The organism is Aeromonas sp. R4-3 (assembly GCF_040908275.1).
Lineage (GTDB): Bacteria > Pseudomonadota > Gammaproteobacteria > Enterobacterales > Aeromonadaceae > Aeromonas > Aeromonas rivipollensis.
In genome coordinates this window covers 1-42,324 of the sequence record NZ_JBFODK010000024.1, presented here as the reverse complement: position 1 = coordinate 42,324, position 42,324 = coordinate 1, and the positions used below count along the sequence as shown (strand labels likewise).

The 42,324-nt window shown below is 61.1% G+C and carries 29 protein-coding genes; 19 read left to right on the top strand and 10 right to left on the bottom strand.

The features are described from left to right. Positions 1–172 precede the first annotated feature (172 nt). Positions 173–1,240, bottom strand: coding sequence for a 3-deoxy-7-phosphoheptulonate synthase (locus AB5Y91_RS07420; protein WP_368169437.1), 1,068 nt, complete (start codon positions 1,238–1,240; stop codon positions 173–175). 141 nt (positions 1,241–1,381) lie between these two features. Here AB5Y91_RS07420 and AB5Y91_RS07415 point away from each other — a divergent pair, with 141 nt between their 5' ends. Further along, positions 1,382–1,762, top strand: coding sequence for a diacylglycerol kinase (locus AB5Y91_RS07415; RefSeq protein ID WP_368169436.1), 381 nt, complete (start codon positions 1,382–1,384; stop codon positions 1,760–1,762). An 84-nt stretch (positions 1,763–1,846) separates the two neighbouring features. Here AB5Y91_RS07415 and serA read toward each other — a convergent pair whose 3' ends face one another. The 4 genes from serA to AB5Y91_RS07395 form a co-directional block, all read right to left on the bottom strand. Then, entirely contained in the window at positions 1,847–3,079 is a 1,233-nt protein-coding gene (serA, locus tag AB5Y91_RS07410) for a phosphoglycerate dehydrogenase (RefSeq protein WP_025327397.1), read from the bottom strand. A gap of 208 nt (positions 3,080–3,287) precedes the next feature. Then, the gene (rpiA, locus tag AB5Y91_RS07405; protein WP_025327396.1) at positions 3,288–3,941 is read right to left on the bottom strand and encodes a ribose-5-phosphate isomerase RpiA; all 654 of its coding nucleotides are present in this window, start codon (positions 3,939–3,941) and stop codon (positions 3,288–3,290) included. Positions 3,942–4,112: 171 nt separating this feature from the next. Then, entirely contained in the window at positions 4,113–4,709 is a 597-nt protein-coding gene (locus AB5Y91_RS07400; RefSeq protein ID WP_303809038.1) for a 5-formyltetrahydrofolate cyclo-ligase, read from the bottom strand. A gap of 222 nt (positions 4,710–4,931) precedes the next feature. Beyond that, on the bottom strand, positions 4,932–6,278 hold the full coding sequence (locus AB5Y91_RS07395; RefSeq protein WP_368169435.1) for a Na+/H+ antiporter NhaC family protein: 1,347 nt from the start codon (positions 6,276–6,278) through the stop codon (positions 4,932–4,934). 321 nt (positions 6,279–6,599) lie between these two features. On the opposite strand from AB5Y91_RS07395, the gene dapB reads away from it, so the two are divergent. From dapB to AB5Y91_RS07365, 6 genes are all read left to right on the top strand, one after another. Continuing rightward, positions 6,600–7,412 carry a 4-hydroxy-tetrahydrodipicolinate reductase gene (dapB, locus tag AB5Y91_RS07390; RefSeq protein WP_163137947.1) on the top strand — a complete coding sequence of 271 codons (813 nt, stop codon included), beginning with the start codon at positions 6,600–6,602 and terminating at the stop codon, positions 7,410–7,412. 668 nt (positions 7,413–8,080) lie between these two features. Beyond that, positions 8,081–9,217 (top strand): glutamine-hydrolyzing carbamoyl-phosphate synthase small subunit, encoded by a 1,137-nt coding sequence (carA, locus tag AB5Y91_RS07385; protein WP_139751454.1) that lies wholly within the window; start codon positions 8,081–8,083, stop codon positions 9,215–9,217. Between the two features lie 16 nt (positions 9,218–9,233). Next, positions 9,234–12,458 carry a carbamoyl-phosphate synthase large subunit gene (gene carB, locus AB5Y91_RS07380; RefSeq protein WP_368169434.1) on the top strand — a complete coding sequence of 1,075 codons (3,225 nt, stop codon included), beginning with the start codon at positions 9,234–9,236 and terminating at the stop codon, positions 12,456–12,458. 526 nt (positions 12,459–12,984) lie between these two features. Further along, positions 12,985–14,643 (top strand): 2-isopropylmalate synthase, encoded by a 1,659-nt coding sequence (gene leuA, locus AB5Y91_RS07375; protein ID WP_368169433.1) that lies wholly within the window; start codon positions 12,985–12,987, stop codon positions 14,641–14,643. 270 nt (positions 14,644–14,913) lie between these two features. Beyond that, entirely contained in the window at positions 14,914–15,819 is a 906-nt protein-coding gene (locus AB5Y91_RS07370; RefSeq protein WP_106886454.1) for a GGDEF domain-containing protein, read from the top strand. Positions 15,820–15,961: 142 nt separating this feature from the next. After that, positions 15,962–17,131 carry a DUF1615 domain-containing protein gene (locus AB5Y91_RS07365; protein WP_368169432.1) on the top strand — a complete coding sequence of 390 codons (1,170 nt, stop codon included), beginning with the start codon at positions 15,962–15,964 and terminating at the stop codon, positions 17,129–17,131. Positions 17,132–17,171: 40 nt separating this feature from the next. Here the strand turns inward: AB5Y91_RS07365 and AB5Y91_RS07360 are convergent, their stop codons facing one another. After that, on the bottom strand, positions 17,172–18,170 hold the full coding sequence (locus AB5Y91_RS07360; protein WP_368169431.1) for a DUF1176 domain-containing protein: 999 nt from the start codon (positions 18,168–18,170) through the stop codon (positions 17,172–17,174). 111 nt (positions 18,171–18,281) lie between these two features. Continuing rightward, the gene (locus tag AB5Y91_RS07355; RefSeq protein ID WP_234569368.1) at positions 18,282–19,211 is read right to left on the bottom strand and encodes an autotransporter domain-containing protein; all 930 of its coding nucleotides are present in this window, start codon (positions 19,209–19,211) and stop codon (positions 18,282–18,284) included. A 387-nt stretch (positions 19,212–19,598) separates the two neighbouring features. Between AB5Y91_RS07355 and AB5Y91_RS07350 the strand changes: the two genes are divergently transcribed. The 3 genes from AB5Y91_RS07350 to AB5Y91_RS07340 all read left to right on the top strand — a co-directional run bounded on the left by AB5Y91_RS07350 (position 19,599) and on the right by AB5Y91_RS07340 (position 22,565). After that, complete coding sequence (locus AB5Y91_RS07350) at positions 19,599–20,249, top strand: DedA family protein (RefSeq protein WP_106886458.1); 651 nt, start codon at positions 19,599–19,601, stop codon at positions 20,247–20,249. 275 nt (positions 20,250–20,524) lie between these two features. Then, positions 20,525–21,820, top strand: coding sequence for a DEAD/DEAH box helicase (locus AB5Y91_RS07345; RefSeq protein WP_162520135.1), 1,296 nt, complete (start codon positions 20,525–20,527; stop codon positions 21,818–21,820). A 91-nt stretch (positions 21,821–21,911) separates the two neighbouring features. Continuing rightward, complete coding sequence (locus tag AB5Y91_RS07340; protein ID WP_368169430.1) at positions 21,912–22,565, top strand: DUF2913 family protein; 654 nt, start codon at positions 21,912–21,914, stop codon at positions 22,563–22,565. 139 nt (positions 22,566–22,704) lie between these two features. On the opposite strand, the gene AB5Y91_RS07335 is transcribed toward AB5Y91_RS07340, so the two are convergent. Beyond that, a complete protein-coding gene (locus AB5Y91_RS07335) occupies positions 22,705–23,691 on the bottom strand; it encodes a questin oxidase family protein (protein ID WP_368169429.1) in 987 nt (328 codons plus the stop codon). A gap of 72 nt (positions 23,692–23,763) precedes the next feature. On the opposite strand from AB5Y91_RS07335, the gene soxR reads away from it, so the two are divergent. Both soxR and AB5Y91_RS07325 read left to right on the top strand, forming a co-directional pair. Then, entirely contained in the window at positions 23,764–24,222 is a 459-nt protein-coding gene (gene soxR, locus AB5Y91_RS07330) for a redox-sensitive transcriptional activator SoxR (RefSeq protein ID WP_368169438.1), read from the top strand. 56 nt (positions 24,223–24,278) lie between these two features. Further along, entirely contained in the window at positions 24,279–24,857 is a 579-nt protein-coding gene (locus tag AB5Y91_RS07325) for an O-methyltransferase (RefSeq protein WP_171273632.1), read from the top strand. A gap of 80 nt (positions 24,858–24,937) precedes the next feature. Here the strand turns inward: AB5Y91_RS07325 and AB5Y91_RS07320 are convergent, their stop codons facing one another. Both AB5Y91_RS07320 and gltB read right to left on the bottom strand, forming a co-directional pair. After that, complete coding sequence (locus AB5Y91_RS07320; protein WP_368169428.1) at positions 24,938–26,353, bottom strand: FAD-dependent oxidoreductase; 1,416 nt, start codon at positions 26,351–26,353, stop codon at positions 24,938–24,940. A gap of 12 nt (positions 26,354–26,365) precedes the next feature. Beyond that, complete coding sequence (gene gltB / locus AB5Y91_RS07315; protein WP_139745158.1) at positions 26,366–30,823, bottom strand: glutamate synthase large subunit; 4,458 nt, start codon at positions 30,821–30,823, stop codon at positions 26,366–26,368. Positions 30,824–31,435: 612 nt separating this feature from the next. On the opposite strand from gltB, the gene AB5Y91_RS07310 reads away from it, so the two are divergent. The 7 genes from AB5Y91_RS07310 to AB5Y91_RS07280 all read left to right on the top strand — a co-directional run. Then, positions 31,436–32,380, top strand: a complete 945-nt coding sequence (locus AB5Y91_RS07310) for a TIGR01212 family radical SAM protein (protein WP_368169427.1) — start codon at positions 31,436–31,438, stop codon at positions 32,378–32,380. 362 nt (positions 32,381–32,742) lie between these two features. Next, on the top strand, positions 32,743–34,887 hold the full coding sequence (locus AB5Y91_RS07305; RefSeq protein WP_106886467.1) for a type I secretion system permease/ATPase: 2,145 nt from the start codon (positions 32,743–32,745) through the stop codon (positions 34,885–34,887). After that, positions 34,880–36,295: an HlyD family type I secretion periplasmic adaptor subunit gene (locus AB5Y91_RS07300; RefSeq protein WP_368169426.1), complete on the top strand. Its 1,416-nt coding sequence runs from the start codon at positions 34,880–34,882 to the stop codon at positions 36,293–36,295. The genes AB5Y91_RS07305 and AB5Y91_RS07300 overlap by 8 nt, the downstream gene beginning before the upstream one ends. A gap of 35 nt (positions 36,296–36,330) precedes the next feature. After that, positions 36,331–37,662 carry a TolC family outer membrane protein gene (locus tag AB5Y91_RS07295; protein WP_106886469.1) on the top strand — a complete coding sequence of 444 codons (1,332 nt, stop codon included), beginning with the start codon at positions 36,331–36,333 and terminating at the stop codon, positions 37,660–37,662. 201 nt (positions 37,663–37,863) lie between these two features. After that, positions 37,864–38,532 carry a transglutaminase-like cysteine peptidase gene (locus tag AB5Y91_RS07290; protein ID WP_171277254.1) on the top strand — a complete coding sequence of 223 codons (669 nt, stop codon included), beginning with the start codon at positions 37,864–37,866 and terminating at the stop codon, positions 38,530–38,532. Positions 38,533–38,535: 3 nt separating this feature from the next. After that, positions 38,536–40,461, top strand: coding sequence for an EAL domain-containing protein (locus AB5Y91_RS07285; RefSeq protein ID WP_106886470.1), 1,926 nt, complete (start codon positions 38,536–38,538; stop codon positions 40,459–40,461). A gap of 269 nt (positions 40,462–40,730) precedes the next feature. Next, positions 40,731–42,324 (top strand): retention module-containing protein (locus AB5Y91_RS07280; RefSeq protein WP_368169425.1); only part of this gene is annotated, 1,594 nt, incomplete at its 3' end.

Here is a 42,324-nt window from a genome sequence, read left to right as displayed (position 1 = left end):
CAGGCATCTATGATGCCTGGCCCTTTCGTATTGAGCTGCTTGCTTAGCTTGAATGCTTGCTCAGCCGCACCTGGGCCGCTTCGGCCAGCATGGCCAACAGGGTCTCGGTGTCTTCCCACGCAAGATAGACAGGCATCGGTGATGCTCTGGCCGAAGAAGGATGACGCAGCCGTTAACCCTGGCGGGTTTTCTCCAGTCGCACCTGGGCCGCTTCGGCCAGCATGGCCAGCAGGGTTTCTGTGTCTTCCCACGACAGACAGGCATCCGTGATGCTCTGACCGAAGGTGACGGTGCAGCCGTTCTCCACGTCCTGACGCCCTTCCACCAGGAAGCTCTCGGCCATGATGCCGGCGATGCCGGTGCGGCCGCGGCGCAGCTGATCGCAGATATCCTGCGCCACCAGCAGCTGGCGACGGTGATCCTTCATGCTGTTGCCGTGGCTGAAATCCACCACCAGACGCTCGGGCAGGCCGACATCGGCCAGGGCCTCACAGGCCTCGTCTATGCTGGCGGTGTCGTAGTTGGGCCTGTGGCCGCCACGGAGGATCACGTGGCCATAGGGGTTGCCGGCGGTGCGGTAGATGGTCATCTTGCCGTCCTTGTCCGGGGAATAGAAGATGTGGCTGTGGCGGGCGGCGCGCACCGCATCGATGGCGATGCGTGTGTTGCCGTCTGTGCCGTTCTTGAAGCCCACCGGGCAGGAGAGGGCGGAGGCCATCTCGCGGTGCACCTGGGATTCTGTGGTGCGCGCCCCTATGGCGCCCCAGGTGATGAGGTCGCTGATGTACTGGCCGGTCACCATGTCGAGGAATTCGGTGGCGGTGGGCATACCCATCTCGTTGATGTCCACCAGCAGCTGGCGGGCCAGCTTCAACCCTTCATTCACATCGAAACTGCCGTCGAGGCGCGGATCATTGATAAGCCCCTTCCAGCCGACTATGGTGCGCGGCTTCTCGAAGTAGGTGCGCATCACTATGCACAGGCTCTCCTTATATTGCTCGCGCAGGGTGTTGAGGCGCAGGGCGTATTCGCGGGCGGCGGCCGGATCGTGGATGGAGCAGGGGCCGACGATGACCAGCAGGCGCTGATCCTCACCGGCCAGAATGGCTTCTACATCGTGGCGGGCATCCAGCAGATTCTGGGCGACGGTGTCGTTTAACGGGAAGGCGTGCGCCAGCTCGCTCGGAGTGATCAGGGACTCCAGGCGACGGGTGCGCAATTCATCGGTGTGAATGGACATACGACTCTATTCTCGAGTGAATAAGGGGGGCGGGATGCCAAAATGCAAGGGGATAAAATAAAGCAAAACTCCCCCGATGGAAACCTTGGGAGGCTCTGATAGGATGTGAGCCTAAAAGCCATTTCAAATGAGGTAGTTATCGTGGCAAAGCCAGGCGCGACCGGGGTCACCCGCATCATCAACGCAACCGGTTACAGCATGAAGGGTCTCAAATCGGCCTGGATTAACGAGGAGGCCTTCCGTCAGGAGCTGGTGCTTGTCTTGGCTCTGATGCCGCTGGCCGGCTGGCTCGGCGACTCCCTCAACGAGATCCTGCTGCTCATCTGCATCAGCTGGCTGGTGGTGATCGTCGAGGTGCTCAACTCCGCCATAGAGGCGGTGGTGGATCGCATCGGCTCAGAGCATCACGAGCTGTCGGGGCGCGCCAAGGATCTCGGCTCCGCCGCCGTCTTCATCGCCCTTGCCCTCAATGCCCTGGTGTGGGGCGCGCTGATTGGACGCAATCTGCTGGGATGGTGGTAGCTTGCGAGAGCAAGCTTCCTCCTGGCATAAAAAAGCCCGTCATCGAGACGGGCTTTTTGCTGGCCGAGCAACCGGCTCAGGGCATCAGTGCAGGATCCGGGCACGTATGGTGCCGTTGATCTCCTTGAGACGGGAGAGCGCCTTCTCGCTGTGCTCAGTCTCCACGTCGATCACCACATAACCGATCTCGCTGCTGGTCTGCAGGTACTGACCGGCGATGTTGATCCCCTCGTCGGCGAAGATCTGGTTGATCTGGTTCATCACGCCCGGCTGGTTGCGGTGGATGTGCAGCAGGCGGCTGGAGCCCTTGTGGCCCGGCAGTGAGACTTCCGGGAAGTTGACGGCGGAGAGGGTGGAGCCGTTGTCTGAGTATTTGACCAGCTTGTTGGCCACTTCCAGACCGATGTTTTCCTGGGCTTCCTGGGTGGAACCGCCGATATGGGGGGTCAGGATGACGTTGTCCAGGCCGCGCAGCGGGGTCAGGAACTCCTCGTCGTTGGACTTGGGCTCGCTCGGGAAGACGTCGATGGCGGCGCCGGAGAGGTGACCGCTCTTGATGACGTCGGCCAGGGCATCTATGTCCACTACGGTACCGCGGGAGGCGTTGATGAAGATGGCGCCCGGTTTCATCATGCGCAGCTGCTCGGCACCGATGAGATCCTTGGTGGAGGCTGTCTCCGGCACGTGCAGGCTGATGACATCAGACATGTTGAGCAGCTCCACCAGGTTCGGCACCTGGATGGCGTTGCCCAGCGACAGCTTGTTCTCGATGTCGTAGTAGTAGACCTTCATGCCGATCATCTCGGCGATGATGCCAAGCTGGGTGCCGATGTGGCCGTAGCCTATGATGCCGAGCTTCTTGCCGCGGGCTTCCACCGAACGGTTGGCGAGTTTCTCCCAGACGCCGCGATGGCACTTGGCGTTCTTCTCGGGGATGCCGCGCAGCAGCAGCAGTATCTCCCCCAGCACCAGTTCGGCCACGGAGCGGGTGTTGGAGAAGGGGGCGTTGAAGACGGGGATGCCGCGCACGTGGGCGGCATCCAGGGAGACCTGGTTGGTGCCGATGCAGAAGCAGCCGATGGCCACCAGCTTGCCGGCGGCATCCAGCACCTTCTCGGTGATCTGGGTGCGTGAACGCAGGCCCACGAAATGCACGTCACGAATGCGCTCGATCAGCTCCTCTTCCGACAGTGAGGTCTTCAGATACTCAACATTGGTGTATCCGGCTGCCCGAAAGGTCTCTACCGTGTTGGGATGCACTCCCTCCAGCAGCAGTACTTTGATCTTATCCTTGTCCAGCGAAAACTTGGCTGTCATGACGTTCCCTCTATTGTTTGAAAAATGCGTTCAGGCTTGCAGTGTGAAGAAAACCGTAAAGTAGCAAAAACGTTTGGGAGAGGGAATATTTGTGACGAAAGTCAAATTCTTTGAAGTTATCAACGTTTTTTGCAGCCTGTTTGGTGCAACCCATTGAGCCATAAATAGAAACGGCGCCATCAGGCGCCGTTGTCCATTCAGGCTGTGATTATTGGGTCACAACCCCATCCGGAGTACCGATCAGTACCACGTCAGCGCCGCGGTGGGCGAACAGGCCGTTGGTGACCACGCCAACGATGGCGTTGAGCTGCACTTCCAGCCCTTTGGCGTCTGTGATGGCCATGCCCTTGACGTCCAGAATGATGTTGCCGTTGTCGGTCACCACACCCTCACGCCACACCGGGTTGCCACCAAGCTTCCTGATCTCGCGGGCCACGTATTCGCGGGCCATGGGGATCACTTCGACCGGCAGCGGGAATTGGCCCAGCACCTCGACTGTCTTGGTGTTGTCGATGATGCAGATGAACTGGTCGGCCACGGCGGCGACTATCTTCTCGCGGGTCAGGGCGGCGCCGCCCCCCTTGATCATGTCGCGGGTTCCGTTGATCTCGTCGGCACCATCCACGTAGACGGAGAGGGCATCAATGTCGTTGAGATCAAACACCGGGATGCCGAAACCCTTGAGGCGCTCGGTGGAGGCGATGGAGCTCGATACCGCGCCCTTGATCTCGTCCTTCATGGTCGCCAGTGCGTCGATGAAGTGATTGACGGTAGAGCCGGTGCCCACCCCGACTATGGTGCCGGGTACCACGTATTTGAGCGCAGCCCAACCGGCCGCCTTCTTCATTTCATCTTGAGTCATGATGGATCCTTATGGAAAAAGCGGGCGCATTATATCCAAGCATCCTGTCCAGAGCGACCATGGCGGTCACGTTCCGGGGCAAAAAGCCCCAAGATGTAAATCGTTTGCCTGTTTATTGAGCCAAGGGGCGGGGGAAGGGGAACCTGTCCCCCGGCAGCAGGGCAGAGCCTGCTAGGAGAAGCGCCAGCAACGGGCGGGGGTGATGATCTGGGGCAGCGGCACGTCCCACTGCGCCTGGGGTACGGACTCCACCTGCTGGCAGTCGTGGGCGAGCCCCAGCGGTCTTGGGCCGAGCTGGTGTTCGTGCCAGCAGGCCAGGGTGCGATCGTAATAGCCTCCCCCCATGCCGAGCCGGTTGCCCTCGGCATCGAAGGCCACCAGCGGGGTGCAGATAAGATCCAGCATGCTGTGGGGCAGCACCTGCTGCACATCGAGCTCGGGCTCGGCGATGCCATAGCGGTTGCGGGTCATGGGGCTGGTGGCGGTGTAGCGCAAGAAGAGCAGGTGACCCGGGGTGAAGGGGTGCAGCACCGGCAGGTAGACCTCCTTGCGCTGGCTCCAGAGCCAGTGAATGGCGGGCAGGGGATCGAGCTCGCCGTCATTGGCCAGATAGAGGGCGATGCGTCTGGCCGCCTGGATCTCGGGGTGTTCCTGAAAACGAGTGACCAGCTGCTGGGCCGCCGCCTGCTGCTCGGCCTGACTCAGGCTCTTTCTGCGTTGGCGGATGAGTTGGCGCAGGCTCTGCCGCTCGGGTTGGGTATCCGGCATGGGGGCTCCTGTGGTGGGGCTAAAGGGCAGGGTTACCTTAACAAGGGGCCATCGGGATGAAAAGCGGGAAGGGCAAGGTTGGCATCAGGCCGGACACGCTTGCCCGGCCTGATGAAGTTGTTTAGACCTGCGCCGACGGTTCGGCCGCCGCGCGCAGCTGGTGCTTGACGAACACCGCCACTATGGCGGCCAGCCCCAGGTCTCAGTGGTAGAAGCTGATGATCAGGCGACCTGTCGACTATCGGCGCCGCCGCGCACCTGGTGCTTGATAAAGACGGCGATGAGAGCGGCCAGGGCCAGGGCCATGGGGTAGAAGCTCATGCTCACCACGGCCAGGGGGGAGAGGGCGAAGATGGAGCCCAGCAGCAGCGCCTGGGCGCCCCAGGGGATCAAGCCCTGCACCACGCAGGAGAAGATATCCAGCATGGAGGCGGCGCGGCGCGGGGTGACACCGTGATGCTCAGCCAGATCCCGGGCCACCTTGCTGGCGACTATGATGGCCACCGTATTGTTGGCGGTGCAGAGGTTGGTCAGCCCCACTACGCCGGCGATGCCGAGCTCGGCCGCCTTCTCGTTCTGCTCGCCGTCATGATGACGGGTGAAGCGCGCGATGAGGGCGGCGATGCGGGCGCTGATCCAGGCCAGCCCACCCTGACGCTCCATCAGGGCGCCGAGGCCACCGATGAGCATGGAGAGCAGGAAGATCTCCTGCATGCTGGTGAAGCCCTGGTAGATGTCCTTGCTGAACTGGCCGAGGGGATAGCCTCCGATCATGCCAACGCCACCGGCGGCCAGTATGCCAAGACCGAGCACCACGAAGACGTTCATGCCACCGAGTGCCAGCACCAGGATCAGCAGATAAGGCATCACCTTGAGCAGATCCGCGCTGGCGGTGGCGGTGGGGGCATCACCGGTGGAGCCCAGCAGCAGGTAGAGCAGGATCACCAGCACGGCGGCGGGGGTGGCAATCTTGACGTTCTCGCGGAACTTGTCCTTCATCTCGCAGCCCTGGCTGCGGGTCGCGGCTATGGTGGTGTCCGAGATGATGGAGAGGTTATCGCCGAACATGGCGCCGGAGAGAATGGTGCCCGCCATCAGCACGGGATCTATGCCGGTGGCCTGGGCGACGCCGAGGGCCACGGGGGCCACTGCCCCTATGGTGCCCATTGAGGTGCCCATGGCGGTGGCAATGAAGGCGGAGATGAGGAAGAGCCCCGGCAGCAGGAACCAGCCCGGGATCAGGGAGAGGCCGAGGGCGACGGTGGCATCCACCCCGCCGGTGGCCTTGGCCACGGTGGCGAAGGCGCCCGCCAGCAGATAGATGAGGCACATGGCCATGATGTTGCTGTCACCCACCCCCTTGAAGAAGGTCTCAAGGTTCTTGTTGAACCCCTCCTTGCCCAGCATCAGCGCCAGCATGACGGCGGGCAGGGCGGCCACGGGGGCGGGCAGCTGGTAGAAGGCGAACTCGACCCCCTGCAGGGTCAGCCAGGTGCCGGTACCGATGAAGAGAGCAAGAAAGACCAGAAGGGGCAGCAGGGCTCTGGCACTGGGTTGGGTCTGGATCATGTGTTCCTCGAAACTTGAACAATGACCTCCTGTCGCAGCCTGTGTTGGCCCGAGTATGCTCGGACACAGGGTAGGCATCCTGCCGCTATGGGGGGCTTACAGTAGTGAGTCGGGGGCATCCGGTCAAGATAGACGTCCAGATGGATAAGCCTTTTTCTCTTGCGATTCTGATGTGCTGATTTAATCCGTCAATTATTCGGATTTAATAACCATTTGTTGTTGATTTGGCGGCGCTGTGCGAGCAGCCACGGAAGGCTTTTCAAAGCCGGCGCGGGCTGGTAAAACGGTCTCTTTCCATAATAAAGAGATGAGAGGGTGGAGATGGACAATCCGATCCGTGTGGCCGTGATGGGCTGTAATGGTCGTATGGGCAAGGTGCTGCTGGAGGCCATCACCAACGCCGAGGGCGTGGTGGTGGGTGCGGCGCTGGAGCGACCTGGCTCTGCCGTGATAGGCCTGGATGCGGGTGAACTCAATGGCCTGGGCCGACTTGGGGTCATCATCAGCGACAGCCTGGACAAGGTGCGCGATGAGTTTGATCTCATCATCGACTTCACCCGTCCCGAGGTGACCCTGGCCAACCTGGCCTTCGCCCTGGCCCATGGCAAGCAGATGGTGATAGGCACCACCGGCTTTGATGAGGCAGGCAAGGCCGCGCTGCAAGAGGCGGGCAAGCAGATCGGCATCGTCTTCGCGTCCAACTACTCGGTCGGCGTCAACCTGGTGTTCAAGCTGCTGGAGCAGGCCGCCAAAGTGATGGGGGATTACACCGACATCGAGATCATCGAGGGGCACCACAGGCACAAGGTGGATGCACCGTCCGGCACCGCGCTCTCCATGGGGGAAGTGGTGGCCAAGACCCTCGGACGTGACTTGAAAGAGTGCGCCGTCTATGGCCGCGAGGGGATCACCGGCGAGCGGGATCGCAACACCATCGGCTTTGCCACCATTCGTGCCGGGGATCTGGTGGGGGAGCACACCGTCATGTTTGCCGACATCGGCGAGCGGGTGGAGATAAGCCACAAGGCCTCGAGCCGCCTGACCTTTGCCAATGGCGCCGTGCGGGCTGGCAAGTGGCTCGGCCAGCAGGGGGCGGGTCTCTACGACATGCAGGACGTGCTCGACCTCAAATAGGGCACAGTGGGAGCCCGACCAGGGCTCTCCTCTCTACGTTCAGGTTGTCAGACCCCGGCTCGCCGGGGTTTTGTTTATGGTTTTTGTAAAAACAAGCATTAAGCGCCGCTTTTGTGGTGAACTAGCCTAAATAGCCCCCTTCTCATTCCAGTGCCACACTCATGCGACAAAAATGTCATCAGAGGGTAACGGGATTGGGTCTCAATCTCCCCTGTAGTCCGCTTTTTCCACACCCAGCTAAACAGACTAAAAATGCAATCAAAGAAAAACGTTTTCTATTTTTCTCGGTCAGTTTTCTATCGCCAAATGGCGCTTTTTGGCTTTCGTTGTTTGTTTTTTAAATTCATATTCATCTGTTTATTAACGATAAAATATCGATTTTTGTCTGTTGGGTGGCATGGGTGCATGCTTTTGTTTCGGGTTTTGGCTTTTCTTTTGGGGGAGGGGGTTGCAAAGCGCTTTAGTGCATAGATAATGGGTAATGTTGCTTGTTTATTGAATTTAGATGCATTTCAAACGAGAAAAGACGTTGAAATGCGATCGTTTTTAAGTAGAATGCGCCCAATTTGCCAGAAATCTGCCGGGTTTGAGCCCTGTTTCAAACAGCGTTCGGACCCGCAACACCCAGGTAAATTGCTGAATTTAAAGCTAAATAACTGGAGGTTGTCTTGAATCACACTGCATTGCTAGTGCTGGAAGATGGAACTGTGTTCAAAGGCGTGTCGATAGGCGCCGAGGGATGTTCCGTTGGTGAAGTGGTTTTCAATACGTCGATGACGGGCTATCAGGAAATCCTCACCGATCCCTCTTATTCCCGTCAGATAGTCACCCTCACTTACCCCCATATAGGCAACACCGGCACCAACAGCGAAGATGAAGAGTCCAGTCAAATCCACGCGCAGGGATTGATCATCCGGGACCTTCCGATACTTGCCTCCAATTTCCGCAATCAGCAATCCCTCTCCGATTACCTCAAGTCTCACAACATCGTTGGCATCGCCGACATCGACACCCGCAAACTGACCCGCATCCTGCGGGAGAAGGGTGCCCAGGCCGGTTGCATCCTGGCCAGCAAGCAGCTCGATGAAGCCCATGCCCTGAGCCAGGCCCGCGCCTTCCCCGGCCTCAAGGGGATGGATCTGGCCAAGGAAGTGACTGTGTCTGACGCCTACGCCTGGACCGAAGGCAGCTGGCAGCTTGGCAAGGGGCACGTTACCCCGGCGGCCGACGAGCTCAAGTACCACGTGGTGGCTTACGACTTTGGCGTCAAGCGCAACATCTTGCGCATGCTGGTGGACCGTGGCTGCCGTCTGACAGTGGTACCGGCCAAGACCCCGGCCGCCGAGGTGCTGGCGATGAACCCCGATGGCATCTTCCTCTCCAACGGCCCCGGTGACCCCGAGCCGTGCGACTACGCCATCGAAGCCATCAAGACTTTCCTCAACACCAACACGCCGGTATTTGGCATCTGCCTGGGTCACCAGCTGCTGGGTCTGGCCTCCGGCGCCAAGACGGTCAAGATGAAGTTCGGTCACCACGGTGCCAACCACCCGGTGAAAAGCCTGGACGACAACACCGTCATGATCACCGCCCAGAACCACGGGTTTGCGGTGGACGAGAACAGCCTGCCGGAGTGCCTGCGTGCCACTCACGTCTCCCTGTTCGACGGCTCCCTGCAAGGCATACATCGCACCGATCGTCCGGCCTTCAGCTTCCAGGGTCACCCCGAAGCTAGCCCGGGCCCCCACGATTGTGCCGGTCTGTTCGACCACTTTATTGAATTGATTAAGCAGTATCGCGCCTAAGAGGATAAAGAGAGCCATGCCAAAACGTAACGACCTACAGAGCATCCTGATCCTCGGCGCCGGCCCCATCGTCATCGGTCAGGCCTGCGAATTCGACTACTCCGGCGCCCAGGCCTGCAAGGCCCTGCGCGAGGAGGGATACCGCGTCATCCTGGTGAACTCCAACCCGGCCACCATCATGACCGACCCCGAGATGGCGGACGCCACCTACATCGAGCCCATCACCTGGGAAGTGGTACGCGAGATCATCAAGAAAGAGCGTCCGGATGCCGTGCTGCCCACCATGGGCGGCCAGACCGCGCTCAACTGTGCGCTGGATCTGGAGAAGCACGGCGTGCTGGCGGAGTTCGGTGTGGAGATGATTGGTGCCACCGCCGATGCCATCGACAAGGCGGAAGATCGTCGTCGCTTCGACATCGCCATGAAGAGCATTGGCCTGGAGTGCCCCCGTGCCGGCATCGCCCACAACATGGAAGAGGCGTGGAAGGTGCAGCAGATGGTCGGCTTCCCCTGCATCATCCGTCCCTCCTTCACCATGGGCGGCTCGGGTGGCGGCATCGCCTACAACACCGAAGAGTTCGTCGAGATCTGCGAGCGCGGCCTGGATCTCTCCCCGACCAAGGAGCTGCTCATCGATGAGTCCCTGATCGGCTGGAAAGAGTACGAGATGGAAGTGGTGCGGGATCGCAACGACAACTGCATCATCGTCTGCGCCATCGAAAACTTCGACCCCATGGGCATCCACACCGGTGACTCCATCACTGTCGCGCCAGCCCAGACGCTGACCGACAAGGAGTACCAGCTGATGCGCAACGCCTCCATGGCGGTACTGCGCGAGATCGGCGTCGAGACCGGCGGCTCCAACGTCCAGTTCGGCATCAACCCGAAAGATGGCCGCATGGTCATCATAGAGATGAACCCGCGGGTCTCCCGCTCCTCCGCGCTGGCCTCCAAGGCGACCGGTTTCCCCATCGCCAAGATCGCCGCCAAGCTCGCCATAGGTTACACCCTGGACGAGCTGATGAACGACATCACCGGCGGTCGCACCCCGGCCTCCTTCGAGCCGGCCATCGACTACGTGGTCACCAAGATCCCGCGCTTCAACTTCGAGAAGTTTGCCGGTGCCAACGACCGTCTCACCACCCAGATGAAGTCAGTGGGCGAAGTGATGGCCATAGGCCGCAACTTCCAGGAGTCCCTGCACAAGGCGCTGCGCAGCCTCGAGACCGGCAAGACCGGCTTCGACCCCATGGTGGATCTCAATGCCCCCGACTCCCTGACCCGCATCCGCCACGAGCTGCAGGATGCCGGTTGCGACCGTATCTGGTACATCGCCGATGCGTTCCGCGCCGGCCTCTCCATGGACGGCATCTTCAAGCTGACCAAGATTGACCCCTGGTTCCTGGTGCAGATTGAAGAGCTGGTGAAGCTGGAAGAGCAGGTGAAAGAGCGCGGCATGGCCGGCCTGGACGCCGACTTCCTGCGCACCCTGAAGCGCAAGGGCTTCGCCGACGCACGTCTCGCCAAGATCCTCGGCGTGGCCGAGGGCGAGGTGCGCAAGGCCCGTGCCCGCCACAACATCTTCCCGGTCTACAAACGGGTCGATACCTGCGCCGCCGAATTCGCCACCAACACCGCCTACATGTACTCCAGCTATGACGAGGAGTGCGAAGCGGCCCCGACAACTCGCGACAAGATCATGATCATCGGTGGCGGCCCGAACCGTATCGGTCAGGGCATCGAGTTTGACTACTGCTGCGTGCACGCGGCCCTGGCCCTGCGCGAAGACGGTTACGAGACCATCATGGTCAACTGCAACCCGGAAACCGTCTCCACCGATTACGACACCTCCGACCGTCTCTACTTCGAGCCGGTGACCCTGGAAGACGTGCTGGAAATCGTGCGGGTCGAGCAGCCCAAGGGCGTTATCGTCCAGTATGGCGGCCAGACCCCGCTCAAGCTTGCCCGTGCCCTGGAAGCGAACGGCGTGCCTGTCATCGGCACCAGCCCGGATGCCATCGACCGCGCCGAAGACCGCGAGCGTTTCCAGTCCGCCGTCGAGCGCCTCGGCCTCAAGCAGCCGGAAAACGGCACCGTCACCGCGCTGGAGCAGGCGGTGCAGGTAGCCGCCCGCATCACCTACCCCCTGGTGGTTCGCCCCTCCTACGTGCTGGGTGGCCGCGCCATGGAAATCGTCTATGACGAGCAGGATCTGCGCCGCTACTTCGCCGAAGCCGTGAGCGTCTCCAACGAGTCACCAGTACTGCTGGATCGCTTCCTCGACGACGCCACCGAGGTGGACGTGGACGCCATCTGCGACGGCGTGGACGTGGTCATCGGCGGCATCATGGAGCACATCGAGCAGGCCGGTATCCACTCCGGTGACTCCGCCTGCTCCCTGCCGCCCTACACCCTGTCCAAGGCCATCCAGGACGAGATGCGCGAGCAGGTACGGAAATTGGCGCTGGAGCTCGGCGTGGTGGGCTTGATGAACGTCCAGTTCGCGGTCAAGGACAACGAGATTTACCTCATCGAGGTGAACCCCCGTGCCGCCCGTACAGTACCCTTCGTCTCCAAGGCCACAGGTGCGCCGCTGGCCAAGATTGCCGCCCGCGTCATGGCCGGCCAGAGCCTGCAGGATCAAGGTTTCACCACCGAGATCATCCCGCCCTACTACTCGGTCAAAGAGGTGGTGCTGCCCTTTGCCAAGTTCCCGGGTGTCGACCCGCTGCTGGGGCCGGAAATGCGCTCCACCGGCGAGGTGATGGGGGTGGGCAGCAGCTTCGCCGAGGCCTATGCCAAGGCGCAGCTGGGGGCAGGTCACCAGGTGCCGAGCGAGGGTCGTGCCCTGCTCTCGGTGCGCCACGGCGACAAGGAGCGGGTGGTCAACCTGGCTGCCAAGCTGCTGGAGCTGGGTTATGACCTCGACGCCACTCACGGCACCGCCGTGACTCTGGGGGAGGCGAGCATCAACCCGCGTCTGGTGAACAAGGTGCATGAAGGCCGTCCGCACATTCTGGATCGCATCAAGAATGGCGAGTACACCTACATAGTCAACACCGCCGAGGGCCGTCAGGCGATTCAGGATTCCAAGCAGCTGCGCCGCGGCGCCCTGCAGCACAAGGTGGCCTACACCACCACGCTGCACGCGGCCTTCGCCACCTGCATGGCCATCAGCGTCGATGCCACCGCCAACGTGAACTCGGTGCAAGAGCTGCACCACAAGGTCAAGCACCGCTAAGGTGCGCGCAGTCAGGGCCGGTTCTTCCGGCCCTGGATGCAAGCCTGACAACACCCCGCCAGCGATGGCGGGGTGTTTCTTTTGGCGGGGGCGGCGGATCCCGAGCGCATGGGCCCTTCATGCACGAGGTGACGTAAATAGCGAGGCTGAAGGGTGATAAACTCCCTTAAATAGACTAAACGAAATCATAAATTGCCTATTAAATGCCATTGGTAACAATCTTCGCAATCACTCACCCCGAACGCCTCCCTATACTGGTTTCTCATCACATGCGTGAGCAAACAAGGTCGTCCGCACCGGCAAGCATTCAGTGTCAGAGGGTTGCGAGAGGATCAGGGCCGGCGTTATCGCGCCAGCCTGGTCGGCCCCTTCCACCGATAGGGACCAATGGAAACCGGCTGTGGGGTAACCGCCGCACCGCCAGTCAGGGCCAGCGTTATCGCGCTAGCCCGCTCCCCCTCCTTGCCCCCTCTGTTACCTGCCCGGTCGCCTGGCGCCTCAGCATATCTGCCAAGGGAATCTGAATATGAGCTTCGATCATCGCAAATACCGCCCTGCCCCCGTCATCGCTCTGGCGGACCGTCAATGGCCCAACCGGGTGATGACGCGGGCGCCGCTCTGGTGCGCCGTGGACTTGCGGGACGGCAATCAGGCGCTGGTCGAGCCCATGACGGTGGCCCAGAAGCTGCAAATGTGGGCCCTGATGACCCATGTCGGCTTCAAGCACATCGAGGTGGGCTTCCCCGCCGCCTCCCAGCCTGACTTTGACTTCGTGCGCGAACTCATCGAGCGCAATCTCATCCCGGAGGATGTCACCATCCAGGTGCTGGTGCAGGCCCGGGAAGATCTCATCGCCCGTACCTTCGAGGCCCTCAAGGGGGCCAAGCGCGCCATCGTGCATGTCTACAACTCGGTCAACCCGACCCAGCGCAACTATGTGTTCAATACCGGGCGCGAGGGGGTCAAGGGCATCGCCGTGCAGGGGGCGCGCTGGGTGCGGGAATACGCGGCCAGGAACCCCGGCACAGAGTGGAGCTTCCAGTATTCCCCCGAGAGCTTCAGCAGCACAGAGGTGGAGTTCGCGGTGGAGGTGTGTGACGCCGTCATCGACGAGTGGCGCGCTGCCTCCCGTCCCATGATCCTCAACCTCCCTGCCACGGTCGAGGTGAGCACCCCCAACGTGTTTGCGGATCAGGTGGAGTGGTTCTGCCGCCACCTCAAGGCGCGCCCCGAGGTGAGCATCTCCATCCACACCCATAACGACAGGGGCTGCGGGGTGGCCGCCGCCGAGCTGGCGGTGCTGGCGGGGGCCGATCGCATCGAGGGCACCCTGCTCGGCAACGGCGAGCGTACCGGCAACATGGACATAGTCACCATGGCCATGAACCTCTACAGCCAGGGGATAGATCCCGAGCTGAATCTCTCTGACATGGATGCCATAGTGGCGACCGTGGGGGCCTGCACCCAGATTGCCCTGCACCCACGCCACCCCTATGCCGGCGAGTTGGTCTACACGGCGTTTTCCGGCAGCCACCAGGATGCGATTCGCAAGTCCCTGGCGGCCGAAAAGCCCGATGCCTACTGGGATGTGGCCTATCTGCCCATAGATCCTGCCGATCTGGGCCGCAGCTACGAGGCGGTGATCCGCATCAACAGCCAGTCCGGAAAGGGGGGGGTCACCTATCTGCTGGAGCGCGACCTTGGCCTGCAACTGCCGCGCTGGCTGCAGATCGACTTCAGCCGCCGGGTACAGGCGCAGGCGGAGGCGAGCAGCAGCGAAATCAGCCCGGAGCAGATCCGCGCCCTGTTCGAGCAGCACTACCTCGAGCCGCTGCACGGTTATCGCATCGGCCGCTTCCAGCTTGGCCACGACAGCCAGGAGACACTGCGCCTCGAGCTGCAGACCCCGGACGGCAGCCTGCAGCTCTGTGGTGAGGGGGAGGGGGCCATCACGGCCCTGGTCAACGGCTGGGAGCGCCAGACCGGCATGCACATAGACGTGCTCGACTACTCGGAACATGCCCTCTGCGCCGGAACCGAATCCCGCGCCGCCGCCTATGTGTTGCTGAGTGTCGACGGAGTGCGCATGTGCGGGGTGGCCATAGGCCGCGACGTGGTCAACGCCTCCTTGCAGGCGGTGATCAATGGCGCCGCCCAGATCCGCGCCCTGCGCCAGAGTGCATGAGGGGCGGGCGTGTCGAGGGTGAAGCAAGCCCCTTGAAGGACGTCCTCCACACCGCCTGTGCCAGGGGGTAGCCGGCGGCAACAGGGCCGCGCACAGTGGAAAATGGTACCAGGATCCCTTCAGCACTGTGCTGAGGGGATTGTTTTTTATGGAAAAATCGGCTCACAATACGAGCGCCGTGCGGCCAGGATTGGCCTTGCGGTTCATTGGGTGCTGGCGGCCGAGTGCAGCCGCCAGGGATAGAGGCAATGCAGGTTTGGAGCCATAACGATGATGAAGACTCCCCTCAGGTTATCCGTACACCCCGCCAGGTTCTTCTCGCTCTCCCCTGGTCGCCGCCTCGCCCTGCTGAGCCTGCTCTGCCTGTTGCTGCTGACGGGGGGCCTGGATGCCGCCAGCTTCGAGCGCCTGCCCGAACATAACCTCTACACCATCGGCGCCCTGGCCGAGGCCATCAATGTGCTGACCCTGCTGTTCATGTTCTGGGTGGTGCAGTGTGCCCAGATCTCGAACCGGACCTACCTGTTTCTCTGCGCCGGTCTGGGGAGCTGGCTGGTGTCGGGGACCATAGATCTGGTTGACGAGGCCTACTTCCAGCCCTGGTGGCTCTCCACGGTGGAAGACAGCCTGCGCACCCTCGGCATGCTGGCCACGGCCTGGGGCGTGCTGCTGATGGTGCAACAGATGTATGGCGTCCAGACCCGGCTGGCCTCGCTCGCCATGTCCGACGAACTGACGGGTCTCTCCAATCGCCGCGCATTTCGCGCCGTGCTGGAGGCCCATGTGGATCAGGGGACGCCGCTGCTGCTGCTGGATCTCGATCACTTCAAGCAGATCAACGATCGCTATGGCCACGGCATAGGTGACAATGTGCTGCAGGAATTCAGCGCCTTGTTGTGTCAGCACTGCCCGCCGGATGGGGTGGTGGCGCGCCTGGGGGGCGAGGAGTTCGCCATCTGGCTGCCCGGCATGCTGAGCGACAAGGCCCAGGCACTGGCGGAGCAGATAAGAGCCGCCACCGAGGCTCTGGTCGCCTGCGAGGAGATAAGGTTCACCGTGAGCATCGCCGTCGGCATAGGCCAGGCGGGGGAGGCGGTCGAGGCGCTGGTCAAACGCACCGATCTCGCGCTCTACCGGGCCAAACACCTGGGGCGCAACCGAGTCGAGCTGGCGTGATGACGCCAGGGGATGCCGCAGCCCCGGGCCCCGGCCGCTCTGCCGCCTTCAGATTGCCCGCGCCATCCACTACAATGGCCACCTGTTTGCATTCGGGGCCCCTCATCCGGCATGAGGGGCCCGCACTTTATCGGAAGCCCTCATGATCCCCTCTTATCCTTTGTCTTTCTCCCCCTGGCGCCTCTGCGCACTGCTGGCTGCCGCCGTGCTGGCGGGCTGCGCCAGTGAACCTACACCCCCTACTCCTACTGTCGAGGAAGCCGCCGCCATCGCCAAACAACCCAAGGCGATGCAGCCGCGCAAGCCTGCGGACATGAAGAGCCGCATAGTGCGCTTCCTGCCGCGCCAGGTACAAGACAAGCCGGGCTGGGCCAACGACGTGGTGACGGCGCTCAGCACCCAGGGGCTGACGGTGAACGATCACAATGTCTGCTCAGTGCTGGCGGTGGCGGAGCAGGAGGCCACCTATCAGGCCGATCCCGTGGTGCCCGGCCTTGGCAAGATAGCCTGGAAGGAGATCAACGCCCGGGCCGCCAAGCTGCTCATCCCCGAGTTCGTGGTGCGCACCGCCCTCTCCATCAAGTCCCCCACGGGCAAATCCTACGCCGCGCGCATAGATGCCCTTCGCACCGAGCGGGAGATGAGCGAGATCTTCGAGGACATGATAGGGGCCGTGCCCATGGGCAAGCAGCTCTTTGGCAACCTCAATCCGGTGCGCACCGGGGGCCCCATGCAGGTGAGCGTGGCCTTCGCCGAGGCCAACGCCCGCGGCTACCCCTATCCCGTCAAGGAGTCCATCCGCCACGAAGTCTTTACTCGCCGGGGCGGCATCTGGTTTGGCACCAAACACATCTTCGGTTATCCCGCCGACTACCCGGACACCCTCTACCGTTTCGCCGACTTCAATGCAGGCTGGTATGCGAGCCGCAACGCCGCCTTCCAGGCCGCGGTGAGCCGGGTCAGCGGCAAGCCCCTGGCCCTGGACGGGGATCTGGTCCGCTACGACTCCGACCTGCCCGGCAAGACGGAGCTCGCGGTGCACAGCATCGCCAGCCGCGTCAACATGAGCAAGCAGGCCATCCACCAGAGCCTGCTCAAGGGGGATAGTGCCGACTTTGCCCAGACCGACCTCTATCACAGGGTCTTTACCCTGGCCGACAAGCAGGCGGGCAAGCGCCAACCCCGCGCCGTGCTGCCCGGCATCCAGCTGAAAAGCCCCAAAATCACCCGCAACCTCACCACCGCCTGGTTCGCCAAGCGGGTGGATGACAGGGAGCAGGCCTGCGTCAGGAAGATGGCGACCATTCGCTGACAGTCAGAGACAACAAGGGCGGCCAAGTGGCCGCCCTTGTTCATTGTGCTTTGACCACCTGGCTGGTCAGGGTTGGTAGGTGCCAGGTTCCCCCCAGGGCTATCATGCGGCAGCTGCCTGTGGTGCTTTTCTCGCGCTGCACGAAGGTTTTGCCGTCCCAGACCCAGCTTTCGAAAGAAAAACAATCTCCTATCCCTCTTCCTTTATGTGAGGCACTCAGTTCACCCATTCCATAACCATTTGCGTCAGTGTTGATGAGGGTCGCACTGCCGGTATCAAGGTTCGTATCAATCAGAATGAATGCCGAACCGTCGTTGTAAGCGGCGAGCCAGCAGGGTAGCTGGACCAAGGCTCGTTCTTGGTTCAGGGGATAGAGCATGCCACCTTCCGAATCTTCATAGGTTATGGGACAGGTGTCTTTATCGACTTGCTGTTTCAGCCACTTACCTATGCTCTGTTGCTCCAGCTGGGTGAGCGGGCGGGAGAAGTTATCTGCGGTTACGGCGCTGGCGTGGATCACGGGGGCCGCCAAGGCAGGAGGAATGGATGTTGTGGGTAGCGAGCCCTGTTTGGTCAGGGCTGTACTGGTATTGAGACGGCCTTGGAACTCATCCATTTTGAGAAAAATGGCATAGGCACCGGCACCGGATAGCGGTTCCTGGTGCTTGCTCCATTCAAATACCACCTTGCCAGTTCCTTTGATTGCTCGAACTAGCGCTGCAGTTTGTAGCTGACTGAACGGAGTCCGCTCTTTTACGGTGCCGAGTACCTCATCATTGATGCGCAGTGTGATCAAACCATCAGCGGGGACCTCCGGGGTCTGTTCATCAACTTCTGCGATGGCAAGCTCGGCATGCAGTGTGCCCTTGGCGCCAGCCTCTCGGGTGAGTAGAACCGATAGTCCACCCAATTTTGCGCTGTAACCAGCTGCTCGGCATGTGCGCGTGTTGTCGCAGGCCACTTCCCAGTCTTTGTGTTGAAAAGAGATCCCTTCAGTAAATGAGCCGAGTGCAGAGGTCAGCAGTGTTGTGATGAGCATGAAATGGTTCCTGAAGCATGGGAAAGGTCAGGATAGCATTCTGGACGGCTCATATTGAATCTTGTTGTGGGCTAACTTAACTGAGCCGAGGGACATAGCCCTTTGATCCGACTAGAAACTCATCGCCAGCCCGATGGAGTAGCCGCTGGTGTTGTGGCTGAACATATAACGGGCCACCAGCCGGGTGCGTGTGATGAAGATGTCGTACTTGCTGCTGTCGAGCTCGAACCCGAGGCCCAGGGAGTTGAGGCTGTTGAAGCCGAGCAGGCCTCGTTGCTCTCCCAGGTATTCGGTTCTGGCCCCCTCCAGCACATAGCGCAGCGGACGATCCAGCAGGGTCCAGGTGAAGAGCGGAGCCCGGCGACGCAGGTAGAGGCCGAGGTTCTCCGCCTCGGCCTGACCTGTGATGCTGTCGGCGGTGCCGGTGAAACTCTGCAGGTGCTGATAGGAGTAGCGCAGCTCGACATCTATGTCCTGTGGCTTGGAGAAGAGCTCGTAGTCGAGCATCAGGGATCCCCCCAGGCCATACACATTGAGCCGGCCGCCGTCGAGGAAGTCGAGGTTCCTGCCCGTCCTGTGCTGGATCAAGGCGGCGCCGATGCGCAGATCGCTCGCGACTGTGCCCAGGGTGAAGTTGGCGATGGGGCGCAGCACCAGGTTGCCGCCAAAGCGGTCACGGTGCAGGCTGAAGTCCCAGCCGATGCCGCCGGTGGCGCTCAGGCTGTTCCATTTGGTGGGGATGGTGCGGGTCTCGTTGCCGTCGGTGAACACGAACTGGGGATCGTAGCGGCTGTATCCCAGGGTGCCCTCCAGATAGATGGGGAAGCCCTCGCTCATGGTGGCGCCGCCGCCGAGCTGGGTGATGGTCAGGGCCGAGCTTTCGTTGGTGCCACCCCCTATGTCCAGGTTGCTGGCGGTGATGTCCGGCACCACAGTGAAGCTCATCAGGGAGACGACCGCATTGGCCCGCTGCTGAACCAGGGTCCCGTCATTGGCCTGAGCGGCCTGGCTGAAGAGCCCGAGCCCGCTCAGCAGAAGCATGCTTGCATGAAGATAAGAAGAGGGGGGATGCGCCATACCTAGCTCCGTGGACCTCCTCGTCCACTGAGGAGTCCTTACACTGTAACGGTTTTTCTGGCGCCATGGCAGCCCGGCTCAGTGCCAACTGACTATATTCTTTGCGGTTTTGCGGCTAAGGCCCAAGGGGACTCCCGGGGCGAGATCACCTTGTCGCCGACGCACCGGGCTGGCGGGGCCGGATGACGGAGTATCCACATAAATGGCAGACATTAATTTATTGTTCAGTTCCCCGGGTGTATAACGGGCCTCCCGCAGGAGCTTATGGGGGTGGTACCAGGGAGGGGTGGCCAGACCGGGCCTTCGGGCCGTCATGACGGATGCGCATTACGTTGATGGGAGTCATACCAGATGCAGGACATGCTGCTTGCCATATGGCATCAGGACTTTGAGCAATTAATACAACTGCAGGCGGTCGGTCTGCTCGTCACCTGTCTGGTGGTGATCCTCTTTCTCGAATCGAGCTTCGTCTTTTTGCCGCTGCCGGGGGACAGCCTGGTGCTGCTGGCCGGTGGTCTGGTGGGCATGGGAGTGCTCGGGCCCGAAGTGGTGTTCCTCTATCTGCCCCTGGCGGCCGGCGTCGGCAGCGTGATGGCGTATTGGCAGGGCCATGCGCTCCATGGTACCCGCTTCATGGGCCAGGTGGAGCGGGTGATCCCGGAAGGCAGTCTGCCCCGCGCTTCCCGGCTGCTCGAACGCTATGGCTTCTGGGCCATGTTCGTCTCCCGTTTCATCCCCTTCGTCAGGGTGCTGACGCCCATGCTGATGGGGATCTCCCGCCTGAACCTGCTGCGGGTGGCCATGACCAGCTTTGCCAGCGCCTTTCTCTGGGCCCTGGCCCTCAGCATGGTCGGCAAGTTCATGATGGCGACGCCGCTCTTGGCCGATCATCACGAGCTGTTGACCAAGTGCCTGCTGGTGACCTCCTTCGCCCTCTTCGTCATCGCCGTGGCCGCCATCGGCATGCGGCTGCTCAAGCGCTCGACCAAGAGAGCGCGCTAAGCACAGGGATATAGGGGGAGGGGCCTGCCCCCTGTCCCTTGTCCCCAAGCCGCCCGTGTCAGGCGGCTCGCCCCGGTGGCGTAAAAATACAGGCCATTTGAGGCGGAAATCCTGATGCCTATCTGTTACACTTCGCGCCCGCCATTTTCCGGCTCATCTTCTGACGTGATGTCAGACCCAGCCGTCCTTGGCCCCAAGCCTCGCCGAGGCCGTGCCACATGCCGGCCCAGGCCACTTAAGCCAACTACAGCTCAGCTGGAACACAGGAACCCATTATGAGATTTGAATCGTTCGATTTTGCCCCCGAGATTTTGCGTGCCGTCTCAGAGTGCGGTTATCAGGAGATGACCCCTGTGCAGCAGCAGGCGATCCCGACCATACGCCGTGGCAGCGACGTGCTGGCCAGCGCCCAGACCGGGACCGGCAAGACGGCGGCCTTTGCGCTGCCCATACTGCAACGTCTGGTGGATAACCCGGCCCCGGCCCAGCCTTCCAACGCCCGGGTGCTGATCCTGACCCCGACCCGCGAGCTGGCCGCCCAGGTGGCGAGCAACATCAACGACTTCGCCAAGTATCTGGACATCAGCGTGCTGACCCTGGTCGGTGGTGGCAAGCAGGACGTGCAGGCCCGCAAACTCAAGGCCGGTGCGCACATCATAGTGGCTACCCCGGGCCGCCTGCTCGAGCACCTGACCGCCTGCAACCTCAGCCTCTCCGGTGTCGAGACCCTGGTGTTGGACGAAGCGGATCGCATCCTCGACATGGGCTTCAGCGCCGATGTGCAGCAGATCCTGCAGGCTGTGAACAAGACCCGTCAGAACCTGCTCTTCTCCGCCACCTTCTCCGACGCCGTGAAGAAGCTGGCCAACCTGATGCTGGACAGACCGCAGATCATCAGCGTCAACAAGCAGAACTCCACCGCCGACACCGTCAGCCACACCGTCTATCCGGTAGAGCAGAAGCGCAAGCGCGAGCTGCTCTCCGAGCTCATCGGCAAGCAGAACTGGCAACAGGTGCTGGTGTTCGCCAGTACCCGCGAGAGCTGTGATGTGCTGGTGGAAGAGCTGAACCTAGACGGCATCAAGTCCGCCGTGGTCCATGGCGAGAAGGCTCAGGGCAGCCGTCGCCGGGCCCTGCGCGAGTTCATGGAAGGCAAGGTACGGGTGCTGGTCGCCACCGAAGTGGCCGCCCGTGGTCTGGACATCCCGGATCTGCAGTACGTGGTCAACTACGATCTGCCCTTCCTGGCGGAGGATTACGTCCACCGCATCGGCCGCACCGGCCGCGCCGGCAAGAGCGGCATGGCCGTCTCCTTCGTCAGCCGCGAAGAGGAGCGCACCCTGCTCGAGATCGAGGCGCTGATCGGCCAGAAGATCCGCCGCATCATGGTGCCGGGCTACGAGGTGAGCAGCCGTGACGAGCTGATCAAGCAGTTGCAGGAGCGCCGCCGTTTCGGCAAGCGCCCGCAGCGGGAAGACAACGCCGCCGCCCAGGTGATGGCCGAGGCCAAGCTGCAGGGCCAGCGCCTCAAGCGTCTGGCGGCCGCCAAGAAGCCTCGCCAGTCGAAGTAAGCGGACAAGATGATGCAGGGGAGCTTTGGCTCCCGACTCAAGGCGCCGTTGGCGCCTTGATGCTGTTTACCGATCACCCAGAGGACGTGCGATGATCCCGCCAGTCAAGAACCCGCAAGATTACAATCAGGCCCTGCTCGACATGGCCACCCAGAGCCTGGCCGAGCTGGCCCGTACCGCAGAGCAGAAGGCGGGCAAGCGCACCCCGGCGCAAGAGAGCCACTTCCTCTGCACCTGGATGGCGGACTCCCTCAAGGAGAAGCGCTTCTCCCGCCTGGTGATGGAGGACTTGAAAGCCTGGGTGCAGCTGGGTCGCACCCTGGGGGCCGGAGCCGATCTCAAGGGGCTGCTGTCGCGCATCGTCTGCCAGTACGGCCGGGCCATGGCCGAGCCCGGGCAGTTGGGCGCCAGGCTCGCCACCCTGGTCGCCGAGCTGGAAAGCGCGGGTTGGCTGGTGTTTACCGACAGCGAACTGAGCGCCAAACAGCGGCTGCTGAGCCAGGGTCAATCCAGCCTGGTCATCTCGGCCAGCGAGTACCAGGGCCATATCGAGGGGGGAGAGCTGGTGAAGCCTCTTACCCTCTATGTGCGCGGGGATGAAAAACAGCTGGCCGAGGCAGCCTTCAAGCAGGGGCTGCTGCTGAGCCAGGGTGACAAGAAGAGCACCCTGGTCAAGCACCACAAGGCCTACCGGCTGGTGCCGGGCAATGCCCAGCCCGCCCTGGCGCTGCTGGCCGAGGGCTGAGCCTGATCGGGGCCCTGGTGCTCATGCCTCTCTCATTACCCCGGCCCTGTGCCGGGGTTTTTTATGGCTGGCCGTCAGCGGGAATGGCGGCAGGGTGAGCTGACTCTGATCCAGGATCCGCCGCGACCTGTCGTCTGCGCTATGACGCGCCCTGGGGGAGGGGAGACGCCGCGCCGAGCAATCCCACTGCGCGGGCGGCGATAGCCAGATAGTGGGGCGAGCGGGCCTGCTCCCGCCAGCAGCTGTGCACCAGCTTGATCACGTGGTCGTCCAGGCTCTCGATCGCCCGCGGCAACACCTGTGCCCAAGCCAGCCCGGTCGTATCGGGCCAGTGCTGGGCCTGCAGCCCTGGTGCCCCGACTGTGACATAGGCAGCGGCCACCGCCTGCCACATCAGGCTCTGCCAGGCGTCTTTCAGCTCATCCGGCAGGTGACGGGCGACGATGGCGGCGGCCCGGCTGCCGGTCACCAGGTGCAGCACTGTGAAGTTGCGGGTCTGCCAATAGAGGGGCAGGGCGGTTTCGGCCAGCTGCGCCAGCACATCTTCCCCGTCATCAAGGCTTTGCGGCAGCGACTCCGGCCAGTGGGGATCCGCCGCCACCTGGCGCAGGCGGGCGCTGATCCAGTCTCCCTCCCAGCGTGACCCCTCCCAATGGGCCGACAGCCCCGCCAGCAGGCGGGTGACGTCCCGGCTAGGGGCCCCCATTCCGGCAGGCAGGATCAGGGCCTTGCACTGCCAGGCTGCCAGCGCCGCCGCCTGCTCTCCCAAGTGGCCGTTTTCCAGCGCACAGGCGAAACGGATGAGGGGATGAAAGGCGCCTCCCGCCGGGGAGAAGCGCTGCGCCAGCAGCTCCTGGAAGCTGGGCAGCCAGCCCTCTTCGGCAAATCGGGTCAGCAGTTGCTGGTGCAGTGCCACGAAGCGGGTCTCATCCTCTTCGCCCTGGTTGTTCTCCCCGGCGGGCAGGGCTTGAGTGGTCTGCCAGTGGGTAAAGAAGCGCTGCAACTGCCGGGGACTGGCCCCCATCTCGTGCAGGGCGTGCAGCGCCATGGGGCAGTGGTTGGTGGTGCCGCGACCATTGAGGGGGAAGGCCTGGTTGGCATCGAGCAGAGCGTAGAGATGATCCATTAGCGTTTGACTCCTTTTGTCAGGGGAGACAGGATTATGCAAGTTGAAGTTAACTTGAGATCAAGGATGAGATTGGATCGTAAGTGGCTGGCCATAGGCCAGATAGCCAAACGTGCCGGCGTCAACGCCAGCGCCCTGCGCTTCTACGAGCAGAAGGGGCTGATCCAGAGCCTGCGCAGCGAAGGCGGCCGACGTCTCTACCCGCAGGATGCGCTGCGGCGCATCGCCTTTATCCGGGTGGCGCAAGGGATGGGCTTAAGCCTCGAGGAGATAGCCGGGGCCCTCAGCGGGCTGCCCGATGGTCGCACGCCGGATCACCACGACTGGGAGCGGATCGCCTGTCAGTGGCAAACGCTACTGGACAGCCGCATCGCCGCCCTGCAGCTGATAAAGCACAAGCTCACGGCCTGTATCGGCTGTGGCTGCCTGTCGCTGGAGCATTGCGCCCTCTACAACCCGGAGGACAGTGCCGCAGGCCAGGGGTGCGGCCCTCGTTACTTGCTGGGGGATCTGCCCCCCGCCACCGATTGAACCGCGCAGGCCATGGGCAGTGCCGGGGCAGCCTGGATGACTTTCAAGGAGGAAACATGGATCTGGAACAACTCAAACGGGAGCTGGAGCGATTTGGCGAACAGCATGACGAGGCGCAGCCATCCCGGGGCCGCAAGATGCTCAACATCACCCGTGACACCGGCGAACTGCTGGCGCTGCTGGTACAGACGAGGGGCGCTCAGGCGGTGCTTGAGATAGGTACTTCAAACGGTTACTCCACCCTTTGGCTGGCCGAAGCGGTGAAGAGACTGGATGGCCGGGTCACCACCATAGAGCGGGATGAGAAGAAGATCTCTCTGGCAGAGGCCAACTTTCAGCGTGCGGGACTGAGCCCCTGGATCATCCTGCTGGCGGGGGAGGTGGGCAGCCTGTTCCCCAGCCTGCCGACGGCGGGTTATCAGCTCATCTTCCTGGACTCCGATCGCCAGCACTATCAGGGATGGTGGCCTGAAATACTGCGCCTGCTTGCCCCTCGCGGCCTGCTGGTGGTGGACAATGCCATCTCCCATGAGAGCGAGATGCGGGACTGGATGGCGCAGGTGAGGCGCGATCCCGATTTTCTGACCTCGCTGGTGCCGGTGGGCAAGGGGGAGTTTCTGGTGGTGAGACGCTAGGGCGCATCACCGAGAGTCAAGCATAAAAAAACAGCCCCGCAGATGCGGGGCTGTTTGCTTGGGGAGACTTGGATGGCAGCTTACACGGCCAGGTAGTCCATGATCCCTTCGGCGGCCTTGCGGCCCTCGTAGATGGCAGTCACCACCAGATCCGAGCCGCGCACCGCATCGCCACCGGCAAACACCTTGGGATTGCTGGTCTGGAAGGCATGTTCGGCCTTCTCGGGGGCCTTGATGCGATCCCGGCTGTCGAGCTCGATACCGTGATCACGCATCCAGGGCTGGGGGTTGGGCTGGAAGCCAAAGGCCATCACCACCGCATCGGCTGCCAGCACCTGTTCGGAGCCCTCGATCACCACAGGATTGCGACGACCGTTGGCATCGGGCGCACTGAGCTCGGTGCTCACTACCTTGATGCCGCAGGTGCGGCCCTGGGCGTCCAGCTCCACGCCGACCGGCTGGAGGTTGAACATGAATTCCACCCCTTCCTCCTGGGCGTTCTTCACCTCCCGCTTGGAGCCCGGCATGTTCTCGGCATCGCGGCGGTAGGCGCAGATCACCCGATCGGCCCCCTGGCGGATGGCGGTGCGCACGCAGTCCATGGCGGTATCGCCGCCGCCCAGCACCACCACCTGTTTGCCGGCGAAGTCGATGTAATCGGCCTGTGCCTTCTCAAAGCCCAGCAAGCGGTTAGCGTTGGAGATGAGGTAGGGCAGGGCGTCGTAGACTCCCGGCGCCTCTTCGTTGGCAAAGCCGCCCTTCATGTACTTGTAGGTGCCGACCCCGAGGAAGACGGCATCGAACTCGCCCAGGAGGTCGGCGAAGGTGACGTCACGACCCACTTCGGTCTCGAGACGGAACTCCACCCCCATGCCCTCGAAGATCTCGCGACGACGTTGCATCACCTCTTTTTCCAGCTTGAAGGAGGGGATGCCGAAGGTCAGCAGGCCGCCGATCTCCGGATACTTGTCGAACACCACTGGGGTGACGCCATTGCGCGCCAGGACGTCGGCACAGGCGAGGCCGGCGGGGCCGGCGCCGATGACGGCGACCCGCTTGCCGGTCTTCACCACCTTGGAGAGATCCGGGCGCCAGCCCATCTCGAACGCCTTGTCGGTGATGTATTTTTCGATGTTGCCTATGGTCACGGCGCCGAATCTGTCGTTCAGGGTGCAGGCACCCTCACAGAGTCTGTCTTGCGGGCAGACCCGGCCGCACACCTCCGGCAGGCTGTTGGTCTGGTGGGAGAGCTCCACCGCCTCCAGGATGCGCCCCTCGTTGGCCAGTTTCAGCCAGTTGGGGATGTAGTTGTGCACCGGGCACTTCCACTCGCAATAGGGGTTGCCGCAGTCGAGGCAGCGATCCGCCTGCATGCCGACCTGGGCCTGGTTGAAGGGCTCGTAGATCTCCACAAACTGGATCTTGCGGATCTTGAGCGGCTTCTTGGGCGGGTCGACCCGCTGGACATCGATAAACTGGAATACGTTCTGGCTCATAGGGTTCCCTCCTTATTGCGCCTGGATTCTGAGTTCTGCACTAGAGCGGCTGGTGTGGCCAAGCAGGGACTTGACGTCGCTGGACTTGGGCTTGATCAGCCTGAACTTGGGCACATAGGAGTCGAAGTTGGCCAGGATCTCCTCGGCGCGCGAGCTGCCTGTCTCGTTGAGGTGCGCCGTGATGATGCCGCGCAGGTGCTCCTGATGGATGGCAAGATCCGCCACGTCCAACAGTTCCACCAGCTCGGGGTTGGTGCGCTTGGCAAAGTTGCCGCACTCGTCGAGCACGTAGGCAAAGCCGCCTGTCATGCCCGCCGCGAAGTTGACGCCCGTGGTACCGAGTATGGTGACGATGCCGCCTGTCATATATTCACAGCCGTTGTCGCCTATCCCCTCGACCACCGCGAGGGCCCCTGAGTTGCGCACCGCGAAGCGCTCGCCCGCGGTACCTGCGGCGTAGAGCTTGCCGCCGGTGGCGCCATAGAGGCAGGTGTTGCCTATGATGGCCGCCTCATGGGACTTGAAGGCTACGCCGACATGGGGTTTGACCACCAGCTTGCCGCCGGTCATCCCCTTGCCCACGTAGTCGTTGGCGTCACCCGTGAGTATCATCTCGAGGCCGCCCGCGTTCCAGACGCCGAAGCTCTGGCCTGCGGTACCGTTGAAGTGGACCCGCACCGGATCGGCGGCCATGCCCTGGTTGCCGTGACGTTTGACTATCTCGCCGGACAGGCGCGCACCCACAGAGCGGTCGGTGTTGCGGATGTCGTAGCGGAACTCGCCACCGCTCATGTTTTCCACCGCCTCCAGCAGGTCGTCCACCATCTTGAGGTTGAGCGGGCCCTTGTCGAAAGTCGGGTTGTGCTGCTGGCTGAACAGGCTGGAGCCTGCCGGTGCCACCGGGCTTGCCAGAATGCCGGACAAGTCCAGCTTGGCCTGACGGGCGGTGAGGCCGGGCAGGGCCTCCAGCAGATCGGTGCGACCGATGAGGTCGGTGAGCTGGGTGACGCCGAGCTCTGCCATCAGCTCGCGGGTCTCTTCGGCGATGAACTTGAAGTAGTTCATCACCATCTCCGGCAGGCCGGTGAAGTGCTCGCGACGCAGCTTCTCATCCTGGGTGGCGACGCCGGTGGCGCAATTGTTCAGGTGGCAGATACGCAGGTATTTGCAGCCGAGCGCCACCATGGGGCCGGTGCCGAAGCCGAAGCTTTCGGCGCCGAGGATGGCCGCCTTGATGATGTCCAGACCGGTTTTGAGACCGCCATCCACCTGCAGCCGCACCTTGTGGCGCAGGCCGTTGGCCACCAGGGCCTGTTGGGTCTCGGCTAGCCCCAGCTCCCAGGGAGAGCCGGCGTATTTGACCGAACTGAGCGGGCTTGCACCTGTGCCACCGTCATAACCGGAGACGGTGATGAAGTCCGCATAGGCCTTGGCCACGCCGCAGGCTATGGTGCCGACGCCGGGCTCGGACACCAGCTTGACCGACACCAGGCAGTCCGGGTTGATCTGCTTGATGTCGAAGATGAGCTGGGCCAAGTCCTCGATGGAGTAGATGTCGTGGTGCGGCGGCGGGGAGATCAGGGTCACGCCGGGCACGGAATAACGCAGCTTGGCTATCTGGGCCGTCACCTTGTCACCGGGCAGCTGGCCACCTTCACCGGGCTTGGCGCCCTGGGCCACCTTGATCTGCACCACGTCCGCGTTCATCAGGTAGTGGGGGGTGACGCCGAAGCGCCCCGAGGCCACCTGCTTGATGCGGGAATTCTTCTCGGTGCCAAAGCGCTTGGGATCTTCACCGCCTTCGCCCGAGTTGCTCTGACCGCCGAGCCGGTTCATGGCCACAGCCAGCGCCTCGTGCGCCTCAGGGCCCAGCGCGCCTATGGACATGGCGGCGGAGTCGAAGCGGGGGAACAGCTTGGCGGCGGGCTCAACCTGCTCCAGCGCAACCGGCGTCGTTCCCTGCTTGAGGACGAGCAGATCGCGCAAGGTGGCGACGGGGCGTTCGTTCACGAGACGCGCGTATTCCTTGTAATCGGCGTAGTTGCCGGAGCGCACCGCCACTTGCAGGGTCTGCACCACGTCCGGGTTGTAGGTGTGGTACTCGCCGCCGTGGACGAATTTGAGCAGGCCGCCCTGGGTCAGCGGCTTGCGGCCGAGCCAGGCCTGGCGTGCCAGATTGACCTGATCCTGCTGGATGTCGGTAAAGTCGGCTCCCTGAATGCGGCTCGATACGCCGCGGAAGCAGAGCTCGACCACGGAGCTGGACAGACCCACGGCTTCGAACAGCTGGGAGCAGCGGTAGCTTGCGACCGTGCTGATGCCCATCTTGGACATCACCTTGTAGAGGCCCTTGTTGATGCCGTTACGGTAGTTGAGCATGGCCTGGCGCAGGCTCATCTTCAGCACCCCTTCCTCGACCTGTTTGGCCAGGGTCTCGTAGGCGAGATAGGGATAGATGGCGGTGGCGCCAAAGCCCAGCAGCACGGCGAAGTGGTGCGGGTCGCGCACGCTGGCGGTCTCCACCAGGATATTGGCGTCGCAGCGCAGGTTGTTGTCCACCAGGGTGCGTTGCACCGCGCCCACCGCCATGGCGGCCGGAATGGGCAGGGTGTCGGCACTGATGTCTCTGTCAGACAGCACCAGCAGCACGGTGCCATTGCGGGCCTTGTCGGCCGCGTCGGCACAGAGCCGCTCCAGCGCTGCCTGCAGCCCCTCTTCGGGCTGGTAGTTGAGGCTCAGCACCGCATGACGGTAGTGCTCCCCTTCCAGTGCCAGCAGCTGGTGGAAGTCGGAGTAGAGCAGGATAGGCGACTGGAACAGCACCCGGTGGGCGTGGCCGAAGGTCTCGTTGAACACGTTCTGCTCGCGACCTATACAGGTGGCCAGCGACATGACGTGGTTTTCCCGCAGCGGATCTATGGGCGGGTTGGTCACCTGGGCGAACATCTGGCGGAAGTAGTCGTAAAGGGTACGCTGGCTGGAGGAGAGCACCGCCATCGGGGTGTCATCCCCCATGGAGCCCACCGCCTCCTGGCCGTTCTCGCCGAGCACGCGAATGATTTGATCCAGCTCCTCGTAGGAGTAGCCGAACAGTTTCTGATAGGTCTTGAGCTGATCGTCAGGGAGCTCGCGGGCGCCTGTGCTGGCGTCATCCATCTGCTCGAACGGCACCAGTCGCTTGCAGTGCTTGTCCATCCACTGCTTGTATGTGTGACGGCTCTTGAGATCGTCATCGATCTCGAAGCTGGTCCACACCTTGCCGTTGCTGGTATCCACCACGAACAGCTCGCCCGGGCCGACCCGGCCCTTCTCCAGCACTTCGTCCGGGGTGTAGTCCCAGGTGCCGACCTCAGACGCGAGGGTGATGAACTTGTCCTTGGTGATGACGTAGCGGGCCGGGCGCAGGCCGTTACGGTCCAGGGCGCAGGTGGCGTAGCGGCCATCTGTCATGACGATGCCGGCGGGGCCATCCCAGGGCTCCATGTGCATGGAGTTGAAGTCATAGAAGGCGCGCAGATCGTCATCCATGTTCGGGTGCTTCTGCCATGCTGGCGGGATCAGCAGGCGCATGGCGCGGAACAGGTCCATGCCACCGGCCAGGAAGAGATCCAGCATGTTGTCGAGGCTGGAGGAATCCGACCCAGTGGTGTTGACGAAGGGGGCTGCCTCTTGCAGATCCGGGATCAGCGGGGTGGCGAACTTGTAGCTGCGCGCCTTGGCCCACTGGCGGTTGCCGGCTATGGTGTTGATCTCGCCGTTGTGGGCGAGGTAGCGGAAGGGTTGCGCCAGCGGCCAGCGTGGGCTGGTGTTGGTGGAGAAACGCTGGTGGAACACGCAGATGGCGGCCTGCATGCGGATGTCGGCGAGATCCAGATAGAAACGCGGCAAATCCACCGGCATGCACAGTCCTTTATAGACGGTGACCAGGTTGGAGAGGCTGACCACATAGAAGTAGTCGTCGCTGATGCGCTTCTCGATGCGGCGGCGCACTATATAGAGGCGGCGCTCGAGATCCTTGTCGACCCAGCCTGGCGGCGCGTTGACAAAGACCTGTTCAATGCTTGGCAGGGACGCCTTGGCGATGGGACCGAGCACATTGGTATCGATGGGCACCTTGCGCCAACCGACCAGACTCAGGGTCTCTCTTTCCAGCTCCTCGTCGATGATGTCGCGGGTCTGCTGGGCCAATACGGGGTCCGGGTTCAGGAACAGCATGCCGACCGCATAGTTGCGGCCCAGGTGCCATCCCTTCTCTTCGGCGACAGCGCGATAGAAGCTGTCCGGTTTTTGCAGCAGCAGACCACAGCCATCGCCGGTCTTGCCGTCGGCGGAGATACCGCCGCGGTGCTGCATGCGAGCCAAGGCTGACATCGCGAGACGGACAAGCTTGTGGCTGGCTTCCCCTTCCATGTGGGCCAACAGGCCGAAGCCACAGTTATCCCTCTCCAGCTTTGGATCATATAGTGACATTGCATTTCTCCCTTGCTCGGCCTTCCATCGCACTGTCATCGACAGACTGCATAAATTGCGATTGGCTCTTGTGGTTCCGTCCGCCTGAGGTGGCGAATCTCCAAACTAATGGGATTTTCGGGCAAGGTCAATTGGACATCCCGCTTGTTTGCAATGTTACACCGCCATAACAAAATGCGGGTTTCAGAGACTCAATCCAGTTTTTGCTATACAAAAATCCATTAAACTTATTTTTTAAAGTTGATTGAACTAATAATGATGGATTTGGCGGTTGACTGCTTTGCGACGCTGAACTGTAGTAATTTTACCAATTCATCCCGGCGGGGGCGGGCGGGGATCACATTTCAGGATCCTGCGTCTTGCATTTATCCGGATGCGGGCTAAGCGAGATTTTTGCAGTGCTAACAGCCGGTTAGAGGGGAGGCATAGTTCCACTTTCCCCTCTTTGTCGAAGGTCTGTGGTTTCCAAAAGTAACCTTAAAACCCTGTCTGTGGGTATTTATCGCACGCAATGTGAATATTTATATGGTTTTTGGGGGCGAGAGGGCTTGATCCAGCTCAGCCTGGCGGGGAGCCTCTGCCAGTACAATGACAGCTCATATCGGAGGTGTCATGCAGTTACACGAACTCATCAATACATTCGGCCAGGATCTCAAGCAGCGCCACGGCCAGAAGATCCACAAACTCTCCATTCACGGCGCCTTCACCTGCCCGAACCGGGACGGCACCCTGGGCCGCGGCGGCTGCACCTTCTGCAATGTCTCCTCTTTCGCCGACGAATCGACCCAGCAGCTTTCTGTCGTGCAACAACTGCTGGCGCGCCGGGACGAAGTGACCCGAGCCAAGCGCTATCTCGCCTACTTTCAGGCCTATACCAGCACCTATGCCGAGGTGGAATACCTGCAACGCATGTATGAGGAGGCGTTGTCGGTCAGCGACATGGTGGGGCTCTGTGTCGGGACCCGGCCCGATTGCGTGCCGGATGCGGTGCTGGATCTGCTGGCGGGCTATCAGGCCCGTGGCTACGAGGTGTGGCTGGAGCTGGGGCTGCAAAGTGCAAGCGACAAGACACTGCAACGGATCAATCGCGGCCACGGTTATGCCGCTTATGAGGATGCGGTAAGACGTGCCCATCATCGCGGTATCAAGGTCTGTGCCCATCTGATTGTCGGTCTGCCCGGTGAGGTGCCCATGGATAGCCTCGATACCCTGCATCGCATCGTTGCGACCGGGGTCGAGGGGATCAAGCTGCATCCGCTCCACGTGGTGGAGGGGAGCACCCTCGGCAAGGCGTGGCAGGCTGGGCGGCTGGAGGTGCTGACGCTGGAACACTATGTGGAGGCGGCTGTGGCCATGATCCAGCACACGCCCCCCGAGGTGGTCTATCACCGCATCTCGGCGTCGGCACGCCGTCCGACCCTGCTGGCCCCAGCCTGGTGTGAGAATCGCTGGACCGCCATGGCAGAAATTGCCGCTGAACTGACTCGATCAGGCCCCCAGGGGGCTGCCCTGGGCCGACCCTTCTCGCTCGCTCCTTTTAATGAGTGGCAACTCTAATTTCATTAAAAAAACAGAGGGTTATTAGATGAAATTCAGTCTTTGCAGTATAGTTTCGTTCAAGTCGCCTTGATAAGATGGTCGGCTTGAAAAAGATATTGTTATCAATAACTCTTTAGTAATTAATGGACCGGGCAGGATATCTCGCACTCCTTGCCGTCATCAGATGACGTGCGTGGCTCCTCTCTTCCCGGCTTGACGATGTGTGAGTCTGGCGATGGCATTGGATGTCATTGCCCAGTGCGCTAATTGGGTTGTCGGTTCGCGATGATGGGATCTGCTCTGCATTCACAGGTCGCCACCAGGTTCCGGGTGATGATTTCCCTGCGACAACCGTCTGAATCATGTTTTGACAGGATGCTATGCAAGCAGAAACCAGCCATATAGATGAACTATTGGAATGCTTGGTCTTTTTGACCCGTTTTTATGGCGTACCCAATAGTCAGGATGCCCTCACCACGGGCTTGCCACTGGTCTCGGGCCGTCTGAGTACGGCACTCTTCAGTCGCGCTGCCGAGCGTGGCGGTTTGTCCGCCCGTGAGGTGATCCAGCCACTCGAAAACATCTCTCCCCTGCTGTTGCCCTGCGTCTTGCAGACGCGGCAGGGCGGCGCCTGCATCCTGCTGGAGTGGAACAAGGACAGGAGCCAGGCCAAGGTCATCTTCCCCCAGGCCGGTGATGCGGCGCAGTGGGTCAGCACAGCCCAGCTGGGCGACGAGTACAACGGCCGGCTGTTCTTCGTCAAGAAGCAGTTCAAGTTTGATGAACGCTCCCCCAAGGTGCTGGAGACCCGGGATGGTCACTGGTTCTGGAGCACGCTGTTTGAATCTCGCGGCATCTATCGCGATGTGCTGATTGCCTCCATTCTCATCAACCTCTTTGCGGTGGCCAGCCCTCTGTTCACCATGAATGTCTACGACAAGATAGTGCCCAACCTGGCGTTCGACTCCCTCTGGGTGCTGGCGGTAGGGGCCATGGTAGTGTTTACCTTTGACTTCGTGATGCGCCAGTTGCGCAGCTACTTCATCGACATTGCCGGCAAGAAATCGGATGTGCTGCTGTCGGCCAAGATCTTTGCCAAGGTCATGGGGATGAAGATGGAGTCCCGCCCTGCCTCGACGGGGGCGTTCGCCAAGCATCTGCAGGAGTTTGAATCGGTACGGGAGTTCTTCACCTCCGCCACCGTATCGACCCTGATTGATCTGCCGTTTGCGGTCTTCTTCCTCTTCATCATCTGGCTGTTTGCCGGTGTCATGGTGGTGGTGCCCATCGTCGCCATGCTGATCCTGGTGGCCTACAGCTTCTATATCCAGGCACCGCTCAAGCAGTCCATCGAGGAGGGTTCCCGCCTGGCCTCCCAGAAGAACGCCAACCTGATCGAAAGCATCTCCGGCCTTGAGACCGTCAAGATCTTCGGCGCCGAGAGCATGTTCCAGCACCGCTGGGAGCAGGCTGTGTCCCACATCTCGACCTGGGGCGTGCAGACCCGTCGCATCACCAATTCCATGTCCTCTCTGGCGAGCTATATCCAGCAGGTGGTGACTGTGGGGTTGGTCATCGTCGGGGTCTACCAGATCTCCGAAGGGCTGGTGACCATGGGGGGCATGATCGCCGCCGTCATGCTGTCCAGCCGCGCCATCGCTCCCATGGTTCAGCTCTCCGTGCTGTCGACCCGCTACAACCAGGCCAAGTCTGCCCTGGAGATCCTGGAGAAGATCATGATGACGCCGGGCGAGCAGGAGGAGGGCAAGCAGTACATTCACCACCCCATCATCCAGGGCCGCATCGAGTTCGAAAACGTCTCCTTCAAATACCCGGGCATGGAAAGCAGCACACTGCACAACATCAACCTGCGCATCGAGCCGGGGGAGAAGGTGGCCATCATAGGGCGGATCGGGGCGGGCAAGACCACCCTTGAGAAGCTGCTGATGGGGCTCTACCGACCGACGGACGGTCTGGTGCGCCTCGATGGCTTCGAGCTGGATCAGCTGGCGCCGGCCGCCATCCGTCGCAACATCGGCTGTGTGCCGCAGGACGTGACTCTCTTCTTTGGCTCGGTGCGAGACAACATCATGCTGGGCAACCCGCTGGTGGATGATGCTCGGGTCGTGCGCGCCGCCAAGCGGGCTGGCGTCACCAACTTTACCAATCGGGATCCCAATGGGCTGGACCGGCAGATAGGCGAGGGAGGGCGTCAGCTCTCGGGTGGTCAGCGCCAGGCCATTTTGCTGGCTCGTGCCTTGCTCAACGATCCGCCCATCCTGGTGATGGATGAGCCAACGTCCAACATGGACAACCAGTCAGAGATGCATGTGAAGCAGGAGCTGGCAAGACTGGGTCCTGAAACCACGCTGATCCTCATTACCCACAAGACCTCCATGCTGGACGTGGCCTCCCGGGTCATCGTCGTGGAGCAGGGGAAGATAGTGGCTGACGGCCCCAAGGAGACGGTGCTGCAACAACTGAAGGAAGGCAAGGTGCGGGTGCAGGAGACGGCCAATGGCTAACAACTGGTTCAAGAAAACGACACCAGACACAGTGTTGCCCGCCCCCGAGCACCTCGAGTATGTCGACGACGGTGCCGCCGCCGTCTTGCTGAGCACGCCAACCCGCGCCAAGGTGCTGCTCTGGGCCTGTTTCCTGTTCTTCATGAGTGCCATCATCTGGGCCGCCTGGGCCGAGCTTGACGAGGTCACCGTCGGCCAGGGCAAGGTCATTCCGTCCCGCCAACTGCAGGTGATCCAGAACTTGGAAGGGGGGATCGTCAAGGAGATCTTCGTCAAAGAGGGTGACATAGTCGAGGAGGGGCAGCCGCTGCTGCGCATAGACGATACCCGCTTCAAGTCGGATTTTCGCGAGCGTGAACAGGAGCTGGTGATCCTCAAGGGCGACATCGCCCGTCTGCGTGCCGAGATCCGCAGTGTGGTGGTCAAGAGAGAACCCAACCTCGGCTGGCGTGAGCAGGTGGTCATCGACAAGCAGCCCATCGTCTTCCCCGAAGGGTTCGAGAACGTCTTTGCGGAATACGTGGCCCGTGAAAAGTCGGTACAGGACGAGCGGCTCAACAATTTGAACAACCAGCTCTACATTCTCGGTCAGCAGATCGAGCAGAAGGAGCAGGAGACCATAGAGCTCAATGCCAAGATACGGACAGTGAGTCGCAGCGTGGATCTGGCCCGCCAGGAGTTGAACATCAGCCGGCCTCTCGCAAAAGAGGGTATAGTTCCTCAAGTGGAGCTAATTAAACTGGAGCGGCAGGTCAACGAGATGCAGGGCGAGCTGGAAGCCAACCGCCTGCTCATCCCCAAACTCAACTCGGTGCTGCGGGAGACCATCTCCAAGCGCAATGACATCGCCTTGAAGTTCAGAGCGGACTCCCAGACCGAGCTCAATGAACGTCAGGGCAAGCTGAGCCAGTTGTCCGAAGGCCAGGTCGGTCTGCGGGACAGGGTCGATCGCACCAGCGTGATAGCGCCGCTCAAGGGCACCATCAAGAAGCTCAAGATCAATACCCTGGGAGGGGTCGTACAGCCTGGCATGGATCTGATGGAGATAGTGCCGCTGGAGGATACCCTGCTGGTGGAAGCCAAGGTATCACCCAAGGACATAGCCTTCCTGCGACCCGGGCTGGAGGCCGTGGTCAAGATAACCGCTTATGATTTCACTGTTTATGGAGGTTTACATGGCAAGGTTGAACAGATAAGTGCCGACTCGATCCAGGATGAGGAGGGCAACTCCTTCTATCTGGTTCGGGTGCGTACCGAGAAGAGTTATCTGGGCGATGAGCTTAACGCACTTCCCATCATCCCCGGTATGTTAGCCAGTGCAGATATCATTACTGGCAAAAAAAGTGTCCTAGACTACTTGCTCAAGCCCATCCTGCGGGCTAAGCAGTCGGCACTGAGAGAACGATAAGCCAACAATCTAAAAACAACATGACTGGAGATACCATGAAGAAGACGATTGTTGCCATGCTGGTTAGTGGCACCATACTGTTCCCGGGCCTGAGCCAGGCACAGACACTGGAACAGTCAGTGGCACAGTCACTGGCTACCCATCCGAAAATCAAGGAAGCTTTTGATCTCTATCAGGCACGACTGTACCAGCATGATGGAGCCAAGGGCGGCTACTATCCCACCATAGATCTGCGTGGCGGCGTTGGTTACGAGAAGACCGACAGCCCCTCGACCCGTGCGGCGGGTGCCAACTCGCAGACGATCGATGATTCCATGACTCGTAAAGAGGCCGGGATCAGTCTGCGCCAGATGCTGTTTGACGGCTTCGATGTCAGCAGCAATGTGGCCCGGACCGATGCCGCCGCCCAGGCCCAGCGTCTGGCCATGATCTCCGAGGCGGAGAACACGGCGCTGCGTGTGGCCGAGGTGTACCTCAACATGCTGCGTCAGCAGGAGATCCTGGAGCTGTCCAAGCAGAACCTGGAAACCCACGAGCAGATCCGCAGCGACATCCAGAAACGGACAGACTCAGGTTTGGGCTCGACCGCGGACCAGACCCAGATCGATGGTCGTGTGGCACGAGCCTACTCCAACCAGGCGGCCGCGGAGAACAACTATCGGGATGCCGAGAGCGAGTTCATCCGGGTCGTGAATGAGGTGCCCAAGGATCTGGTGCAGCCGGCTCCCAACAGCCAGTTGATCCCGGCCACTCTGGAGGACGCGCTGAAGACGGCCACCGAGGTTCACCCGACCCTGCTGTCCTCCCTGCAAGACATCGAAGAGGCCAAGTATCAGCATGAAGGATCCAAGTCCGGGTTCTACCCGAACGTGGCCTTCGAGGTGGATCAGAACTGGAACGAGGACATCGATGCGGTCAAAGGACGCAACGACGACCTCACAGCCATGGTCCGGATGCGTTACAACCTGTTCCGTGGCGGCTCCGATCTGGCTGAAAGCAAGGCCACCTCGGCACTCTATTCCCAGGCAAAAGACATTCACCTGAATGCCTTCCGTCAGGTGGAAGAGGGGACCCGCCTCGCCTGGAATGCCAAGGAGTCGCTGGCCAAGCAGAAAGTCTTCCTGAAAGAGCACGTGGACGCCAGCTACGACACCGTACAGGCGTACAAGAAGCAGTTTGGTCTGGGACAACGGACCTTGCTGGACGTGCTGAACACGGAGAACGAACTGTTCGAGGCTCGCCGCAGCTACATCACGGCCGAGTATGACTCCCTGCTGGCGGATTACCGTATCCTCAATGCCACCGGGGGACTGCTCAATGCCATGAATGTACAGCAGCCCGCTGATTGGCAGGCCAACAACAACTGATGGTCATCGTGCTGATGCCATATCAGTCAGAAGAAATGGCTGCAGCTTGCTGCAGTCATTCTTTTATGTATTTGGCTTTCAACTGAAGATTGCAATGGCATGCCGCAGGGGAAACATGTGACATCGTGGTGCAAGGCAGGGAGCCGCAGGCTCTTCTGGCCAGCATGGCTCATCAGCCCCGTGCAGCGTTGGCGGCTCCAGCTGTTGTGGCTGGTGCTGCTGTCTATCCCTCTGCTGCTCAGCGCCAGCCAGCCCTTGTCGTCGGAAGATCTGAAGCTGGTCAAGCGGGCGGAGGAGACCTATGGCCCTCGTGCAGGCAAGCGGGTCACCAGCTGGCGCACGCTGGCCATGCAGAACCGGGCTGCGGGTCTGACGGAGCGGCAGAAGCTGGAGAAGGTGAACCAGTTTTTCAATCAGATGCGGTTTATCGATGACATCAAGCTGTGGCGCAAGAAGGATTACTGGGCTACCCCGCTGGAGTTTTTGGGGGCGGCTGGCGGAGATTGTGAAGACTTCAGCATTTCCAAATACTTTACGCTGCTGGAGCTTGGCATCCCGGATGAAAAAATGCGGATGGTATATGTCAAGGCATTGGATTATAACCAGTTTCATATGGTTGTTGCCTATTATGAGACGCCAGCATCAGTGCCTCTCATTCTGGACAATCTCGTCGGTGCCATTCGCCCGGCCAGTCAGCGGGCGGATCTGGTGCCAATTTACAGCTTTAACGGTAGTCACTTGTGGTTGATGAAGGCGCGTGGTCAAGGGGAACTGGCCGGGCAATCATCCCGCTTGGGATTATGGACTGACTTACGCAATCGCATGACTTCAGGGCGATTGGCTCGGCCTGTGGTGAATTTGGATGATTAACCTATGACGCTCTACAGACAACTATTGGCAACCATGCTGTTACTGTTCGGATTGCTGTTTGCCGCCACCTACTGGGTACAGTTCAATTCGACCCGCAACTATCTGGCGCAGCAGCAGGAGACCACAGTCATCAACACCTCCACCGCCCTGGGTCTGGCGTTGACGCCGTATCTGGAGAACGGGGACAAGGTGAGTGCCGAATCCGTCATGAAGGCCGTGTTCGACGGCGGCTACTATCGACTGGTCCGACTCGATCTGCTGGCTTCCAAGGATGTCATCGAACTTGAAAACAGTAGCAACATTCAGGGGGTACCGCAGTGGTTCATCGAGCTGGGCCTCTTTCCTGAGGTATCCAACGAATCCATTCTGACCTCGGGCTGGTTGCAACTGGGCAAGCTGAAGATAGTGGGCCATCCGGGACAGGCCTACTACGAGCTCTGGAAGGGGATGAGCGAGCTGGCGACCTGGTTCCTGGTGGGCTTCCTGATCACCACCATTCTGCTGATGCGGGCACTCAACTACCTGCTCAAACCGCTCAAGCTCATCTGCGAGCAGGCGGTCGAGATTGAGCTGCACCACTTCGGACACACCATTCCCGAGCCCAAGAGCCGCGAGTTGAAACAGGTGGTGCAGGCCATCAACACCCTCTCGAGCAAGCTGGCGGTGCAGTTCAAGGAGCAGGCCGATGAAGCCGAGAATCTGCGCGCCCGGGTCTATGTGGATGCGGTCTCCGGGCTCGGCAACCGCTCCTACTTCGTGGGACAGGTCAATGCCTGGATCGCCGAAGCGGGACAGGGGGGCGTCATGCTGGTGGCCGTCGACATGCTGGACGATCTCTATCGTGAGGAAGGCTATGCGGCGCGGGACAACATGGTCAAGTCTATCGCCCAGGTGCTCAGGGAGCTGCTGGACGGCTGGGATGGTGCGGCGCTGGCCCGGATCTCGGCCACCGAATACGCCCTGCTCTGTCCTACCGATGATCTGTCGCAGCTCAAGGATCTGGCTGAGCTTATCAATAGCCGTATCGCCGATCTGGTGGTCAATCCCATGGGTGAGAGCGGTGCGCTCTCCGTGGTCGGGATCGCCGGCCGTGATGGCGATGATGACCTCTCCGCCCTGCTGACCAAGGCGGACAATGCGCTGGGCAAGGCGCGCAACGAGCGGCGGGGTGCCGTCGTCATGGAAGGGGGCTCGGATCAGGGGTTGATGGGGCGCCTGGCCTGGCGTGATCTGGTACAGGATGCAATGGCCCGAAACCTGTGGCGCTTCAAGGCGCAGCCTGCCTGTCGTTTCGATGATGGTACGCGCCTGCATGCGGAGCTGTTCGCTTCCATCTCGCGCGATGGGACCGACTATTTCGCAGGCCAGTTCTTGCCCGCCATAGAGCAGTTCCAGATGGGGGCCGAGTTTGACAAGGCCGTTCTGGAAGCCTGCGTGCCCTTGTTCAAGCAGCAATCCGAGCTGGTGCTCGCGGTCAACATCACCGCAGGGTCGCTCTGTTCGGATGAGTTCCTGACCTGGCTGAGCGGCTATCTGGCTGTGAATGGCGAGTTGAAGGAGAGACTGCTGTTCGAGATCCCTGAGGCCGCCATCATGAAACACAAGCAGCATGTGACCAACCTGGTCGAGGTGCTGCGAGAGCAGGGCTTCCTGTGGGGGGTCGATCACTATGGTCGCCACTTCCAGTCCCTCGGATATCTGGAGGAACTGGCCCCTGCCTACGTCAAGGTGGATCACGGCTATACCAGCCAGGTCATGGAGCCGGGAGCCGATACCTCCTTCCTGGCTGCGGTCTGCCGGGCCGCCCACAATGCGGGTGTCACGACCATCGCCACCCGAGTGGAGGATCAGCAGCAGGTCGAGGTGCTGGCCAGTCTGCATATAGACGGTTATCAAGGCTTCGTTCATCCGGCATTCCCACTGCCGTGAATCACGCAATCATATTGAAAAGGGCCCCAATGAGGGCCCTTTTTTATATCCATTTAGAATATATGAAGGTGCTTTGCTGCGATGAACATGCAGAAGGGCTGAAAGGCGAGTTGTTAGTGTATTGATTTGTCTGTGTAAAAAACATTCATTCGATTCGCTGCATCGGATGAAGCCAAACAGATTCAATGTTGTACATTTTTGCAACTGAAGCTCGATGGGCGCGCATCTAGAGTGTAGGCATCAAGATCTGTCACCCTGGAGCAATGGATATGCGCACCCAAATCATCGACAAAACCGTCGTCGTCTCTTCCGTGGAAGGCAATGTTCAGATCCTGCTTGCCGATGGCAGCAGCCGTCCTCTCCAGCCTGGTGAGATATTGCAACCGGGCGCCAAGCTCAATATTGCCGACGATGCGAAATTGATGTTGGCACCCTACGATGACAACCCCGGGCAGGCCGCAGCCGCCCCCGCCGAGACAGATATACCGGCCGAAGGGCAACCCTCATCATCGGCCGAGAACAGCAACCTTCCTCCAGAAATTGCGGCCTTGCAAGAATCCATCCTGCAAGGGGTCGACCCGACCAAGGACTTTGAAGCCGCCGCAGCCGGCGGGGCGCCTGCCGCAGGTGGGGGTGGCGGCATCGGCGGGGTCGCGGGGGCCAGTGGCAACGGCGGCTTTGTCGTCATCGATCGTGTCGGTGATGCGACCATAGCCGAGGCCGGATTTGATACCAGCTATGACGCCTTGCTCGATCAGAATGTGCTGCAGGAAGACGATCTTCTGCCAGAGAATGAGCTCGATGATCTGGATGAATCTGAAGTCACCCAGGAAGACCAAGCCATCAGTGGCAACCTGCTGCTCAACAGCAGCAACTCCGACGGCCCTTTCGACGCATCCATTGTCTCCTATAGCTGGGGCAGCAATATCGGCATTCTAGCCGGTGTCGAGAGCTCATTGGACGGGATAGGCACCCTCATCATCAATGCCGACGGCTCCTACACCTTCACTCCGGCACTCAATTACACAGGCCCTGTGCCGCCAGCCAACTACATAGTGACAGATGGCGATGATACCAATAACTCCATTCTGACCATCACCATTACCCCTACGGATGAAACAGTCTCCTTGGGCGGGCTGCAGGTCGAAGGGGGCGAGCTTGTTCTGAATGAAGCGGCACTGCCCGATGGCAGCAGCCCGGATGCTGCTGGCCTGACCAAGAGCGGCGCCTTCACCTTCAATGCGGCAGATGGCATCCAGAGCCTGACTCTGGGTGGCGTGGTACTCATCAGTAACGGTCAGGTCATCAGCAGTTTCCCGCAGGCGATCCCGAGCCCTCTGGGCAATCAGCTGTTGGTGACAGGCATCAGCTACAACCCGGTGACAGGCGCCGGCACTGTGACTTACAGCTATACCCTGAGCGATAACGAGGCTCACACCCAGCCTGCCAATGACACTGCCCTGACCGACAGTTTCAATGTTGTGCTGACGGACAGCGACGGTGACAGCACCAGTGCCAGTCTGGATGTGGTGATACTGGATGACGTACCCAGCGTGCGCCTGCTCCCTGGGGCCGGTGAGCTGGGTGTGGTCAGCGTGGACGAGAGCTTGCCTGCCTTGGATGGTGCAGACAGCGATGGCATAGGTAGTGCGACCCTGGCGGCAGCCGTGGTGCAAGCCCAGTTCAGCCATGCGTTCGGTGCGGATGGTGCGGGCAACATCGGCTACAACCTGGCCCTCAATGGCAGCAATGTGGCGAGCGGCCTCTATGCGGTTGATCCGCAGGCCGCCAATGGCCAGGGTACTCAGATCCTGCTCAATCAAGTGGGCAATGTCATCACCGGCAGCGCCAACGGGGTGAGCT

What these genes read in the sequence shown, in the direction of transcription:
- AB5Y91_RS07420 (WP_368169437.1), bottom strand. Translation starts at nt 1,240, where the DNA reads ATGTCCATTCACACCGATGAATTGCGCACCCGTCGCCTGGAGTCCCTG.
- serA (WP_025327397.1), bottom strand. Translation starts at nt 3,079, where the DNA reads ATGACAGCCAAGTTTTCGCTGGACAAGGATAAGATCAAAGTACTGCTG.
- rpiA (WP_025327396.1), bottom strand. Translation starts at nt 3,941, where the DNA reads ATGACTCAAGATGAAATGAAGAAGGCGGCCGGTTGGGCTGCGCTCAAA.
- AB5Y91_RS07400 (WP_303809038.1), bottom strand. Translation starts at nt 4,709, where the DNA reads ATGCCGGATACCCAACCCGAGCGGCAGAGCCTGCGCCAACTCATCCGC.
- AB5Y91_RS07395 (WP_368169435.1), bottom strand. Translation starts at nt 6,278, where the DNA reads ATGATCCAGACCCAACCCAGTGCCAGAGCCCTGCTGCCCCTTCTGGTC.
- dapB (WP_163137947.1), top strand. Translation starts at nt 6,600, where the DNA reads ATGGACAATCCGATCCGTGTGGCCGTGATGGGCTGTAATGGTCGTATG.
- carB (WP_368169434.1), top strand. Translation starts at nt 9,234, where the DNA reads ATGCCAAAACGTAACGACCTACAGAGCATCCTGATCCTCGGCGCCGGC.
- leuA (WP_368169433.1), top strand. Translation starts at nt 12,985, where the DNA reads ATGAGCTTCGATCATCGCAAATACCGCCCTGCCCCCGTCATCGCTCTG.
- AB5Y91_RS07370 (WP_106886454.1), top strand. Translation starts at nt 14,914, where the DNA reads ATGATGAAGACTCCCCTCAGGTTATCCGTACACCCCGCCAGGTTCTTC.
- AB5Y91_RS07365 (WP_368169432.1), top strand. Translation starts at nt 15,962, where the DNA reads ATGATCCCCTCTTATCCTTTGTCTTTCTCCCCCTGGCGCCTCTGCGCA.
- AB5Y91_RS07360 (WP_368169431.1), bottom strand. Translation starts at nt 18,170, where the DNA reads ATGCTCATCACAACACTGCTGACCTCTGCACTCGGCTCATTTACTGAA.
- AB5Y91_RS07355 (WP_234569368.1), bottom strand. Translation starts at nt 19,211, where the DNA reads ATGCTTCTGCTGAGCGGGCTCGGGCTCTTCAGCCAGGCCGCTCAGGCC.
- AB5Y91_RS07350 (WP_106886458.1), top strand. Translation starts at nt 19,599, where the DNA reads ATGCAGGACATGCTGCTTGCCATATGGCATCAGGACTTTGAGCAATTA.
- AB5Y91_RS07345 (WP_162520135.1), top strand. Translation starts at nt 20,525, where the DNA reads ATGAGATTTGAATCGTTCGATTTTGCCCCCGAGATTTTGCGTGCCGTC.
- AB5Y91_RS07340 (WP_368169430.1), top strand. Translation starts at nt 21,912, where the DNA reads ATGATCCCGCCAGTCAAGAACCCGCAAGATTACAATCAGGCCCTGCTC.
- AB5Y91_RS07335 (WP_368169429.1), bottom strand. Translation starts at nt 23,691, where the DNA reads ATGGATCATCTCTACGCTCTGCTCGATGCCAACCAGGCCTTCCCCCTC.
- AB5Y91_RS07325 (WP_171273632.1), top strand. Translation starts at nt 24,279, where the DNA reads ATGGATCTGGAACAACTCAAACGGGAGCTGGAGCGATTTGGCGAACAG.
- AB5Y91_RS07320 (WP_368169428.1), bottom strand. Translation starts at nt 26,353, where the DNA reads ATGAGCCAGAACGTATTCCAGTTTATCGATGTCCAGCGGGTCGACCCG.
- gltB (WP_139745158.1), bottom strand. Translation starts at nt 30,823, where the DNA reads ATGTCACTATATGATCCAAAGCTGGAGAGGGATAACTGTGGCTTCGGC.
- AB5Y91_RS07310 (WP_368169427.1), top strand. Translation starts at nt 31,436, where the DNA reads ATGCAGTTACACGAACTCATCAATACATTCGGCCAGGATCTCAAGCAG.
- AB5Y91_RS07305 (WP_106886467.1), top strand. Translation starts at nt 32,743, where the DNA reads ATGCAAGCAGAAACCAGCCATATAGATGAACTATTGGAATGCTTGGTC.
- AB5Y91_RS07300 (WP_368169426.1), top strand. Translation starts at nt 34,880, where the DNA reads ATGGCTAACAACTGGTTCAAGAAAACGACACCAGACACAGTGTTGCCC.
- AB5Y91_RS07295 (WP_106886469.1), top strand. Translation starts at nt 36,331, where the DNA reads ATGAAGAAGACGATTGTTGCCATGCTGGTTAGTGGCACCATACTGTTC.
- AB5Y91_RS07285 (WP_106886470.1), top strand. Translation starts at nt 38,536, where the DNA reads ATGACGCTCTACAGACAACTATTGGCAACCATGCTGTTACTGTTCGGA.